46 protein-coding genes and 1 pseudogene (1 of these 47 cut by a window edge) are annotated in these 55,053 nt (G+C 45.6%); 20 read left to right on the top strand and 27 right to left on the bottom strand.

Going from position 1 to position 55,053, the window contains the following annotated elements:
- Window positions 1–325: pseudogene (locus KIT90_RS03610) on the top strand (hypothetical protein); the annotation flags it as partial.
- Between the two features lie 4 nt (window positions 326–329).
- Complete coding sequence (locus KIT90_RS03605) at window positions 330–1,976, top strand: BatD family protein (protein WP_285375324.1); 1,647 nt, start codon at window positions 330–332, stop codon at window positions 1,974–1,976.
- 81 nt (window positions 1,977–2,057) lie between these two features.
- On the opposite strand, the gene KIT90_RS03600 is transcribed toward KIT90_RS03605, so the two are convergent.
- The 5 genes from KIT90_RS03600 to KIT90_RS03580 all read right to left on the bottom strand — a co-directional run bounded on the left by KIT90_RS03600 (window position 2,058) and on the right by KIT90_RS03580 (window position 8,045).
- On the bottom strand, window positions 2,058–4,124 hold the full coding sequence (locus KIT90_RS03600) for a GGDEF domain-containing protein (RefSeq protein WP_285375321.1): 2,067 nt from the start codon (window positions 4,122–4,124) through the stop codon (window positions 2,058–2,060).
- A gap of 372 nt (window positions 4,125–4,496) precedes the next feature.
- Window positions 4,497–5,246: a phosphate ABC transporter ATP-binding protein PstB gene (gene pstB, locus KIT90_RS03595; protein ID WP_005441058.1), complete on the bottom strand. Its 750-nt coding sequence runs from the start codon at window positions 5,244–5,246 to the stop codon at window positions 4,497–4,499.
- Window positions 5,247–5,306: 60 nt separating this feature from the next.
- Window positions 5,307–6,170, bottom strand: coding sequence for a phosphate ABC transporter permease PstA (gene pstA / locus KIT90_RS03590; RefSeq protein ID WP_005441059.1), 864 nt, complete (start codon window positions 6,168–6,170; stop codon window positions 5,307–5,309).
- Between the two features lie 22 nt (window positions 6,171–6,192).
- A complete protein-coding gene (gene pstC / locus KIT90_RS03585; RefSeq protein ID WP_020197853.1) occupies window positions 6,193–7,125 on the bottom strand; it encodes a phosphate ABC transporter permease subunit PstC in 933 nt (310 codons plus the stop codon).
- A 98-nt stretch (window positions 7,126–7,223) separates the two neighbouring features.
- Entirely contained in the window at window positions 7,224–8,045 is an 822-nt protein-coding gene (locus tag KIT90_RS03580) for a phosphate ABC transporter substrate-binding protein (protein WP_045479692.1), read from the bottom strand.
- Between the two features lie 333 nt (window positions 8,046–8,378).
- Here KIT90_RS03580 and KIT90_RS03575 point away from each other — a divergent pair, with 333 nt between their 5' ends.
- Window positions 8,379–10,022 carry a methyl-accepting chemotaxis protein gene (locus KIT90_RS03575; RefSeq protein ID WP_285375315.1) on the top strand — a complete coding sequence of 548 codons (1,644 nt, stop codon included), beginning with the start codon at window positions 8,379–8,381 and terminating at the stop codon, window positions 10,020–10,022.
- 102 nt (window positions 10,023–10,124) lie between these two features.
- On the opposite strand, the gene KIT90_RS03570 is transcribed toward KIT90_RS03575, so the two are convergent.
- The 7 genes from KIT90_RS03570 to KIT90_RS03540 form a co-directional block, all read right to left on the bottom strand.
- The gene (locus tag KIT90_RS03570; RefSeq protein WP_152813138.1) at window positions 10,125–10,697 is read right to left on the bottom strand and encodes a DUF1566 domain-containing protein; all 573 of its coding nucleotides are present in this window, start codon (window positions 10,695–10,697) and stop codon (window positions 10,125–10,127) included.
- Between the two features lies 1 nt (window position 10,698).
- Window positions 10,699–12,132, bottom strand: a complete 1,434-nt coding sequence (locus KIT90_RS03565) for a DUF1566 domain-containing protein (protein ID WP_285375310.1) — start codon at window positions 12,130–12,132, stop codon at window positions 10,699–10,701.
- A gap of 25 nt (window positions 12,133–12,157) precedes the next feature.
- Window positions 12,158–14,410 carry a proprotein convertase P-domain-containing protein gene (locus KIT90_RS03560; protein WP_285375307.1) on the bottom strand — a complete coding sequence of 751 codons (2,253 nt, stop codon included), beginning with the start codon at window positions 14,408–14,410 and terminating at the stop codon, window positions 12,158–12,160.
- Window positions 14,411–14,419: 9 nt separating this feature from the next.
- Window positions 14,420–16,561 carry a TonB-dependent hemoglobin/transferrin/lactoferrin family receptor gene (locus tag KIT90_RS03555; protein WP_285375305.1) on the bottom strand — a complete coding sequence of 714 codons (2,142 nt, stop codon included), beginning with the start codon at window positions 16,559–16,561 and terminating at the stop codon, window positions 14,420–14,422.
- The gene (locus KIT90_RS03550) at window positions 16,562–18,574 is read right to left on the bottom strand and encodes a prolyl oligopeptidase family serine peptidase (protein ID WP_285375303.1); all 2,013 of its coding nucleotides are present in this window, start codon (window positions 18,572–18,574) and stop codon (window positions 16,562–16,564) included.
- A 383-nt stretch (window positions 18,575–18,957) separates the two neighbouring features.
- Complete coding sequence (locus KIT90_RS03545) at window positions 18,958–19,131, bottom strand: hypothetical protein (protein WP_009704941.1); 174 nt, start codon at window positions 19,129–19,131, stop codon at window positions 18,958–18,960.
- A gap of 184 nt (window positions 19,132–19,315) precedes the next feature.
- Window positions 19,316–20,659: a DEAD/DEAH box helicase gene (locus KIT90_RS03540; RefSeq protein WP_285375300.1), complete on the bottom strand. Its 1,344-nt coding sequence runs from the start codon at window positions 20,657–20,659 to the stop codon at window positions 19,316–19,318.
- Between the two features lie 422 nt (window positions 20,660–21,081).
- Between KIT90_RS03540 and KIT90_RS03535 the strand changes: the two genes are divergently transcribed.
- The gene (locus KIT90_RS03535; RefSeq protein WP_005441096.1) at window positions 21,082–21,330 is read left to right on the top strand and encodes an Lpp/OprI family alanine-zipper lipoprotein; all 249 of its coding nucleotides are present in this window, start codon (window positions 21,082–21,084) and stop codon (window positions 21,328–21,330) included.
- 26 nt (window positions 21,331–21,356) lie between these two features.
- Here KIT90_RS03535 and KIT90_RS03530 read toward each other — a convergent pair whose 3' ends face one another.
- The 4 genes from KIT90_RS03530 to KIT90_RS03515 are packed head-to-tail and all read right to left on the bottom strand — an operon-like array spanning window position 21,357 to window position 25,472.
- Window positions 21,357–22,283 (bottom strand): L,D-transpeptidase family protein, encoded by a 927-nt coding sequence (locus KIT90_RS03530; RefSeq protein ID WP_005441098.1) that lies wholly within the window; start codon window positions 22,281–22,283, stop codon window positions 21,357–21,359.
- A 6-nt stretch (window positions 22,284–22,289) separates the two neighbouring features.
- The gene (phrB, locus tag KIT90_RS03525; protein WP_285375297.1) at window positions 22,290–23,705 is read right to left on the bottom strand and encodes a deoxyribodipyrimidine photo-lyase; all 1,416 of its coding nucleotides are present in this window, start codon (window positions 23,703–23,705) and stop codon (window positions 22,290–22,292) included.
- A gap of 23 nt (window positions 23,706–23,728) precedes the next feature.
- Window positions 23,729–24,532: a MerR family transcriptional regulator gene (locus KIT90_RS03520; protein WP_285375295.1), complete on the bottom strand. Its 804-nt coding sequence runs from the start codon at window positions 24,530–24,532 to the stop codon at window positions 23,729–23,731.
- Window positions 24,522–25,472, bottom strand: a complete 951-nt coding sequence (locus KIT90_RS03515) for a DUF523 and DUF1722 domain-containing protein (protein WP_020197886.1) — start codon at window positions 25,470–25,472, stop codon at window positions 24,522–24,524. The genes KIT90_RS03520 and KIT90_RS03515 overlap by 11 nt, the downstream gene beginning before the upstream one ends.
- 398 nt (window positions 25,473–25,870) lie before the next feature.
- Here KIT90_RS03515 and deoD point away from each other — a divergent pair, with 398 nt between their 5' ends.
- The 4 genes from deoD (at window position 25,871) to KIT90_RS03495 (ending at window position 31,340) form a co-directional block, all read left to right on the top strand.
- The gene (gene deoD, locus KIT90_RS03510) at window positions 25,871–26,581 is read left to right on the top strand and encodes a purine-nucleoside phosphorylase (protein ID WP_005441106.1); all 711 of its coding nucleotides are present in this window, start codon (window positions 25,871–25,873) and stop codon (window positions 26,579–26,581) included.
- Between the two features lie 68 nt (window positions 26,582–26,649).
- Window positions 26,650–28,119 (top strand): hypothetical protein, encoded by a 1,470-nt coding sequence (locus KIT90_RS03505; protein WP_005441107.1) that lies wholly within the window; start codon window positions 26,650–26,652, stop codon window positions 28,117–28,119.
- 169 nt (window positions 28,120–28,288) lie between these two features.
- A complete protein-coding gene (locus KIT90_RS03500) occupies window positions 28,289–29,773 on the top strand; it encodes a hypothetical protein (protein WP_009704947.1) in 1,485 nt (494 codons plus the stop codon).
- On the top strand, window positions 29,757–31,340 hold the full coding sequence (locus tag KIT90_RS03495) for a GGDEF domain-containing protein (RefSeq protein ID WP_009704948.1): 1,584 nt from the start codon (window positions 29,757–29,759) through the stop codon (window positions 31,338–31,340). The genes KIT90_RS03500 and KIT90_RS03495 overlap by 17 nt, the downstream gene beginning before the upstream one ends.
- A gap of 119 nt (window positions 31,341–31,459) precedes the next feature.
- Here KIT90_RS03495 and KIT90_RS03490 read toward each other — a convergent pair whose 3' ends face one another.
- Window positions 31,460–32,350 carry a DMT family transporter gene (locus tag KIT90_RS03490; protein ID WP_285375284.1) on the bottom strand — a complete coding sequence of 297 codons (891 nt, stop codon included), beginning with the start codon at window positions 32,348–32,350 and terminating at the stop codon, window positions 31,460–31,462.
- Between the two features lie 146 nt (window positions 32,351–32,496).
- On the opposite strand from KIT90_RS03490, the gene KIT90_RS03485 reads away from it, so the two are divergent.
- From KIT90_RS03485 to KIT90_RS03465, 5 genes are all read left to right on the top strand, one after another.
- On the top strand, window positions 32,497–32,883 hold the full coding sequence (locus KIT90_RS03485) for a DUF3302 domain-containing protein (protein WP_005438987.1): 387 nt from the start codon (window positions 32,497–32,499) through the stop codon (window positions 32,881–32,883).
- The gene (locus KIT90_RS03480; RefSeq protein WP_285375280.1) at window positions 32,883–34,013 is read left to right on the top strand and encodes an HlyD family secretion protein; all 1,131 of its coding nucleotides are present in this window, start codon (window positions 32,883–32,885) and stop codon (window positions 34,011–34,013) included. Before KIT90_RS03485 ends, KIT90_RS03480 begins: the two co-directional genes overlap by 1 nt.
- A 310-nt stretch (window positions 34,014–34,323) precedes the next feature.
- Window positions 34,324–34,872 (top strand): ECF-type riboflavin transporter substrate-binding protein, encoded by a 549-nt coding sequence (locus KIT90_RS03475; RefSeq protein WP_005432209.1) that lies wholly within the window; start codon window positions 34,324–34,326, stop codon window positions 34,870–34,872.
- Between the two features lie 6 nt (window positions 34,873–34,878).
- Window positions 34,879–36,660, top strand: coding sequence for an ABC transporter ATP-binding protein (locus KIT90_RS03470; RefSeq protein WP_285375277.1), 1,782 nt, complete (start codon window positions 34,879–34,881; stop codon window positions 36,658–36,660).
- Window positions 36,657–37,496, top strand: a complete 840-nt coding sequence (locus KIT90_RS03465) for an energy-coupling factor transporter transmembrane protein EcfT (protein ID WP_020197879.1) — start codon at window positions 36,657–36,659, stop codon at window positions 37,494–37,496. The genes KIT90_RS03470 and KIT90_RS03465 overlap by 4 nt, the downstream gene beginning before the upstream one ends.
- Window positions 37,497–37,600: 104 nt before the next feature.
- Here the strand turns inward: KIT90_RS03465 and KIT90_RS03460 are convergent, their stop codons facing one another.
- Together KIT90_RS03460 and KIT90_RS03455 are read right to left on the bottom strand one after the other, a co-directional pair.
- Entirely contained in the window at window positions 37,601–38,782 is a 1,182-nt protein-coding gene (locus tag KIT90_RS03460) for an MFS transporter (protein WP_005438997.1), read from the bottom strand.
- 175 nt (window positions 38,783–38,957) lie between these two features.
- Window positions 38,958–39,425, bottom strand: coding sequence for a YhcH/YjgK/YiaL family protein (locus KIT90_RS03455; protein WP_285375273.1), 468 nt, complete (start codon window positions 39,423–39,425; stop codon window positions 38,958–38,960).
- Between the two features lie 306 nt (window positions 39,426–39,731).
- Between KIT90_RS03455 and KIT90_RS03450 the strand changes: the two genes are divergently transcribed.
- The 3 genes from KIT90_RS03450 (at window position 39,732) to KIT90_RS03440 (ending at window position 42,664) form a co-directional block, all read left to right on the top strand.
- A complete protein-coding gene (locus KIT90_RS03450) occupies window positions 39,732–40,610 on the top strand; it encodes an NAD(P)-dependent oxidoreductase (RefSeq protein WP_005438999.1) in 879 nt (292 codons plus the stop codon).
- Between the two features lie 228 nt (window positions 40,611–40,838).
- Entirely contained in the window at window positions 40,839–41,585 is a 747-nt protein-coding gene (locus KIT90_RS03445; RefSeq protein ID WP_045413219.1) for a metalloregulator ArsR/SmtB family transcription factor, read from the top strand.
- An 833-nt stretch (window positions 41,586–42,418) separates the two neighbouring features.
- Window positions 42,419–42,664: a hypothetical protein gene (locus KIT90_RS03440; protein WP_005439002.1), complete on the top strand. Its 246-nt coding sequence runs from the start codon at window positions 42,419–42,421 to the stop codon at window positions 42,662–42,664.
- A gap of 37 nt (window positions 42,665–42,701) precedes the next feature.
- On the opposite strand, the gene KIT90_RS03435 is transcribed toward KIT90_RS03440, so the two are convergent.
- From KIT90_RS03435 to napG, 3 genes are all read right to left on the bottom strand, one after another.
- Window positions 42,702–42,953 carry a hypothetical protein gene (locus KIT90_RS03435; protein WP_009704957.1) on the bottom strand — a complete coding sequence of 84 codons (252 nt, stop codon included), beginning with the start codon at window positions 42,951–42,953 and terminating at the stop codon, window positions 42,702–42,704.
- Between the two features lie 204 nt (window positions 42,954–43,157).
- The gene (gene napH / locus KIT90_RS03430) at window positions 43,158–44,012 is read right to left on the bottom strand and encodes a quinol dehydrogenase ferredoxin subunit NapH (RefSeq protein ID WP_045413222.1); all 855 of its coding nucleotides are present in this window, start codon (window positions 44,010–44,012) and stop codon (window positions 43,158–43,160) included.
- Window positions 44,012–44,782: a ferredoxin-type protein NapG gene (gene napG, locus KIT90_RS03425; protein WP_005439014.1), complete on the bottom strand. Its 771-nt coding sequence runs from the start codon at window positions 44,780–44,782 to the stop codon at window positions 44,012–44,014. The genes napH and napG overlap by 1 nt, the downstream gene beginning before the upstream one ends.
- A gap of 404 nt (window positions 44,783–45,186) precedes the next feature.
- Here napG and KIT90_RS03420 point away from each other — a divergent pair, with 404 nt between their 5' ends.
- Window positions 45,187–45,687, top strand: coding sequence for a GNAT family N-acetyltransferase (locus KIT90_RS03420; RefSeq protein ID WP_285375270.1), 501 nt, complete (start codon window positions 45,187–45,189; stop codon window positions 45,685–45,687).
- 61 nt (window positions 45,688–45,748) lie between these two features.
- Here the strand turns inward: KIT90_RS03420 and KIT90_RS03415 are convergent, their stop codons facing one another.
- Both KIT90_RS03415 and KIT90_RS03410 read right to left on the bottom strand, forming a co-directional pair.
- Window positions 45,749–46,732 carry a phosphotransferase gene (locus tag KIT90_RS03415; protein WP_285375343.1) on the bottom strand — a complete coding sequence of 328 codons (984 nt, stop codon included), beginning with the start codon at window positions 46,730–46,732 and terminating at the stop codon, window positions 45,749–45,751.
- Window positions 46,732–47,007, bottom strand: coding sequence for a GNAT family N-acetyltransferase (locus tag KIT90_RS03410; RefSeq protein ID WP_285375268.1), 276 nt, complete (start codon window positions 47,005–47,007; stop codon window positions 46,732–46,734). The genes KIT90_RS03415 and KIT90_RS03410 overlap by 1 nt, the downstream gene beginning before the upstream one ends.
- A gap of 152 nt (window positions 47,008–47,159) precedes the next feature.
- Here KIT90_RS03410 and KIT90_RS03405 point away from each other — a divergent pair, with 152 nt between their 5' ends.
- Window positions 47,160–47,897 carry a flagellar brake protein gene (locus KIT90_RS03405; protein ID WP_370736490.1) on the top strand — a complete coding sequence of 246 codons (738 nt, stop codon included), beginning with the start codon at window positions 47,160–47,162 and terminating at the stop codon, window positions 47,895–47,897.
- A gap of 163 nt (window positions 47,898–48,060) precedes the next feature.
- Here the strand turns inward: KIT90_RS03405 and KIT90_RS03400 are convergent, their stop codons facing one another.
- The 3 genes from KIT90_RS03400 to KIT90_RS03390 form a co-directional block, all read right to left on the bottom strand.
- The gene (locus KIT90_RS03400) at window positions 48,061–49,059 is read right to left on the bottom strand and encodes a porin (protein ID WP_199453962.1); all 999 of its coding nucleotides are present in this window, start codon (window positions 49,057–49,059) and stop codon (window positions 48,061–48,063) included.
- 408 nt (window positions 49,060–49,467) lie between these two features.
- Window positions 49,468–51,096, bottom strand: a complete 1,629-nt coding sequence (locus KIT90_RS03395; protein ID WP_005439025.1) for a methyl-accepting chemotaxis protein — start codon at window positions 51,094–51,096, stop codon at window positions 49,468–49,470.
- Between the two features lie 227 nt (window positions 51,097–51,323).
- On the bottom strand, window positions 51,324–53,684 hold the full coding sequence (locus KIT90_RS03390; protein WP_005439027.1) for a Lon protease family protein: 2,361 nt from the start codon (window positions 53,682–53,684) through the stop codon (window positions 51,324–51,326).
- Window positions 53,685–53,881: 197 nt separating this feature from the next.
- Here KIT90_RS03390 and KIT90_RS03385 point away from each other — a divergent pair, with 197 nt between their 5' ends.
- Window positions 53,882–54,379: a hypothetical protein gene (locus tag KIT90_RS03385; RefSeq protein ID WP_005439030.1), complete on the top strand. Its 498-nt coding sequence runs from the start codon at window positions 53,882–53,884 to the stop codon at window positions 54,377–54,379.
- 73 nt (window positions 54,380–54,452) lie between these two features.
- Window positions 54,453–55,053 carry the start of an ABC transporter ATP-binding protein gene (locus KIT90_RS03380; protein ID WP_041053917.1) on the top strand. Its footprint extends 1,031 nt past the window's final position, so the window shows 601 of its 1,632 coding nt (coding positions 1–601); it begins with the start codon at window positions 54,453–54,455; its stop codon lies off the right edge, out of view.

The following is a 55,053-nucleotide window of genomic DNA, read 5'->3' as shown; positions in this document are numbered from 1 at the left end:
GCAACAGCAGCAACAGCAGTCTCAGAGTGATGCTAAACAAGAGCAAGGGCAACAGTCACAAAACCAGCAAGAACCTGAAAATAAAAAAGAAAATCAGAAAGCTGAGCGACAAAAAGCCAAGCAAGAAGAAGAGAAACAAGGCGAGCGAAAAGATGAACCTATTCAGGCTCAAGCTCAGCCAGAGAAAACGCCTCAGGATGATCCTGAGTTCCGTCGCTTAGAAGCGGTAGAAAGCGCGCGTGACCCTAGTTTCTTGATTCGAGCTCAAATGCAGCTTCAAGCTCAACAAAAACAACGTCCACAACAATCTAATAAGGAGTGGTAAGTCCATGATGAAAAAAGGCGCAAAACTGGTCTTTGTTCTGATGGCCAGCCTACTGACTAGCTTTTCGGTTTTTGCACAAACCCTACAAGCTAGTGTAAACAAAACTCAGGTGGCGAAGAACGAAGTGATCAACCTAAGGATCATGGCAGATACCGAGCTTGGCTCAGATGCGATCGACTTTGACGCATTGAAACAGGACTTCTTTTTAGGTCAACCTCGCTACGGCCGTTCTAGTAATAACATTAACGGCCACAAAACCGTTCGCACAGAATGGAGCATCTCGATTGCCCCGATGAAAGAAGGCGTCATCACCATACCGAGCTTTTCTGCAGATGGGATGAAAACTGAGCCAATTAAGCTGCGCGTGACAAAAGACAAAGGTGAGCCGAATCTAGACGATTTGTTTAGCTTCAACATGAGCGTGGATAGCCACACTTTGTACCCACAGCAGTCAGCAACACTACGTATGCAGTTGGCGATCAAAGTAGACCCTCGCCGTTTGGATAATCCACAAGTCGTGCCGCCAAGCATTGATGGGATGAAAATCGAGCCAGCCAGCGATATGAAGCAGGCACAACGCATCATTGATGGCTTAGAAGTGACGGTCGTAGAACAAGCTTTCCGCATTACAGCCGAACAACCTGGTACCTACACGCTAAATGGCCCTAAATTGACGGGGTCTTACATCTATGGTGACAGCCTAACCGGCTCAACCAAGATCATGCCAATCAATACTAAAACTGAGCAAATGCCAATTACTGTAAAGCCTATCCCTAAAGACTTTAAAGGTAACTGGCTGCCAGCTTCTGCTTTAGAATTAACGCAAAGCTGGCAAGATGAGCAAGGCAATCCGCTATCAGCAAATACCGTCAGCACAGTGAAACAAGGCTCTTCAATTACTCGTACGATTCGTATTCGAGCTCGTGGTACACAAGCGGAATATCTACCTCGTATTGGTATTGTCTACCCAAGTACACTGCGTGTATATCCTGAACAACCTCAGTTCGAGACATCGCGTGATGGCACTGTCACCATGACAGTGAAGCAGGTTTTGATTCCCACAGAAGCCGGTGATCTCACCCTGCCGGGCTACAGCCTAAATTGGTGGGACAGCAATCGTGACCAAGCGAGAAAAGCCGACATTTCAGCGTTAAAGCTTAATGTGGAGAAAAGTGACAGTGGCTTAATCACGCTGCCAGAAAGTGCGTTGCCAGCACAACCGGCGACAACCTCAGCACCTGTGGTTCAAAGTGGTGTGGATACAGTCTGGAAAACACTGACGTTCGTGTTTGGTGCACTTTGGCTTGTCTCATCAGCAATTGCATTTGGACTTTGGAAAAAGCGCAGAACCGTAAAGCCTGAGAAAGTTGAGACTTCAACGCACGGCTCATCTCTGCAAGATTTGGAGAACATCATCAAACAAGGTGATAACGCCAAGATTGAAAGAGCGGTTAACGACTACTTAAACACCCATCACTTCAACAGTGAATCCGAAGCGACAAAAGCGGTGAAAGAAGAATTGAATGTGATGAATCAAGCTCGCTTCAGCGCTACTCAGCAAGAATGGAAACCAGACTCTCTGCTAGCTAAGATCAAACAACTCGCTAAAGAGAAGAAGAGTAAGCCTAACCACCAGCTAGAAAAGCTCTAGTCGAAGGCGAGGCGTGATTAATGAAAATGGCAGCTCTTATTGAGCTGCCATTTTTGTATCTATCCGTTCAGTCTCGATGTTTTAAGCGACAATTTGACTTGTCAGCTCACAGGTTCGAACACAGTTTCGACCACTGTTTTTTGCTAGATAGAGTGCTTTATCAGCCAGTTGGTATAAGTGATCAAAATTAAAGTCTTTGCCTTGCGCTTGATAACGCGAGTAACCCACTGAGACAGTAAGAAATTCTCCTTCTGGGTTATGGCAATGTCTTATGCCTTCTTCTTCAATGCATTGGCGAATACATTCAGCTCTCAGTCGCACCTCTTCTTGGTTTGACCCAATCATCAACAAAACGAACTCTTCCCCTCCAATTCGACAAAAGACTTCGTCTTCATCTTTTGTATGATGGTCGAGAATATTACCAATACGCATCAGCGCAATGTCACCTTCTAAATGCCCATAATGATTGTTAAACAAGCCAAAGTGGTCAATATCGATAAGAATCAACCCAAAAGACATCACTTCGTTATGCTCAAGAGAGCAGTACTTTTGCATAACGTGTTCTAGCATGCGTCGGTTACCCAGTCTCGTTAAGGGATCGAGCTTAGACAAGACTTCCAATTGCCGATTCGCTTCTTCCAACTCTTTAGTTCGGTTCTGCACTTCGAGTTCTAGATTCTCATTGAGCTCTCTAATTGCTTCTTGCGCTTGTGTACGCTGCAAAACTTCAACCAAGCTAGAAGCAAACATCCGAATCACTTCACGCAGTTGCGAGGTCAAAGGCGCACGGGTTAACAAGTTATCGACCGCGATGAACGCAATTGGCCCACTGCTGTTTGACGTCAGCACTGTCATGGCCGCCCAACCAAAACCGACGATATTGCAATCATGATAAATAGGAACGGATTCTTCGAACGCCACTTCATTGGGCATGGATTTAGCTAAGTTAATTAAAGAGAAGTCTTGGGTTTCCCCAAAAAAATACGACTCATCAACCACATTGCCTTGAATATCGGTTCCCCAAGTCCCTTGCATGTAAGAGCAATTTTCATCGGTCAAAAACACCGCCATACGGTCGATACCTAGATTCTTGATGGCAAACGTCACAGCAGATTTGCAAACATCACTCACCGTCGTACAGCGTGATAACTCAACCATGCTCGAATGCAGCATACGTACGTTTTGCTCTTGGCGTTTGCGAATAAAGATTTGAGAGAAAAGCGAACCAAATGATTCCAGCATCTGTTTTTGATAGGCAGTGACGGGTTTTCGGTGAATAAAGTTATCAAGCGCAAACCAACCAAATGGCTCATTTCCATCTCTTAAAATCAGCATTGCATTCCAGCCCTGCCCCACAACTTTACCTGCGGTATAGATAGGCGCATCCTCTACAATAACGAGGTTACGATCCAAACTGGACAGTGATGCAATGTACTCTTCACTTAGTTGATGAAGATCATATTGGGTGTGGAATTCATCAATGGTGATGCCATCCTCATTCGTTCCATAAGTGCCACTGAAACTGCGCTTTTTCATGTCCAGTAACATTAACGTGGAGCGGTCAAAACCTAGGTGCTCTCGCAGTGCTTCCACCGCTTTCAAATAAAGATCTTTCAGTGAATCAGGGTTAGAGATATCTAACGCAACCTGCTGGACAAGCTTCATGTTTTCAATAAAACGTTCACGCTGCCCAAGCTCATCAACATACTGCGCTTCTCGTACATCGCGATGCTTCATTTCTAACGAGGCATGTTTTTCTGCGCGGACACACTGCCAACGCGCCGCCGAGAGTTGCATTGCGTCATAGCTTTCTTCGTAAATATTGTGTGCGCTGCGAGCTTGAACGTTTTGAATCAGTAGGTAGGTACGTTTAATCGGCGTGTTGTCGAGCATCATGATATAACTTTCGCCACCGAGGTCTTGGACGTGATTCCAATTGCAGGTATTGATGGCCAGAGGAATGATGCTTTCTGAAGTATCGAATTGGTTAGCCCAATCCCAGAATGCTTCTGGATAATTTTGGAGAGGAAAGAGGTCACCCCGCGAGAATCGAACCGTCCAAGAAGGGTTGGTCAGCGGATCATCAAAGATCGCTATCGCACTGGGGGAAAAATGCTGCTCTAGATGTTCGAATATGGCTTCAGCCAATAACCTATGGTCCCTTGTGGAAGAGACCGTTCTTGTAAAACTCTTTAAACTCACCTGACCAACCTAATCTACTTTTTTATCCTCGATAAAAAACTACTTAGGGGTGGATATGCAATCAATGGAATCCAAGTTGAGCTGTTAAGTCATTCGCAAAAAATATGGACTTAATTTCACATTCGAGAACCCTTCAACATTTTTAGACAGGTGTTTCATCCGGATTACATACTGCAAAAATATGCGCAAAAATGAATCAACATGAACATTCTTAATATTGGTGTTTTTCAAGTCCAAAAATAAAAAAGGCCCCTCATCAAGAGGGGCAAGAGTACCATCGCTTATAGTTATTTGTGTGTATGCCAGTAAATGTGTGGATTAACCGAAGTCACCGTTTACGTAACCTTGAGTACGGTCGTCTTGCGGGTTGCTGAAGATAACTTGTGTATCATCGTGCTCAACCAGTTCACCCATTAGGAAGAACGCAGTGCGGTCAGAAATACGACGCGCCTGTTGCATTGAGTGAGTCACGATAACGATGGTGTAGTTTTTCTTCAGCTCTTCCATCAATTCTTCGATTTTGTGTGTTGCAATAGGGTCAAGTGCCGATGTTGGTTCATCCATTAGAATCACATCAGGTTCCATCGCGATTGTACGTGCGATACATAGACGTTGCTGCTGACCACCAGATAGACCAAATGCATGTGACTTAAGACGGTCTTTCACTTCGTCCCAAAGCGCTGCGCCACGAAGTGAGCTCTCAACCACTTCATCAATGTGCTTCTTATCTTTGATGCCTTGAGCGCGCAGACCGTAAGCCACGTTCTCGTAGATGCTCATCGGGAATGGGTTTGGCTTTTGGAATACCATGCCCACTTTGATGCGAAGGTCAGCAACGTCAATGTTGCCGTAAATGTCTTCGCCATCCATTGACAGCTTACCTGTGATCTTTACGCCTTCAATAAGATCATTCATGCGGTTCAAACAACGTAGTAGTGTTGATTTACCACAACCAGAAGGACCGATAAGTGCCGTCACTTGGCGTACTGGAATAGGCAGGTTGATTGATTTCAGTGCTTGGTTGTCACCGTAAAACAGGTCTAGGTTTTCAATATCAAACTTGTTCATTTTCTTAATCTCTTAAATCTTGAATTCGTGTCTTTTAACGTGCGTTCTTAATTCGTTTTGTTAGTAAGTTGCGGTGTTAAAACGTCGTGCAATCAGTTTTGTAAACATGTTGATCAGTAGAACAACAACAATCAGAACTGTCGCCGTACCGTAAGCCTGATTCCATTCTTCAATGGTAAACAGTTCGGTAGTCAGTTTGTATAGGTGAACGGTTAGCGTACGACCTGAATCCAATAAAGAATCCGGAATACGTGCAACCATACCTGCTGTCAGGAATACTGGAGCAGACTCACCAATGACACGACCAATACTTAGAATGACCGAGGTTAAGATACCTGGCATTGCGCTCGGAAGAATCAAACGCCAGATAGTGTAAATCTTAGATGCACCCAGGCCGTAAGAGCCTTCACGGTACGTCTGTGGTACTGCCATCAACGCTTCTTCCGTAGTACGGATGATAACTGGCAGGATTAGGATACTTAGCGTCAATGCACCCGATAGAATCGAGAAGCCAAGGCCAAGAATCGCCACGAAGAAAGTCATACCGAACAGACCGAAGATGATCGACGGGATACCCGCCAACGACTCAGTACAGAATCGGATGATTTTCACCAAACGACTGCCCACTTTCGCGTACTCGGTCAAGTAGATTGCCGTCATGATACCGAGTGGCGCTGCCACTGCGATAGATGCGATAACCATGTAAATTGTCGCCACAATCATTGGGAAGATGCCGTGCTCTTCACCTGTGCGCGTGTAGTTATCAGTAATGAAGTTCCAATCTACGTGTTGTAGACCGTTTGATAGGATGTACCAGATAATCCAGAACAAGAAACCTACCGTTAGTGCTGCCGAGATCCAGACAAATGCGTTAAAGACATTATCTTTGAACTGGCGTGCTTTTTTCAGTTTTGCGCGATCCATAATAGTCACCTTTAACGAGCGATTACTTCGCTTTTTCTCGGTTTAGGTACAGTAGTACAGCGTTCAACGACATGATGAAGACCAGAAGTACCACACCTGTAGCGTAAAGTGCGTTCGCGTGAACACCACTTGCGTAAGACATTTCAATAGCGATGTTTGCGGTTAGCGTACGAGCCGAATCAAGGATGCCTTCTGGCATTGCCGGCGCGTTACCCATTACCATGATGATCGCCATGGTCTCACCCAACGCACGACCGATACCCAGAATCACACCTGTCATGATGCCTGAGCGAGCCGCTGGAACGAGCAATTTAAAGATGGTGTAGATTTTCGATGCACCTAGAGCCAAAGAACCTTCTTTGTAAGTACGAGGAACAGCGCGGATAGAGGTTTCAGATACCGTAATTACCGTTGGTAGAATCATCACACCAAGAACAATGATACCGGCCAAGATAGTGTTACCTGCTGGTACATCGAATACGTTCTGAATCAATGGAACGATAATAACCAGACCGAAGAAACCGTAAACCACCGAAGGAATACCGGCTAGCAGCTCAACCGCTGGGCGGATGATGTCAGCTAAACGCTTTGGTGCGATTTCAGCGATGAAGATAGCGGTTAAGACACCAACTGGAACACCGACTAAAACAGCGCCTGCTGTCGAAACGATAGAAGCAACAATCATGGTTGCAACACCGTACAGTGCCGGTGGTAGCCAGTTTTGGCCTAGAACGATGCCCGAGACGCCCGCTTCTTGGAATGCTGGGATACTCTCTCGAACGATGAAGTATGCGATAACTGCTAATGATACGATGCCGATTACAGCACTCGTTAGGAACAAGCCGTGGAAGATGCGCTCTCTCCAGTCTACGCGGCGTTTTTCGCGTAGGCCTGGCTTGCTGATCGCTTTTGCGTCAGTAGTCATAAGCTTTTCACTATTTGTTGCGATGGTCATAAAAATCTCACGGTTCTTGGCAATGGCGTCGAACACAATGGATAGAAAAGGCTCAGCCCGAAACGTTGGGCTGAGCAAACTTTAGAGTCCCGATAGGATTAGTTAACTGAGATGTAACCTTTTTGGTCAACTAGCGCTTGCGCTTCGTCAGTTAGCATCCAGTCTAGGAATTTTTGAGTTTCAGCTGATGGCTTGCCTTCTTTGTAAAGAACAAGGAATGGACGAGCAACTTTGTAAGAACCGTTCTTCACGTTGTCTACAGAAGCTTGGATGCCATCAATTGGAAGTGCGTTTACAGATGAATCAACCGTACCTAGAGAGATGTAGCCGATTGCGTATGGGTTAGAAGCAACCATTGTCTTCAGTGCGCCGTTACCGTTAGCAACTTGAGCGCGTTGAGAGATTGCAGAAACTTTTTTACCAGAAATCTTCATTTTTAGAGACATGATGTCTTCGAATGCGCCACGAGTACCAGAAGCCGTGTCACGAGTGATAGCAACGATTGGCTTGTCTGCACCGCCAACGTCTTTCCAGTTTGTTACTTCACCTTTGTAGATTGCAGTAACTTGCTCAGCTGTAAGGCCAGTAAGTTTGTTTTGTGGGTTTACAACAACTGCGATACCGTCTAGAGCAACCGCTTCTTCTTTTAGCGCTGGCTCTTTTTCAGAATCTTTTAGGTTACGAGAAGACATACCTAGGTCAGCAGAACCGTTCTTCGCTGCTTTAACACCTGCAGATGAACCAGGGCCTTGAACTTCGATAAATACGTTCGGGTTTGTCTTCATGTATGTTTCAGAGAAAACTTCCATCAGTGGAGTTACGCTGCTAGAACCCACTGCAGAGATAGTTTCTTTAGCAGAAACAGGAGTCACTGCCATTGCGCCTAGAAGTGCGATTGCACCGATTACTGTCTTTTTCATCACAATTTCCTTTAAGTGGCCTTATTGCCGTTGTGTTTCACTTGAACGGTGCTCACTTTAGAATCCAAATATGACAGTTGTGTTTCACTTAGTTGAAAGCTCTATGACACGTTGTCATTTCTGCTTAATAAATCGGCAATCAAACTTTATTTACTTTCGAGCTCAAAATACTTTGCAATGATTTGGTTATAACAAAATGCCAAGTACATCGCTTTTAATATATTTCATAACAAATAAACATCGTTAAATGATTGATATATCAAGCCTAATAATTAGAATCGGGTTGCTTTATTTACAAAAATGATAATAGTTCCAATCTTTAGAGGGTCAATCATGCGTCAATTACTTAGTACGCTGTCTATTAAGTCACAGGTTTTCGTGCCCGTACTTTTTACTGTCATACTTCTCATCGTCGGTTTGAGCATAGGCATAGGAAAGTTAGAACAAGCATTCGACAAGGTGACGGTTTCCACCAATAACCTTATCGTGCATAAAGAAGAGTTAAGCTCCATCGTAGACAACACTTACGCGATGCGCATTAAAGCAATCTACAGTCTCTTCAGGGCTGAAGATGTCAAAACACTTAACCAACAATTACAACAACGTCAGGCAACCAACCGAGAATTTCTCAACTCCATCGACCAAATTGAAGGCATTCACACTGAAGTTAACGCCATGCGCGATGCCATGAATCATTACGTCGATTTTACTCGTGTCACCATGACGCCACTTCTTAATACGAAGCATTCTTCTGATTACACCACGTCCGATTTTGACCGAGAGTATGAAACCGCAATGGGTCAATACCGCCTTGCCGGTGAAGCGATGATCAACGCCATCGACAACTTGTCTAAGAAGCTCAATCAAATCGTTACTGACGAAGTCGAAGAAAACGGTGTTCTTCACTCCACCACATTGACCTACAGTACGGTCTCTCTGGTGATTATTCTTTCTGTTGCTTCTTTGATCAGTTGGCTATTGGCGAGCTACATTGTGGCCCCAATCCGTAACCTGCAAGAAACCATGCGAGAAGTCGCAAAAGGTAACTTATTGGTAGAAGCAGACGAAGTAGGCAAAAACGAAGTCTCACAACTGGCGCATGACGTAAACCAAACTATCCACCAGCTTCGCGGTACGGTCGATTCTCTGGTTCGAATCAGTGAAGATGTTGCATCAGCGTCGACCGAACTGGCAACCGTGATGACGCAAAGCAGTGCAAACTCCGATCAAGAGAAGCAAGAAGTGGAACAGGTAGCATCCGCAATTAACCAGCTTGAGTCCACAGCGGCTGAGGTTTCAAGTAACGCACAACAAGCAGATAGCGCGTCGAATGAAGCAAGTAAGCTGACTTCTCAAAGCTTAAGCATGTTTGAAGAAAGCACGCGTGCGAGTACCAAGATGGCTGATCAACTGAATGAAGCCGCACACGTTGTCACGTCGCTTAAAGATCAATCCGAACAAATTGGTAAAGTGATTGAAGTTATTGAGAGCATCTCTGAGCAAACCAACCTACTTGCTTTGAATGCTGCGATTGAAGCAGCACGAGCGGGAGAAAGTGGTCGAGGCTTTGCCGTAGTTGCTGACGAAGTACGTATGCTAGCAGCGAGAACTCAAGAATCGACCAAAGAGATCCAAACCATCATTGAGGAGCTACAACAGCAGTCTGGCCATGCAAATGAAAGCATGCATTCAAGCTTAGCCATGTTAGAAGACAACCAAGCGCTTGCTGCAGAAGTCAGTCGTTCACTGAGCGACATCAACAGTGCGATTTCAGATTTGAATGCGATCAACACCCAAGTTGCAACCGCTTCTGAAGAACAAAAGCAAGTAACGTCAGACATCAACAACAATCTGAGCACCATCTATGAATTAGTGAGTCAGAACGTCACTGGTATCACTCAATCAGCCGCGGCGGCGCAAGAGCTGTCTGGCTTAGCAGAAAACCAAAAGCACCAACTTAAGCAGTTCCAAGTTTAAACACTCTGCTCAACACGATAAGTTTCAAAGGTTAGAAAAGAAAAAAGCTCCGCACTGGCGGAGCTTTTTAATATCTGGATTAGAGAAAATCCAACGGTGTGATTATTCTTCGTCGGTGACCAATAGAACAGAGAAAGTGTTCGTTGGCTCTAGTGGGCTCCAGTTGTAAACCTCACCATTAAATGAATCAAACACCATGACGTTTGAGCCATCACCGTTCGGAGTGTTACTCCAGATGTAACCTGCGTAGTCACCCACCTCTAGCGTGTAGCCACTTGCGAATGCAGTACCGTTCATCGCAGGGCTGTGGCAAGCACGTTCTGTCAACGCGACCAACTCCTTAATGTTTGGTAAGCGCCAATTCTTTTTGCCAGCGAAGTCATGTAAAGCATGGTTACCTGATTCATTGCGGATTTGCTCAGCGGTTGATAGCGCTAACTGCCATGACATCTTAGTCGCAGCGCCGTCACATGCTTCATTTGCCGCATTCCACGTTGAGCCAACAGGACAACGCATCCAAGTTAGGCCCGTTTTTAAGTCAGTTACCGTCCCAGCATCAGAGTAGGTGTAACGAGAGTTAGGCGCTGTTTTTCCAAAATCAGTTGAACATTCTTGTGCCGCCATGGCTACTTGAGAAGCCAACACAAGAGATAGCGCGGTGATTAGTTTCTTCATCTTATTGGCCCTTAACTGCTACTAAACGGATTGGGAATTGATATGACGTGCCTGTGTCACGCTCCACTTTGTCAGAATAAATTTCTACAAAGCTGACGTAACCACGGTCAGCGCCTTTCGCAGCAACTACTGCAAACTGAAGCGCACCTTCGTAGTTAAAACTAGAGTAATTGTTAAATGTGAAATCACTTAGCCAAATAGCACCTGATTCAACATCTGGGCTGCCCTTACCCTGTTGAGGGAAGTAAGCCATCGTCATACCATAGACATTTCCGTCGGCATCTTTCTCTGTCTCGCCTAAGTCGAGAACATCGTAGAACTCTTGGTATGTTGGTAGGCGCCAATCAGTAATGCCACATAGTGATTGCTTGTTTATATGTTCAACATATTGGCTTGTTGAACAGATGCCATCAGCAGCATCCACACAACCAACGACTTCAAGATCTTCGTAATACGGTTTGAATGTTGCTGACTCATACACGAATGTACGATCTTTAAATTGAACCGAGCTCGCATCCGCACTCTTGTTTTCCCAAACAAGACCAGTACGCTCGTCCATAGTACAAGCCCACTCAGTCGCATCTGCAGCTAAAGCAGCACCTTGTGAATCTAGCTTAACGAACTTAAAGCCTGCGCCTGTCGACGTTTGCTTGTCCTCTTTGTCGAAGCCGTATTCCGCATCTTGACCAGGGTAAGCAGCTTGAACCTCAGCAACGTCTGCTGCGCCATCAGCAAAATGGAGAACGGCGCCCGTATCGTTGCTGCCAACCGTTTGTTCAGCAACCGCTGCAATTTCTTCAGCAAATGCAACCACTTCCGCTTCAGACAGAAGATCAGATGCCAACGATTTACCTTGGAAGCTAAGGCTTTGAGCAAGCAGCGCTACACCTTTGGTCATTTGTTGTGGCTGCATCGCAGCTAATAGTGCAACCGTGTTTTGCTCTAGCTTATTTAGCTCGCTAGCTTCTGCGTTAGACATTACCGTACCAGACAGAGAAACGCCGGCATCGGTGAGTTGCGCTTTCACAATATCTTCAGCTTGAGCAACGGTTTTACCGTCAACCACAAGACCCGCGAGCAACGTTGTTACACCATTGACCGTGTTACCCGTTGCTAAATTTTGGCCCGGAGCCGCAAGACGCAACGTTTGGTTCGAACCTTGATCAACTTGAGCAAGAATGGTGCTGGTTAGTACGTTTTTATCGCTTGAAGTCAGGCTAAATTTACCGGCATTATCCGTTTTAGCACTCGGTTCAGTAGTATCACAAACGTAGTTTTGGTTTAAATCGATGCACACTGGCGTATCAAGAAGTGTACCTGCAGAAACGATGGTGCCAGCTACATCATAGGTCGGTGCCGACGTGTCACCACCAGAACCACCGCCACAGCCAGCTAGGGCTAGTGACATAGCAACGAAAGAATATTGAAACTTCATAGATTTTATCTTCTTTTGATTTTAATTAACGAGAGCGAATCACTCTCACCATTGAAAGCAGGAAAAGTCCTAACAAGGTCCAAGGCGAGCCACTGCCACCTGAACCACCACCACTGCTTTCTTTAGTGGTATCAGCACTACACTGATACTGAGCAAAGTGACTCACACCCCACTCTTTCAACACCCCAGAGTTCCCTGACACGCGGTCAGACACTTCGAGACGCCAAGTACCCCAACTCGGTTGACCAACAAGTGCTTGTAACTCCTCGTCATACTGAGCTGTGAAGTAACCTTTAAATCCATTGGTATTGCTTGATTGATGGCTAAGTAGCACTACCGATTTGCCTTGTGGAGACACAAGCGTCACTTGCAGATCCTGCAGTGAGTCATGTTCGATGTTCAGGTAAACCGCAAACGAATCATCAATCGTGCGTGACTTGTCCGATAGCGTCTGAGAGAACAGTCTGTCGCCCTGCTCCGGCAAAGCGGAATTCACTGATTGAGGCTGGATATCGAGATCTGGCGTACCATTAACCAGCATCACCTTTTCACTCCACTGGTGAGTCTTTAGGCCTTCAGCAAATTGGTAATCCAATGAAATAGAGGAATCGAATTGTGTGCCACACGTCAGACCGCTTGGTAACGCCACCTTCATTGAGGTCGAATCAGAAAGCGTTTCATCAAAGTCGAAAACGGATGCGTTGTTTAGCTGCCATTGCCCTTTGATGCTCGCTTCGCGGCCAGTTTGGCTCAGGCTCATACCCACGTCTTCACCTTGTGCGATGTATCGAGCGTCATAGCGAACGCGAAGAGGCGCTTTAAGTAAGTTGTGTTTGTTGAAGCTATCCGTCAGGAATAGGGCGTAATCTTTATTTGGGAACAAGGTGTTTGCGGCAAACACGGTCGATTCCGCCAGATCATGCATTTTCACGCCACGACCAATGCCATACATGCCTTCAAGAACAATGGCGTCAAACTCACGGAATACGTTATCGGTATCATCACCGTATCGCTCAACCGATGCTTTAAGCGCTTGGAACAGTGGCGTTGACCATAGCTCGTCGCCTAGTTCACCGCCAACACTAACGTGCGCTGGATACTCTGAGCCCTCGAAGTAACGCGCTCTTTGGTTCCATAAGCTACGAGTTGTTTTGCGTGTTCCGAACACACCGTCCCAGTTGAACACCGTATCTAACTCGAATTCTTGACCACGACGCGAAGCATCCAAATATTGAGTGCGGTAGCTCGCGCTGCCCGCCCAGTAATCAGCAAAACCTTCTGCGATAGCACCAGTGTGACCGTACGCCCAATCCGGTACGATTTGGTAATGAATGCCATGCCCAAGTTCGTGTATCACGACATCAGCATCGACTGCATCCGGAGAAACACCACCGACACCCAGCATGAGTGCTTTCGGGCCATAATAGTAAGTAGAGTTATCTTTTGATAAACCGCGAGCATCAAAACGAAGCGGTTCGTCAAACAAGTCGTAAGTCAGGCTTGTCAAATATTGGATCGAGCTATCAAGATGATAAAAAGCCATCAACTGTGGGAACGCATTGTCACCAAACTCGGTGCTTTGCATCTCATCAACACTGTCAAATGCTTGAACCCCCTCTGCGCTGAGAAAGTCCAACGTATCGAGTACAGGCGCTTCACCAGGTGCTGGGGCTGCAAATAAACCCGTCGCATCCACTTGCTTTAATCTTGGGTTAGAGAGGTAGAACTTACCGCCGGACTTTAAAACCTCAATCGACTTGGTGACGTACTCGATCGGCTGAGGGTAATCGGACAGTGCTGACCACGTCGATTCTGGTGCCGCTTGCTGTTGCATGGTGCGAAGATCTGGGTTGAATAAAGAAACCTCAACATTAACCAGACTTCCAGAGCTCAAAGCAGGTGGCTCTTGTGCTTGCAGTTGGCGAGGCGATTCCAATTCCATTGCAACCGTTGGTTTACCGTTGCGAATGATCGTATCTTCAAGGCTCTTAAACACTCGCACAACGTGATGATTTTTATCGGTTGTTACTACTAAGGTGCGCTGTGCTTGATATTCACCGTTTACCCAAACATCAAAATTGTAATGCTCACCAAGCTGAGACTGGGTTTTGTAACGGAACTTAAACTCGCCCGCTTCTGAGTAGTGGCTGTCTAGATAAGTTTTCGCTTGCGCTACATTCGTTACCACAGAGTCCGTTGCGGGATAATCCCACTCTGCAGCCTGCGCCGCAGGGGTACAAGCAATAAGCAGCGAAAACGCCAATGGTTTTAGCTTCATGATTTCGTCCTAGAATTCGTATTTTGCATTCAGCGTGAAGTAGCGCCCAGGCTCAGTTGAGTAACGCTTACTTTCCTCAGCGATACCCGCTACGTCTTGGTATCGGATGTACTCTTTGTCGAACAAGTTGACGATGTTTGCGCTAACACGAAGGTCTTTGGAAACGTAGTAAGTTGCGCCAATATCAAACGTATTCCACGCGCTTGTCTGCGCGCACTCTGTCGCTAGGCCAAGCGTGGTCTGGCATTTTGGAACGCGATCCATAGCAGCGGCCCAGTTCCAAGCCACGTAAGCGTTGAAGTCTTGGTTGGCGTATTTCAGTTGAGCGTTACCTTCGAATGGCGTAATGCTTCGAACGTATTCGCCTTCCGCGTCTTTGCCATCTACGTAGCCAAACTTAGTGCTGATGTCCCATTGTTTGGTGAGCGCGTAACCCGCAGAAAGCTCTGCGCCATAAGTCTCTACGCCATCAAGGTTTTGGTACTGTTTGATGTAATTACCAGTGCTTGAGTCAAAGCCTGTGGTCACAACATCGATGAAGTTTTCAAACTTGTTGTAGAACACAGACGCATAGACATGCGCACGACCGTTATCGAACTTGTTACCAATTTCAAATGAGTCCGAAGTCTCAGCTTCTAGGTCTAAGTTAGGTGCGATAACAAAAGGCGTTAGCGGTACGAAATCATGGTTCACGAAGCCATATGCTTTGTCGTATTCCGGAGCACGGTAACCGTGGTTGTACGATACATAAACGATGTTGTTGGCAAACATTTCACGAGAAACCGACAGGCTTGGAGACACCTCCGAGCTATCCATGTCCTTTAATGGGAAGCCGCCCACTTCTCCCTCACCGTCCGGCGTTAAACGGTGCGCATCAAAGCGTAGGCCGCCTGTGATGGTCCATTTATCCAGTTCCACCATGTCTCGAACATACAAACCAATGTTATAAGCACGAGCAGGAGCGAAAGGTTGTTTGGTCGAAGGTGTTACGCCGTTCCAATCAATCTTGGAATCGCTATCTGTGCGTTCGTAATAGTCAGTAGAAAGCTCAACACCGTAAGCCAATTGGTGCTCTGCATTTGCTGCATAAATCGTATTGGTGAAGTCGCCACGGAAACCAATTGTCTCGTCGATGAAGGTTTTGTGTTCCAGTTCGCGACGTTTGGTGATCAAACCATTGTGATCCACTTGTCGCATTAAACGGTTGGTATCTTCCACGACTTCGGTGTGACGCCAATAAACTTTGGTATCCAACTCTTCGAACCAAGTTGGATTAATCGGTGTCACCTCTGCACCAATGTAAGCGCTGTACTCTTCGGAGGTTTCATCTTCAGCAAAGTCTTCAATATGCCAGATGCCATCAGGTTGAATGGACGGTGAACCCTCCAAACGCTCTTGATTCTGGGTGTAGAGTTCCGCTTTGGCTTTCAACATCACCTCTTCATTGAAAAAGTGGTTGATCGTATAAGCACCGCTGTAACCATCTAGGTCGCGGTTATACAAATCTTCATCAAAGTTACGTGTCTCTTGCCCCTGCCAGTATGAAACGTTAAACAAACTCTCAGTATCACCGGAGCGGAAAGCTAGGTTACTCGTGCCTTTGTACTTGTTACTGATGTCGGTGTAAGTACCGGAAACATCGGTGTAGAAGTCTTTGTCTTTTAAGAAATCACCCGGCTTACTGGATTCTAAAATCACCACACCGCCGATTGCGCCAGAGCCATGCACCGAAGAGCTTGCACCCTTAATGATTTGAAGCGATTCAAAATTGGATAAATCAAAAGTATCTCGCCCAACCGCATCATTAATGTCATTCGCACCGAAGCCATCTGCAGAACGAATGCCATCACGAACGATCATAATGCGGTTACCTGTCATACCACGGATGGTAATGTTTTGCGGACGTCCTGCACCGCCCGTCACGCTTACACCAGGTTCGTTACGCAGCACGTCATAAAGCTCGGTTTCGCCTCGTTCTTCGATTTGCTCGTTTGTGATAACCGCGACACTACCTGCCACTTTTGACAATGGCTGATCGATCTTATTGGCGGTTACAACCACCTCTTCCATTGAGAAAACCTTAGATTCGGCGTGCACTTGACTGGCAGCAAGTACCGAAAGTACTGCCGCTGACACTGGGGTAAGCTTCATTTACTGCTCCGCTTTAGATGTTTTAATTAGTGATAGTAGAAATGCGTATTCCTTCGCTTGTTGCTCTCTCGCCTGCCTTGGATCCATGCGGTGGCCAGAGTGAAAATCCGTTTGCAACAAATAAGGGCCTGTCGATTCACTGGTCGACGAAATTTGAGCGAGATACTTCGCGCCTTCCCAATAAGGCACACGTTGATCGTTTAATCCGACTTGAACCAACATGGGTGGGTAAGCGTCTTTGTGGATATTGAGAATAGGATCATAAGCTTGCATCGCTTTGAGCTGTTCTGGGAGTGTCGGATTCCCCCATTCTCCATATTGTTGTGCGGTAAGTGGTAACGTCGTATCGGACATGCTGGCAACAACATCGACAAAAGGGACCTTCATCACTGCGCCAGCAAACAAGTCAGGAGCTTGGTTGATCGAACCGGCAACTAAAGTACCACCAGCACTCGATCCAATCGCGTAGACATCACGTTCACCACCATCAAAGTGTTTAAGTGCTTGCGCAACTGCCGTGAAATCATTGATAGAGTTGGCTTTAAGAGCGCCTCGACCTTGCTCGTGCCAGTCGGTACCAAAGTAACCGCCACCACGAACATGCGCTATCGCGTAGATAACGCCTTGATCCAGTAAGCTCACGGTTTGAGGCATGAAGTAAGGTTTCATGGTAAACCCGTACGCGCCATAGCCGTACAGCACAACAGGAGCGTTATCGCTGAGCTTATCTTTGCGGTAAGCAACAGAAACCGGCACTTCCACACCATGACTTTTGACCATAATGCGTTGAGAAACATAATCTTGGCTAGAGAAGCCGTGATAAATATCTTGAGAGAGATTTGTCTTCGTCAGTGCTTTAACATCAAACTCTTCCCACAGTGGCGGTGTCGTCATCGACATACTACGAATGCGGATTTTGTTAGAGCGGTAATCACCAAGAGTGCTCAACCAAGCAACACGCCCTTCCGACTCTAACGGAAGCGTTTTTTTCGCGGTGCCATCATAAGAGTAAACCGAGATTGTCGTTTTATTGTCTTGCTTGGTTAATGCCACAAGTCCCGCATCGTACAAGTAAAATTGTTCTACGCCATTTTTTGAGCGTAAGAAAGACTTCCAATTAGACTCAACAGTGTCCGCATGTTTCTCGGGCATCGCAGTTTCAAACAAACCAAACTGACCATTAAGATTGCTGTTGATAAAGACTCTGTCTTGAGCAACATCTGCATAATACTCCACACCGGATTCCGGTTTACGTAGCGAGGCCGTTAGCTCTCCAGAATCAAGGTTTAGGATCTTTTGTTCAGTGGTCGATTCATTGTTACTTTGTACCAGTGCGAAACGCGCGTCGGCTGAGGGATAGAAGGACATGAGCCAATCGGTCTTGTCCTCTTGCCAAAGTACTTTCTGCTCGTTGGTTTGAGTGTTAATTCGCACGATTTGGTAAGGACGTTGAGTTTTCGCTTCTTTTGAGACAGCGAAAGCAAACTTGCCATTTGGTGAGAGCAGAACCCCATTATCAATGTTGCTGATAAGCTCGCGTGCTGCACCACTCTTTAGATCAACCAACACAGCACGGTACTGCTCGCTGCCATCAATATCTTCTGTAAACAACAAAGAGTCGTCTTGAATACGCCATTGACCAATTTGGAAGTATTGACGTTCATCTTGGCGAGAAGAGAAATCGTAAACCACTTTCTCTTGCGCGCTGTTATCAGCCCGCGAAAGCAAAACAAAGTTGCCTTGTCGACGAGTGAGATTCCATTCTTGACCGTTTTTAATCACCCAAGGCTTCTCGCCTTTTTCTGCTGTCATGGCTTCCCATTGACTCAACAGATTTTGGGTAATCTCGTCATAGCGTGTCTGAAATTGTTCTGTTTTTTGGTTCTGTTGCTTGAGGTAAGAAAGGACTCGCTCATCTTGTCTGGAATCGTCTCTCAGCCACTCAAAGTTATCCGAGGCAACACTGGGCATAGAGGTGACTAAAAGCCCCAAAAAAACATGACTAAATTTCATATAAATGGCACAACTATTTATAGGATTAATATTATGTCGCGTATTCTGCCTTTAAATAAAAATGAGATCAATTATCATTTACATATTTTCGTGACATTTTTATCGGTTTTTATTATGCCAAACGTTTAAATCATGGATGAATGCACTGTTATGCAAAGCTATTGTTAGATAAGTCATCTATTGCTATGCAATTAAGAATCTAGAAATGAAAACGTCACCTGAAGAAGGTGACGAGGGTAACTTTTTTACTTTAGTCAGTAGCTCAAAAGAGGTAGAAAAACTAGAAAAGATGACTAGTTACAACCCAAAGTAAAGCAAGAAATCCAACAAAGTAGAGGGAGGAAAAAACAACCGATTTAATCAATTCACCCATTTGAGACTTTTCAGTAATCATGTGAGCCTCCGCGATTGTGTACTAAAGTACAACTCACCAACGCTACGCAGAGAAACGCCAACATCTCCACCCAGACGCCTTTCTTTCCCCAACCTAACGATTTGCACTGTTGTTCTGTAAGGCTCAGATCGATGTCTTCTAACCACTGTTCTTCTTGATACATATTTTGTCTCCTCTTCTGGAAACCTATGCTAAGCAAAATTGTCGTTCAGAAAAATCAAAGACTATTTAACCCTTGTTTAGAACTGCTAAACAATAGCCAGTGAGAAGGCAAATTTCAGATATAAAAAATCCGAGCTCGTAAGCTCGGATTTGAATTCAGTTAACCTCTAGCGCTGAGTTGAAGATTAATCTTCAGCTTTTGGTTCCGCTGGCTTTTTCTTAGGAATAAACACGTTTTCACCCACTGCCACGTTTTGGTAGAAACCTTTATCGCGCTTAGCAGGTTTCTTCGCGACTTTTTTCGCTTGTGGGTGTGCTTTTTTGGTTTCTGTTTTCTTACCACGGAAATCAGGTTTACGTGGTTTCAAGCCTTTGAATTTACCCTTTAAATCTTCAAATACAGAGAAGTTCAAATCTTGCTGTAGGTAAGTTTCAACACGCTTAAAGCTATCCCAGTCTTTAGGGCCAACAAGAGACACTGCGTCACCTTTGTTACCCGCACGACCAGTACGGCCTACACGGTGCACGTATTCTTCTGTGTGCTTCGGCATATCGAAGTTGATAACGTGCGTTACTGTTGCGATATCAAGGCCACGAGATGCAACGTCTGTCGTTACTAGAATCTTAAATACAGCACGCTCAAACTGACTCATGATGGTGTTACGTTGAGTCTGGTTCAAGTTACCGCTCAGCGCGACCGCTTTAAGCTTCTTCTCATTCAACTTGTTCGTTAGACGCTCAGTGTCATCACGAGTTGCAGTAAAGATGATCACCTGACGGTATTCGGCTTCTTCAAGAACACGCTCAAGGATCGCTTCTTTGTGATCTAGGTGATCACACAAGTAGAATTTTTGAGTGATGTCTTTGTGCTCTTCGTTTGATACGCCGATAGCAATACGTTTTGGCGCATTCAGCATCTCTGATGCAATGTCATTCACTTCTGCGTGATCAAGCGTTGCTGAGAACATCAGAGTTTGACGACGACGGTGTTTCGCCGCTTTGTGGATACGACGAAGCTCTGGTGCAAAACCTAGGTCGAGCATACGGTCAGCTTCATCTAGAATCAGCGTTTCCAAACCATCAAGAAACAGAGAGCGATGCTCTAGGTGGTCAGCCAAACGTCCTGGTGTTGCCACGATGAACTTCGGGTAGCGGCGTAGCGCTTTTACCTGATCGTTAAAGTTCTCACCACCAAGAATCAATGCTGCGTCATAACTCAGACCACCAAGCATTGAACGAAGCTCGCCATATACCTGCTTTGCTAGCTCACGCGTAGGAGCAAGGATGACTGCACGAGGGTCTTTTGCAGAAAACGACTTCGTCTTTAGTGACTTGTGAAGCATTGGTAATACAAACGCCAAAGTCTTACCCGAACCCGTTTTCGAAGATGCCAATAGATCCTTGCCTGCAATCGCAACAGGAATCGCCTGCTTCTGAATGTCAGTCGCTTTTTTGAAATCGTAGTGTTTTAGGTTCTTCAACAATCGGTTGTCTAGGCCTAGATCTTTAAATTGCAAAGTATTCTCCAATAAATAGTCATCGTTTGAGCGCTTTTTCAGTGTCGTTTCCGCTCTAACGCAGCAAAAAATAAAAGCTCGGTATAATACCGCAAATCATAGGAGTATAGATAGAGATCACACAAACTAATTCCATTAGAAAAAATAAAGATTCATCTAAGAAACTTTCATTTGTGTAAATTTCGTCTAAATTATTGATATCAGGGACGTGGTAAAAGAGCTGCTGTACTACCCGATACTGGCGTTAAAGGTGAGTAAACGCTCACTTATGTAAACTAAAGGTTAGCGTCCGTATCAGGTACTCTATGAAATCCTTGGATTTTTTTGACTTTTGCTACATCATGTACTGATAGAATGTATTCACATTTACCACTATGACTATATGATACAAAACGTATAGCGTAGGAATTTAACTATAGGCAAGGAGTTCTAAAATGAACAAAACGTTGATCGCAGCTGCAGCAACTTCAGTACTTCTACTAGCAGGTTGTGCTTCTTCTGACGAAGCAGCAACAGCTACTAAACTAGACGAACTAAGCAACCAAGTTAGCCAACTAAGCCAAGACGTTCAGTCTCTACAATCTGACGTTCAAAAGTCTAACGACGCGGCTATGGCAGCTCAAGAAGAAGCTGCACGTGCTAACGAGCGTATCGACAACATCGCTCAGTCTTACACTAAGTAAGATGTGATTCCGCGCTTTAACGCTTGTTAAGGCGCGGTTATTTCTACTGGAACACCATTCTGAGCAGCAATCGTTGCTTTAGCTTTCGCATTCGTCATCCCATATTCATCCAACCACCAATTCAACTCTTGTGGAATTTGTAAGTGATCTTTCTCGCCGTTACTGCGAGTCAATGGTTCATGCGCCTCAACAAATACACTGCGGTCTGGTTCTAGCGTGACTTTAACCGGCTGATTGATGATCTTCACTTTTTCGCCACGACGTACTTTGTCGAATAGCCACTCTATGTCGTTAGGATCCATACGAATACAACCCGCACTTACACGCATGCCAATACCAAAGTCTTTGTTAGTACCGTGGATCAAGTACTCACCATGACCATACGCCAAGCGCAGCGCAAACATACCGAGTGGGTTATCAGGCCCAGCAGGTACGACTGCAGGTAAGTCAATGCCCTTCGCCTTGTATTCCGCACGAATCGATGAAGGTGGTGTCCAGGTTGGGTTTGGACGCTTCTGGCTGATGCTCGTTGTCATCTCTGGCGTGTCTCGACCAATACGGCCAATACCTACCGGGAATACATGAACCACATTTTCTTTAGCCGGAAAGTAGTAAAGACGCAGCTCCGCCAAGTTGATAACGATGCCTTTGTGGGGAACGTCTGGGAGAATAAGCTGAGTAGGAATAGTCAGAACGTGGCCTTCTTTTGGTAGAAAAGGATCCACGCCTTTGTTGGCCGCCATTAGCGCCAGCATGCCAACATCGTACTGCTTAGCAATGTTTGCCATGGTTTCGCCTTGTTCAACCACATGGTTTTCCATGCGGCCTATGACGCGCGCCCCGTCCTCCGGCAATTCGTACATCTTTGCGAATGACAAACCACTCACTAAAGATAGCGATACAGACAACAGGGTTCGTTTAGCGATACTCATCGGACGCTTCTTGCTAGGCATCTCTCTCTATTCCTTGGCGTTTTTGAAGAGCCGTAAGGTTATCTCTCTTTCCACCTTGTGATCAACCATCGGCTTGTGATAATCCAGTAAATTAAAACCACTCCATAGCCAAGGGTTATGAATAAACTTATTCGGTACCTCTTTAATTTCCGGTACCCAATGGCGAACAAAGGTGCCATCAGAGTCAAACTTTTCACCCTGACTGATAGGGTTGAAGATTCGGAAGTAAGGTTGCCCATCACAGCCCGTGGACGCCGACCATTGCCATCCACCATTGTTGGCAGCGAAATCGCCATCCACCAGCTTACTCATGAAGTATGCCTCTCCCCAACGCCAGTCAATATGCAGGTCTTTAGTTAAAAAGCTCGCCACAACCATGCGTAGACGGTTGTGCATCCAACCCGTCGTGTTCAGTTGGCGCATGGCAGCATCAACAATAGGGTACCCTGTTGTGCCTGTTTTCCAGCGTTCGAAAGCTTGCTCATCATAAGACCATTGAATCTTCTCTTCCCATGGAATAAAGCCCTTTCCTCTAACAAGCTTTGGTTCAAACACCAATAAGTGTTGGTAAAACTCTCGCCAGATAATTTCACTCAACCAAGTGGCTTTCCCTTCGGTGAGATCAGGAAGTGGGTTTTCTGCATAAAGCCTTGCGATACATTGTCTTGGCGACAGCGCGCCAATTGCGAGATAAGGAGATAACTGACTGGTTCCATCGACAGCAGGTAGATCTCTTTCTGCTTGATACGCATCGCTGCGCTCACGGGCGAACTCTCTTAGTTGTTGGACAATATCTGTAGTTGAGGCGTGCCAACGTTCGCTGGATTCGCGTGGGTAAGAAAAAGGCACATCGGAATGATAAATATCTGCTTCAACTGTCTGAAGCACGTCTTTGGACAGCTCGGCTTGCGGTTGTGGTTTGGACACCATTGGCATTTGGAATTTCAACAACCAAGCACGCTTGAATGGCGTGAATACCTTGAAGTATTCACCTTGCTTGTTTAATACCGTGGTTGGCGCATGAACACATTTGTCATGGAAAGCTTCGAACGTGACGTCGCTTTTAGCAAGAACCTCTGAAACCTCTCGGTCTAGCGCTTGTTCATTGACCTCGTAATGGATGTTCGCCATGACGCTTTCTACGTTCAGTGATAAAGCCCACCCTTTAATGACCTCGGTCACGTCGGAAAATTTGGGTACTTCTTTGTACAAAAGCGGGACATTAAGCTCTACAAGCTCTTCTTCAAGATGTGTCAAACGTCGTGCAATGAGATCCGCCTGCATGGGTGCCATGTGGTGTTCTTGCCATTGCTCTGGCGTTGCAACAAAACCGGCAACAACAGGCTGCCCAGAATCGAGAGCAGCCTTAAGCGCTGTGTGGTCTAACGTTCTTAGGTCACGTCGAAACCAAACCAGAATCATGTCGTCTCCTTACGAGGGTATTTTTAGGCAGCAAAGTGCAGCTTTTCTATCACTTCAGAAAACTGAATCTTTTCTGGAAGCTGCGTTTGCAGTGTGGTTAGCACTTCCACTTGCTTAATAGGCAGTGCTTTGTTTGAGAAGAAGTGGACGAATTGATAACGAGAGAGCACGTCATGGTCAATCAGACCAGAAACATCTTCTACTTTATCGATCAAAGTAATGTGATAGCCCTGTTCACACAGTTTTGCTGCTTGAACCCAACTTTCTGAATCACGTGCTTGGTCAAAGCTAAGCAGTAAGCATTTGCCTTTTGAAGACGCTTTGTTTTCAGAATCGACAACCAAGGCCAATCGAGTGATCAAACACGTTTGGAACAGCCCCAGTTGTAGGGAACGCTGCGAAACTTTAACTAAGTCTAACGCTTCGAAAACTGGGTTTATCAGCTGTTCTATAACAATGTTAAGTGGGTATTCCTTTAATACATCAGATAACAAGGTTTCCGTTTTGCCACGGTTGAGTTCGGACAGGGCTTTCAGCACAGCTTCGGCTTCTTCCAAGCGCTGAACGTCAGAGGCGACGTCAACATCAGACTCTTGACCCAATAATCCCTTAACTTTGCCAATCGCCACTCCCTTAGCAAGCCACCCTTGGATCTCACGGATCGTATCTAGGTCTTGTTGGCGGTATAGGCGATGGCCTTTTTCTGTTCTCTGAGGTTGAATCAAGTTATAGCGTCTTTGCCAAGCTCTCAGGGTGACGGGTTTTACGCCCGTCAACTCTGATACATCTCTAATTGCGTATAGTTTTTCTTCTTGGCTACAATCCATAACGTAGTCTCATCTCCTGCGGGTATGGTTCTAAATATTTTTGTTTTTGTAGGTACTCATCTGGGTACGCATTGAGATAGTGCTTAATTAAGGTTAACGGGGCAAGCAATGGTAACAGGCCAGTTCGGTAGTCACTGATAACCGTCGCTAACTCTGCTTTCTCATCACTGTTCAGCGAACGCTTAAAGTAGCCTTGTAAGTGCATCAACACGTTGGTGTTATTTTTACGGCTCGCTCGGTTTTGCAGTGCCTTCATTAGGCCAAGGCGATATTCGTTGTAAAAGTCTTCGATTTCATAGTTCGCAACATCAGCAACTAATCGGCCTAGAGATCGGTAAGATTCTGGGTGGTGCGCCATCAGTGTTAGCTTGTAACGAGAGTGGAACTCGATGATCTTGCCACGAGTTGGCTCGCCGCCCATCGACTCATAAAAGTCGTTCAAGCAGTAAACGCGAGTAATGAAGTTCTCTTTCAACACAGGGTCATTTAAGCGACCATCTTCTTCTACTGGTAACCACGGCATTTTTTCCATCAAAGTTTTGGTGTACAAGCCAATGCCTTCTTTCGCAGCACTGTTCTTGCTGTAAACCTTCACGCGTTCCATGCCGCAAGTTGGAGACTTAGCACACACGATGTAGCCGCACAGGTGTTCCCCTTGGAGCTCGTTCACTTTGTTTTCCGAGTACGTCAGCATTTTATCGGTATGATCGTTTTCGGGATTCTTTGTTTCGACCAATGCAATACGCTCTTCGTTGCTCACTAGACGAATGGTTGGGCGAGGCACTGTCATGCCAACACCGACTTCCGGGCATACAGGCACGAAGCTGAAGTACCCATCTAATTCTTTAGTAACGAAGTTGCTGATTTTGTGCCCAGAGTCGAAACGTACACGTTCACCTAACACACAAGAGCTGATACCTACTTTGATTGACGATTCCATGATGACGCATCCCTATACAAAATGTTTTGTTGTATAACTTATAGCAAGCCTTTCCAGATTGTACAAGAAAATAAATTGTACAATTTAACCGTTTTACTCACTTGTATAGGAATTCGATCAACTCGATTTCAGAAAAAATTTTGGCGAAGAAAGGAAGAATTTGTGCGCGCAATCGACAAACTGCTCAAAAGCAAATCGATTGCCTTTTTGCTTTCAACAGATTTAGTTATCAACAGAATATTTAAACACTAAAACCGACCGTTTTGTGACTTAACTCTCAAGTCCCCTTGCCCTGTCCCGATATTATGGCCTCAACGAAAACGAACAAGTTCAACAGAATTGGTAATAGCATTCTATAATTGATGCGTTTTACCTGAACAAACCTTTGGAGAGCACTTATGGCAACCCCACACATTAACGCACAACCAGGTGATTTCGCTGAAACAGTTCTAATGCCAGGCGACCCGTTGCGCGCTAAATACATCGCAGAAACGTTCCTAGAAGATGTGAAACAAGTTTGTGACGTTCGCAACATGTTCGGCTTTACTGGCACTTACAAAGGCAAGAAAGTTTCTGTAATGGGCCACGGTATGGGTATCCCATCTTGCTGTATCTACGTACACGAACTCATCGCTGAGTACGGCGTGAAAAACGTTATCCGTGTAGGTAGCTGTGGTGCAGTACGTGACGACGTGAAACTAATGGACGTTGTTATCGGTATGGGTGCATCTACAGACTCAAAAGTTAACCGTATCCGTTTCAACAACCACGACTTCGCTGCAATCGCTGACTACGGTCTTCTAGAAGAAGCGGTTAACCAAGCACGTGCTCAAGAAGTACCAGTTAAAGTTGGTAACGTATTCTCTGCAGACCTGTTCTACACACCAGAAGCAGACCTGTTCGAGAAGATGGAAAAACTAGGCATCCTAGGTGTAGACATGGAAGCGGCTGGTATCTACGGCGTTGCTGCAGACCTAGGCGCGAAAGCTCTAACTATCCTAACAGTTTCTGACCACATCATCCGTGGCGAAAAACTAAGCTCTGAAGAGCGTCAAAAGTCGTTCAACGACATGATGAAAGTTGCTCTAGAAACAGCAATCAACATCTAAGAAACACCTAAGTAGTAAATAGCAGCCGGGGCCTGACCGGCTGCAAGAATTATCCCGAGGGGGCGATTGTGTCTAACGGCGAACTGCCAAGGGACGCAGATGGGTTACAACTCAACTTTTGTAAAACATTGGCGTGTGACAACTTTGGATTGAGTGATGCAAAGCGATACGTTTTGCAACATGCTAACCCTAAACGTCCGGCGATGGTATGCCGTGAGTGTGGAGCTTTCCCCCCCTTACTTAATAACCGCGATGTAGTGAACGAACTTCATCGTCTGCGTCACGTCCACAGTGACGGGTTACCTGCTTGTCGCAACGATGACTGCGATAACTTTGGGCTTTCTGTCCATACTCATAAACACCTCTATCACGCTTTCGGTTACAGTGGCGATCGCCAACGTTACCGCTGCAAAGTGTGCCAAAGTACTTTTGTCGATAAATGGTCTGGTGCCAACAAAAAGCTTCAATTCCAAGAGAATTTGATGGGCTTGTTGTTTACTGGTTATTCCGTTCGTGAAATCTGCCGTAAACTCAGCATCAACCCAAAAACCTTTTACGATCATGTTGACCACATCGCTAGCCGCTGCCGACGCAAACTGGCGACGATTGATGCACGCTGGGTAAACCACGCTGAGCATTATGAGCTCGCATCAAACTATGTCGCGCTGCAGCCAAACAGCAATAATGGCGTTTACTGGATTGCTTCAGGTGAAGCACATTCGGGTTATATCCTTTGTCAGCATGTGAATTACTCTTCTGATGATGAGCCAGTCGCTACACTGGATCACAACCCATACGATGAAGTGTCTCGCTTTGTCTCACAAGAATACACAGCAGAAGCGAGTGAACCGCCACCAGCACCATCTAAGAAACTGCGTGAGCGCATCGATCAGAAATATCAAACCATCTTGGCTCGTGGCAACGTTGAAGATCCTTTGGGTAACCTTTCGGTGTTCCATTACCCATCCAAGGGCGCTTTGATTCGTCCGCCATACACTTCTTACGCACACTATCTTCATGTGCTAGATATGTGCTGCCCTGAGAAGCGCGTTTCTATCTACATGCCTCAAGATCCCCTGCTCCGCTCTGCTGCGTTGAGCGTTTGTTTGTCTCGTATCCAAGAGAAAAATGTGGATCTAATGTATGTAGAAGAAGACGCGATTTGGGACATGAGTGCGCCATTTGGCAAAGTAGACATTGCCTACATGAGTTGGTGGCGAGATCGCTGGGCGATTTCTAGCCAGTATGAGTGTAACAAGGGTATTTGCTATTTGGCTGGCGATAAAAACGAGCCAGAAGCCTGGTTTAATGTGGCAACAACACGTCACATTCAGTTCTATCAAAACCGCTTCCAACTGTTGTTTGAGAGCTTCATCAACGAGCCACGTCGCAAATTACGACCTGCCGGGATATTGCCTCTTTTAGATATATTCAGAGCTTGGCATAATTTGTGCTATCAGGATAAGCAAGGACTTACTGCTGCTCAAAGACTGAAGGTCACAGACGCACCGCTAACGATCAAACAATTGTTGTCATGACTATTTAACAGTTTACTCATTTATGAGTGGTAAGTAAGTGTTGAACACGGTATACATTACAGTATCCGATTCCTTATTGGTGTGGCCATTTTCCACACCAATACGATAAACGCATCTAACCACTTGTTTTTAGGTGTAAATTCCAGTTCGATAGTCATGGATGTGAACGTTGGATAAAAGCCAAATTCAGCTCGAGGCCGAGCTCAACGCCCTTGAAGGCCAGATAAAATCTGATCCCGAGCGAGCATTCCGAATCGCAGAACAGTGCCGTATTCGTGCAGAGCAAATTCTATTTGTCGATGGCGAGATCCGCGCACTTATCATCATGTCGCACGCATGCTGGTGTAGCATGGACTATCGTCATGGCCTAAAGCTGATTAAAGACGCTTACAATATTCAAATTCAACTCGATACTGACGATCACCTTCCAGAAATTCTCCACCTGTTCGCGCTTCAATATTGGGGACAAGCAAAGTATTACTCCGCTCAGCAATATTGGATTAATGCCCTTGAGCAATCGGCCTTGGTCGACGACATCGAGATTCAAATCGAAGCCTTAATTGGCCTAGGCAATGTTTGGCGAATCACTAACGAACATAAGCTTGCCGCTTCCACGCACGAGCTTGCGGTTAAAGTGGCAAATAACGTCCGTATTGCTTGGTTAGAAGGGAAAGCAAGAATCCTGCTGGCTTGGGATTACTATCTACTCAACAACTTTGTTGAAATGCTCACCGTTTTAGACGGCGCAACCGAAGTCCTAAGAGATCATGAAGACAGCACTTGGCAAGCCGAGATATGGGATTTTAAAGGTCTTGCTCTTCTTGGTTTAGAACGCCTCGATGCCGCAGAAGAAGCAACCCAAAAAGCCCACCAGCTCGCGATAGAGCAAGACCTGACTTGGATGAAAGCCCACTCTTTCATCAGCCGAGCAAGACTGGAATTACTGCGTAAAAACACCGAGAGCGCAGCAAAACTTTTGCAATCCGCCGAACAATCCGCGCTAGCGTTTGATAACGGTGAGCTGCTCAGTCAAATCTGCTTCCAACAATCAAGAGTTGCCGAAGAGCAAGGCAATTATGAGCTCGCTTTCCAAGCGTTTCAAAAATATCGCAAACATGCCCTCAAGATGCTTAAAGAGCAGACACACCGAGTCAGCATGGACAAAGCTCGTGGCTCAAAACGCCAGTTAGAGCAGCGAGCAAGAAAACTCATCAACCGTATTCGTGCTCAACATGAATACGACCCAGAAAAGCAGTTCTCAAATGTGGTGTCAGAAACCTATTGGTGGGAACAACTGGTTCTGTTTAAGACCGAATTAAAACGCTCGAATCATGCGATCATCATGATCCGTCACTCCGATCCAGCGTTTCTCGACATCTGTACCGAATTAGTCCATTCGCTCACTACGTCTAGTGATCTTATATCTCGCTTGAGCAGCGACCGTCTGGCGATGTTGATTGCTGAAAAGGATCAAGCCGCTGAAGATCTCTACCGCACCGTTTGCGCTATGTTAGACATCTACCCTTGGAAGCGTCGCGGTTTAACTGGCCCTAAACCGACCCTTTATCTACAGGACATCCTAACCTTCCCGTTCACATTAGAACAGTTGGAAGAGAGCCACATTGAGGTAATGAAGAATGGAACAACTGCTTAGTAAGGTCACCGATGCAGGCATGGATCCCTCTTCAGTCACTGGTGAAGAGGCGTTGATCTTGTGGGAACACATTCGCCTACACATTGCTTCAACCAATCGAGAGAAAGCGCATTGCTATATCATCAGTGCCGAGTATCGCAGCAAGATTAAACAGTTAACTGAAAGCATCGAAGAGTTACGCCACGCGCTCGATTTACTCAAACTGCCAGAGGACGTCGAAGACATTCTTTCGGTGAAATCGAGCTTGAGTGATCGCTTGGTCGAGAAAGGCGACTACAACGCGGCATTAACCGAGTACATCTCTTCCTCCAATATATCGGTGGAATACGGTTACATTGACGAGTACGTATTGGCCATCATTGGGATGGGCAATCTGTGTGATGCGTATGGCGATCATAATCGTGCTCTACGCTACTACCAAAAGATCGATGCGATTGATCATGCGATTGGTAGCCGTTCGCTGAGATTGCGTTACAAACTCTATATGTTGGCGTGTTATATCAGCCTTCAGCGCATCGGCGCGGCGACAGACTTGCTTAGCGAGTGTGAAGAACTGAGCATCTTGGTTAGTGATAAAAACCTAACTGGTCAGATTCATTTATACCGAGCCAAACTGCACCGTTTACAAAAAGAGTACAACGAAGCGCTGCTTGCCATCTCTCAAATCCAGTACGCAACCGGTAAGCAGCACACATTCTGGCTCTCAACCATGGTAAAAATCGAGACGGCTTACTGCTTGAATGAAGTCGGCCACCAATCGCTGTCAAACCTACTGTTGGCCTCGACTGGCAAACGTATCAACGAACATTCTTCACCACTGATTGCGAACCGCTTTTACAATGCAATGAGCCAAGTGTGTTCATCGCAAGGCTTGTTCAAAGAGGCACTCAATTACGAGAAGAAAGCGTTTCGCGTCGAATCTGACTTGGTGAAACACATTCCAATCAGCGAACTAGGGCCTGCACAGTTGCGCCGCCTGACTCGATTTGAATTACAACTCAAACTAATCCTTTCAGAGATTGAAAACAAAGAACTGAAAGAGACGACCCAACAACACAAAAATACGGTAGCCCAGTTGCAACAAGACGTGTTCACAGACCCTCTGACGTCTCTGCACAACCGACGTTGGTTGGAAGTGAAGCTCAAAGATTTACTGCTGCACGACACGCCTTTTGCCTTACTGGTTATCGACATTGATCACTTCAAATCGATTAACGATGAGCTCAGCCACTTAGTGGGTGATAAAGCCATTGTGAACGTTTCGAAAGAACTCTCCGGTTACTTTAAATTCCGTGGGTCTTCGTGTGTACGCTTTGGTGGAGAAGAGTTCTTGGTGATTCTTGAAAACACCGAAGTCGCTAAGGCTGAAATGCACGCTGAAAACTACCGTGAGCGCATTTACCAGTTTGGTTGGCATGAAATCTTGGGCGAGCGCGGCTTGACCGTCTCCATCGGCATCACCTTACATCGCGAAGGTGAAAACACTCAACGTACCTTCTATCGTGCCGACAAAGCTCTGTATCGCGCGAAAGCCAACGGCCGAAATCAAGTGTGTACTGAGTTATAAGCCAGCTCTCAACGATATACAAAGCTCTGCCCCACAAACCAAACTCTGAACAATAAAAAACGCCCCAGCTCAAACTGGGGCGTTTTTTATATCTTGCTTCCACTTGCTAAGAGAAAGGCTTAAAGAAAGAACAATGAAATACCGCCCAGCGCGACTAATGTTCCTATTACACTCTTCACGCCAACCTTTTCACCTTTGATCGCATAAATCACTAAGATAAACAGCGGGCTTGTAGCGATTAAAGTTTGCGCTATCGCTGGGTTGGCGTACTTCAACGCAATCTGTTGTAGCCAAAGGGCGAGAAAGGTCCCGACAAAAATCGCCAATAACAACCATCCCATTGCTTTGTTACCCATCTCTTGAATGTGCTGCTTGATGCCTTTAAACGGTGCAGGCTCAACGACTTTAATCACCAAGCAAACCGCTAACACACCAATGCTGAGCCTGATTAAGGCACCAAGCAACGGTGGAAGATCACCTGCCACCAACGCATAGTGAGAAATCACAACACCTGAGGCTTGGCATACACTCGCCAACAGGCCAAATCCAATGCCGCTCCAATTTGTTTCTTCGCCTGAAGAAGAAGGTTGAAAGACAACAAAAGTCACCGCTGCGGTTGTCACCACCACGCCAAGCCAACTTTGTAATGTCAGTTCTGAACCAAGAAACACCAAAGCAAGCACGCCCGATAACGGAGGAGCAAGAGACTCCAGCAATAAGGTTTTGTTCGGACCAATGCGCTTCAACGCAGCGAAGTAAGCACTGTCGCCAATGGCAATACCAATCACACCAGAAACCGCTAATACAGCGAGATGTAATGGTTCAATTTGTGTTGGTATACCCTGCGGCAAAAATGGCATGACCACCAACATCATCGCCGACGCAATAACGCCTTTGACAATGTTCAACTGCATCGCCGAAAAGCGATGACTGAACTGACTGTATATCCATGTGGCAACCGCCCAAACGACCGCCGCGCAAATTGCAGCAATCTCACCTGAATATTGCACTGCTTACTCCTTCGTATTGCATGCCGTATCTCTCAATAACAGCGCATCGAGTTATAAATAACTTGATTCACTTATTGTTTCATCAAATACTTAAACAGTTAATTTACGTAAGTTTTTCTATTTAGCAACAAGCACAGGGAAGTAAGATGTTTCTAGACTATTTTGCACTTGGGTTACTCATTTTCGTTGCTTTGGTTATCTTCTACGGAATCATTGTGATTCACGATATTCCTTATGAAATAGCAAAAGAGCGCGAGCATCCTCACCAAGACGCTATTCATTACGCTGGCTGGGTAAGCCTTTTCACACTTCACGCCCTTTGGCCTTTCCTTTGGATTTGGGCGACATTATGGCGCAAAGAACGAGGCTGGGGCTTCAAACAACTCGAACAAGAAACGCATGATATCCATCATCGCCTCGAAGAGCTAATAGATGAAGTCAACGAATTGAAAAAAGAAGTCTCTACGCTGAAAGGCGAAAAGCCAGCGTCAAGCACTCCAGCACAAAAAGAACAAGGTAAGGAGGAACAATAATGGATTTACTACTGGTTCTGACTTACGCCGCGTTATGTATCGCGATTTTCAAAATCTTCAATATCCCATTGAACAAATGGACAGTTCCAACTGCTGTTCTTGGTGGTGTGGTGTTGGTCGGTACACTTATCTTGCTGATGAACTACAACCATCCGTTCACGCAAATTGGTAACCAAGTCTTCTCAACCACACCCGTCGTTTCTGGCGTTCGTGGCCGAGTGATTGAAGTACCTGTTCAACCAAACCAACCATTGCAGAAAGGTGATGTACTTTTCCGTATCGATCCGATTCCATTCCAAGCGGAAGTAGATAAGCTACGTGCGAAAGTGAAAGAAGCCAGCCAAGGTGCATTGGGGCTAGAGTCTGGCGTTCAAGAAGCGGAAGCAGCGGTCATCAAAGCACTTGCTGAGCGTGATAAAGCGGAACGCGAATTCGACCGTTACCAACGTGGTTTCGATCGTGGTGCCTTCACCGAGCAACAATTGGATACTCGCCGTCAGGCATTTAAAGCGGCTCAAGCGACGCTTGAAGTTGCTCAGTCCAAACGTGAACAAGCACAAATTGCGTTGGACTCTGAAGTCGGCGGAGAAAACACTCAGGTTGCTTCACTATTGGCCGAATTACGCCAAGCGGAGTTCAACCTCGATCAAACCGTCGTGAAAGCACCAACCGACGGCTACGTGACTCAGTTAGCATTGCGCCCGGGCGTAATGGCGGTACCGCTGCCACTTGCTCCTGTGATGACTTTCGTTCACACCGAACAAAAACTGTACACCGCCGCGTTCCGTCAAAACTCTCTGCAACGCCTAGAACCTGGCTTTGAAGCCGAGTTCATGTTCCGTGCATTACCGGGACAAGTGTTCAAGGGTAAGGTCATCGAAGTGCTTCCTGCCATCGCAGAAAGCCAATTCCAAGCACGTGGTGCGCTACTGGGTACCGATGCGCTCCGCACCAGTGGTCGTGTGTTTGTTACTCTGCAAATCACTGATGATCTGACTGAGTATCACCTACCACTCGGTACTGCGGTTGAGGTCGCGGTTTATTCAGATAGCTTTACCCACGTTTCTATCATGCGAAAAGTCCTTATCCGCATGAAGAGCTGGCAAAACTACCTATACCTAGACCATTAATTTAATGGCGAAAAACGCATCAAAAAGTGTAATCAGGGGCTGACAGTCAGCCCCTGTTTTCATTCTAGCCATCCAGACAGATAGCATTCCCACTTTTATCAATATTCTGTATAATGCGCGCCTTATTTTTGATGCTTGCTGAAAAACTAAGCCAGTCAATGGGATGCGTGAATCCAATCACACATTTCTTGAAGAAAAACAGAGCAAACAATAAGCAGCTTGGTTGTTTCCTAACTTTGTTACACAATCAGCGCTATAAAACAAAGCAAGTGAACGTTCTTTAAAATCGACAATTGAACTGAGGTTATCTATGAATCTTTCTGCTAAAACCGTAGTGGTTATTGCAATCGGTGCTGCGCTATACGGCATCGGCGGTTTGCCAATGTTTGGCATTCCTGTGTTTGCAAACACGACGCTGAAACCAGCAATGGCGGTATTGGCATTGTTCTCAGTGTTATTCGGCCCTCTTGTAGGCTTCTTGGTTGGCTTCATTGGCCACTGGGTTACTGACCTATTTGCAGGCTGGGGCGTATGGCTAACTTGGGTACTTGGTTCAGGTATTGTCGGTTTAATTATCGGTCTTTTCCCTTCTCTAACACGCAACCGCTTAGAGAAAGGTGACTTCAATATGAAAGATTTCGCGTTGTTCGTGGTGCTTGCTCTATTGGGTAACGTATTTGGTTACGGCTGCTCAGCCTTCCTAGACACCATCTTGTATGCAGAACCGTTCACTAAGGTATTTACACAGCTGTCGATCATCGCACTGGGTAACACCATTCTTATTGCTATTGTTGGCTTCTTCATTCTTAAGTCTGTCGCAAAACGTAACAAGCAAAGCCGCAACTTAACAGAGGCTTAATGTCGAATGACAATCGAATTTTCTAACTTCTCTTTTAGATATGAGTCGCTGGACAAACCGACGCTAAAAAATATCAATCTAAGGATAGAGAAAGGAGAGAAAATCGTCATTATCGGTCCAAGTGGTAGTGGTAAATCTACCCTTGGCCAATGTCTTAACGGACTGATCCCACACGCTATCAAAGGGGAAACCAGTGGTAAGTTGACCATCAATGGTCAAGATACCGCACCTTTTGACATGCACCAATTCACCGAACAAGTTGGTACCGTACTGCAAGATACAGACAGCCAATTTGTTGGGTTGAGCATTGGTGAAGACATCGCATTCGCGTTGGAAAACCAATTGATGTCTAACATCGACATGTACCCATTGGTCAAAGCAACGGCCAAAATGGTCGATTTGGAACAGATGTTAGATCGCTCCCCTCACGATTTATCAGGCGGTCAGAAACAACGCGTTTCTTTGGCGGGTATTTTAGTCGATGACGTCGACATCTTGTTGTTTGACGAACCACTTGCTGCCCTTGACCCGAAGACGGGCAAAAAGACCATCGAGATTATCGATGATCTGCACCGTGAAACGGGCAAAACCATCATCATTATCGAGCACCGTCTTGAGGATGTACTGCACCGCTCTGTTGACCGTATCATTCTGATGGAAAGTGGTGAAATCATCGCAGATACCACACCAGATGAAATCTTAGCGTCCCCGCTTCTTGAAGAATACGGTATCCGTGAGCCTCTTTACCTTTCTGCTTTGAAAGAAGCAGGCTGCGCGATTGAAGGCGATGCAAAGCCATCGAGCTTAAGCACATTGCCATTGGCACAATACCAAACCGCCGTTAGCGCATGGTTTGAAGCCTCAAAAGCAACCAATGTTGAAAAGCAAGCCGAGACTCTTCTGGCTGTTCGTAACCTTATCTATTCATACGATGGTGAGAAAAACGCACTTGAAGACGTTAGCTTCGATGTAAAACGCGGCGAATTCGTTTCGGTGTTGGGTAAAAACGGCTCTGGTAAATCCACCATCACTAAGCTTGTGATGGGCGTGATTGAACCAGACCAAGGTTCGATGATCTTGAACGGCCAAGACTTAAACGAGCTAACCATTTTCGAACGCAGCCAAAAGGTTGGCGTGGTAATGCAAAACCCAAATCATATGATTTCGCATCACATGATTTTCGACGAAGTGGCTTTCGGCCTGCGTAACCGTGGTGTTGAAGAGAAACAAGTCGAAGCGAAGGTATTGGAAGTCCTTGAGCTGTGTGGTTTGAGCAAGTACCGTCATTGGCCAATTGAGGCATTAAGCTACGGTCAGAAGAAGCGCGTAACGATCGCATCGATTCTTGCCTTAGAGCCTGAGCTTTTGATTCTGGACGAGCCTACTGCTGGACAAGATTACCGTAACTACACATCAATGCTGAGCTTTATCGAGAAACTTAATCGTGAACTTGGCATTACGGTGATGATCATCTCTCATGACATGCACTTGGTCTTGGAATACACCACTCGTTCCATCGTGATTGCCGACAGCAAGTTGATTGCTGACGCACCAATGACCGAAGTGTTTAGTTCCCCAGCACTGTTAGACCAAGCGAACTTGGCGACGACTAGCTTGTATGAACTGGCTACTGAGTTAGGCATTAAGAACACGAACGACTTTATGCAGCACTTTATTGACGTTGAAAAAGCGCGTCGAGAGCATGAAAACAACGCCGATGTACAAACTTCAGAAGCTCAAGATTCACAAAATAATGATGCTAAGAACATTGAGAAAGTAGTGGCATGAAAGACAACAAGATGAAGTTTGGTATCAACTACATCGATACCCAATCGCCACTGCACAAACTCAATGGCATTACCAAATTTTTGATGTTCATTGCGTGGGTAACGGTGGTACTTACAACCTTTGATTTGCGCATCATTGCTCTACTGATCGTTGTAGGTCTTGGTTTGTTAAAAATGACCAAGGTACCTTTCCATGTGTACAAACCTTTACTGATCGGTACAGGCAGTGTTTTGTTGATTAATGCGCTGTTTATGTTCGCATTAGCGCCGCAGCAAGGCAGTGAATACATGGGCTCAACAACGGTATTGTTATCGTTACCGGGTAATTACTCACTCACCCAAGAGACCTTGTTCTATTTGGTTACCGTGACACTGAAATACTTCAGCATGTTCCCAATTGCTTTGGTGTTTGTGTTTACTACCCATCCTACTGAGTTTGCGGCAAGTTTGAACCGTATGGGTGTGCCTTACAAAATTGCTTATGCCGTCAGTTTGACCTTGCGTTACTTGCCCGAAGTGAAGAAAGACTTCGTCAACATCATGCACGCTCAACAAGCCCGTGGTGTTGAACTGAGTAAGAAAGCGCCGTTGTTTACCCGTATGAAGAACGTTTCTAAGATCTTAGGCCCTTTGATTTTCTCTAGCCTAGATCGCGCTGACCAAATCTCTAACGCGATGACATTGCGTGGTTTTGGTCGTCATTCTTCTCGTACTTGGTACAGCCTAAAACCGCTGACCAAAGCCGATATGGTGTGTATGGCAGGCATCGTCGTGATTGTTGCCGCAGCGATTAGCAAACGCGTCATAGACACTCAACTGTTTTGGTATCCGTTCTAAACGAACCAGTCTCACGTTGAAAACCGAATACAAAAATGGGATGCCTCTGCATCCCATTTTTATAACCAGTTTTCGCGTTAAGTTATTGAGTAGTAAGCACTAACTTAGTTCCATCTCAACACACGTGTTTCATTACCCTCTCCCGGCTTAGCTGGGATATTCAAAGACAGTAACAAGCTCACTGCAGCCATAGCGGCACCGATGTAAAACACGCTTGAAGGTGAAACCAACCAAATCACACCAAAGGTTACCGGAATCACGACAGCAGCAATGTGGTTGATGGTAAACGCCACACCAGCGGTTGATGCCATATCTGCCGGATCGGCAATCTTCTGGAAGTAAGTTTTGATTGCGAGTGCCAGCGCAAAGAACAAATGGTCAATCACGTACAATGCTGCCGCCCACTCCGCGGTTTGCACTAAACCGTAGCCGACGAAGACAAAAATCAATCCCACATATTCAAACATCAATGCTTTGCGCTCACCAACGGCTCCGATAAAGCGACCAATACGTTTAGCAAACAGGAAGTTGAACAAATAGTTGATTAAGAAAAGCAGTGTGATGTCCGCTGCCGAATAGCCAAACTTCTCCACCATCAAGAAACCAGCGAAGACCGTGAAGATTTGACGGCGAGCACCACTCATAAAGGTCAATGCATAGTAAAGCCAGTAGCGCTTACGCAGCACCAACTTTTTGTTTTGTGGAACTTCCGTTTTGAATTCAGGGAACGCAAACGCCATCACCATGATCAGGATAAAACCTGTGCCGCCTGCTAATAAATAGACCGTCTTAAAATCCAACTTCAGCTGTTCTAGCAGTACCCAAATCGCACCATAGGTAATTAAAGATGCCAACGCCCCAACCGAGATAAACTTACCCAACATCTCTGGCGCTTCTTCTTTAGAAAGCCATTGTAAGGACAAAGATTGCTTCAGTGTTTCGAAATAGTGGAAGCCAGTCGACATCAACAAGGTAGTAAAAAGAAGTCCAAACAAAGATGGGAAGTAACCTGTGATTGCCGTGCCCAGTGTCAGCATGGCGAGCGAGACCAACATAAAACGTTGCTCGCGGATAAACAGCAAAACAAAGACAACAGTGAAAGCAAGAAAACCGGGAATCTCACGCACACTTTGCAGTAAACCGATGTCGGCACCATCAAAGTTGGCTTTTTCGATAACGAAGTTGTTCAGTAGCGCCATCCAAGTGGAGAAGGCAATAGGAACAATAATGGAAATCAGCAGAAGAAAGTTTTGTGGCGTTCTCCAACTTTTCTGTGGCGTATTCATGATGAGTCCTTAGGATATGAAGCCGCCATCATACCGCCAAATGTAACAAATTCGCAATATCATTATTATTTATTTACTTTCTGTTTTTCACTTAAATTTCCGAAAGTTAGAATAAAAAACCGCCTCTAAACTTGCGTTTTAAAAGCGGCTATGTCGTTATTTTTTAAAGTTTATTTTACAAAAAATCTTTATGTACTTTGATGATTGCCTTACGAACGGATGCAGGTCCTGACTCTGTAGCAACCAATGGGCGATGTGGTTGCCCCGGATAGAAAATAATGAACTCTCCGGCTACCACTTTTATGAACTTCTCATCAACCAACTGTTCACTAAAGGCCACGTCTTTGTCTGCTAGTAGGTCTTCTTCTATTTCCGCAAAAGGGTTCAAACTGTAGCCAAATACTTCTTCACCTTCGAGTAGGATTTGTACATCGAGATAGTTACGGTGGATCTCAGAACGTCTGTTTTCAAGTGGCTGAGTTTGATCTTCAACCACCATCATAAAAGCCGATTCTCCAAATAACTCATACTTACCATTTTCAATCGGTGTGCTGAGCTTATCTTTTGCTATCTCAATGACGCTTTGCAACTTAGGAGATAAATAAGAAAGGAACGTTAAGTGTGCTAAATGTCCGGTGTACATAAATGCCTCAAGTAAATAAAACAAGATATATTTGTAATACAAATGAACTTATTCTACTTACGAAGACTTGTATGCTTGCCAGATCACAAAACCGTGAATTCATGCCTCTAGCTTTTTAACCTTTTTAGGCGTCAAAACTCAACATAAGCCATTGATATAAATTAAAAACAAAAACATAAAATTTAATTCACTAGAAGAAACTGAGATCCGACAACACATTTGGGGAATTTTTTCATTGCAAATTCCAGACGGGCGAATATTATAATGACCATATAATCATACAATAGTATATTTTAGGAGTTAGATATGACAAAACCTGTGATTGGTTTCATTGGACTAGGTCTAATGGGCGGCAACATGGTTGAGAACCTACAAAACCGTGGTTACGAACTAAACGTAATGGACCTGAACAAAGAAGCGGTTGCAGCGTGTGTTGCTCGTGGTGCGAAAGAAGCAAGCTCTGCAAAAGAACTGGCTGCAGCAAGTGACATCGTGATGCTTTGTCTAACCACTTCAGAAGTTGTAGAAAAACTGGTTTACGCAGAAGACGGTATCCTAGCAGGCATCAAAGAAGGTGCAGTGCTGATCGACTTCGGTACTTCTATCCCAGCTTCTACTCGTAAGATTGGCGCAGATCTAGCGGCAAAAGGCGCAGGCATGATTGACGCACCTCTTGGCCGTACTCCTGCTCACGCAAAAGAAGGCCTACTAAACATCATGGCTGCTGGTGACATGGATACCTTCAACAAAGTGAAGCCAGTACTTGATGAACAAGGCGAAAACGTATTCCACCTAGGCGCACTAGGTTCTGGTCACGTGACGAAGCTGGTAAACAACTTCATGGGTATGACAACAGTAGCAACCATGTCTCAAGCGTTTGCAGTTGCAAAACTTGCTGGTGTTGATGGCCAACAACTGTTCGACATCATGTCTGCAGGCCCATCAAACTCACCATTTATGCAGTTCTGTAAGAACTACGCAGTTGATGGCAATCCAAACCTAGGTTTCTCTATTGCTAACGCAAACAAAGACCTTGGTTACTTCCTAGAGATGGTAAAAGACCTAGGTACTGAGTCTCTTATCGCTGAAGGTACTTCTGCAAACCTACAATCAGCGCTAAACGCTGGTCTAGGTCAATCTGACGTACCAGTAATCTTCGACTACTTCACTAAGCTAGAGAAGTAATTCGGATTGAGCCTTACTGCGCAAACGTCGCAGTAAGGCTACTTTACTCTTCCCACTCCAACTTTCTATTCCCCACTTTTTCATCACGATTCTTCATATCTAGCACGTCTAAACGGTTAATATAGAACCTGATGCACGTTCGGGTGCTTCTTGTTCACCCCATGCAGCGTTATACTGTCTTCTATCAATGGTCACAGTGGCATACGCCTCCGCATTTTTTAGTTTGATATGATGAAAAAACAAGTCCTATTTCTTTGCACTGGTAACTCCGCTCGCTCGCAACTTGCCGAAGCGATCTTTAACCACATGGCAGGAGACCGTTTTCATGCTGACAGCGCAGGCGTTCACCCAAGTGAAGTCGACCCAAGAGTGTTTGAAGTTTTAGATGGGCAAAACATCACGAGTGAAGGGCTTCGCTCTAAAGATTATGCGGAAGTTGAAAGCAAGCACTACGACTTTGTCATCACCTTATGTGACAACGCAAAAGATGAATGTGTTATTTTCGAGCAAGATGTCGATCAGCTGCATTGGAATCTTGTTGATCCCAAACCACTGGAAGGCGTTAAGCCATTTAACAATACCGCCAAAGAACTGATTGAACGCATCAGCCTATTTTTGCTCCTCAACAGCGAAGAGAATAACACGCATGTAGACCCAAGCAGCTTCTTTAAACTGATGAGCGATCCGCTACGCTTGAAAATATTAATGCTTTTGGAAGACGAACAAGACTTGACGGTCACGGATCTTAAAAACGCGTTAAATGAAAGCCAGCCGAAAGTCTCTCGCCACTTAGCATTATTGCGCGATACCACGTTCTTAAAAGACACACGCCAAGGGCTTTGGATTCATTACCGTTTATCGCCATCTTTGCCAATGTGGATCAAGCATTTACTGCAAACGGTTCGCGTTGGTAACCCTGGTATCATTAACGTTGAGAAATCGCGCTTAAAAGCCGCGCAACAGAACGAGCAATAAGAGCTTCACTCCCACCACACCGCTACATTTAATCCAGAGACACTGCTGAGTATTTTTATTTGAAGCAGTGTCACCTTGTCATCGTTTCGTCAATTCCATTGCTTGGTAATTACCCAAGCCCAACAAAAATATAAACCATTGATATATTTAAATAATAAAGCGCAATCCTTCCGCTTTTGGGTATAACCCATACCTCTTGGTTTTAGATGAGCAAAATAACCATTTCTCTGTTGGGCATTGACCAAAATCGCTTTATTTAAGATGCCTTTTTGAACACACAGGCAAACGATATTGTAAGTATCTTGCTACTACGGTCCCGACTCCAGCTGGTAGCAGTTTGTGACTCCACATAAGCCTTGCCCACCTACCACTCCATAGGTGGGCTTTTTTTTCAAAAATGCAGTGTGTAGGCATTCCAGACCGATATGTTTTAAAGGTGATAACTTCGGCCAGTATTCATTGAGATATCATCTGAACATCAGCCAAACAACTGGCTCAATCAATATTTCATCTTTGATAATCGGGAATACCCATGCGAAACGCTAAAATCGCGAAGACCGTTTTGTGGGTTGTGGTCAGCAGTTCGATACTTTGGCGGCAGCTAGTCAGCATGGACTACTTGCTCCATTAGACAAGCAGACCGCACACCTAGTGATAATGAGGTGAAGCCTCATCGAAAGCCCTTTTCTCACGGAAGAGAGAGGGCTTTCAACTTTCTATAGCAACCTGAACATCTATAGTCATCTGGATGATGAACAATCTTGGGAATGCCTAAATCCTTTTTAGTACCGATGCTAAATTAAGCACCGAATTGAGAGATTAGGATTCATGAGATGAAATACGCATTTTCAGTGATGTTATTGTCACTGCTTCCTGTGGTCGCAAACGCTGGCCCTATCGACCCGAAATGTAGCCCTAAGAAGCTGGCTAACGGTGTAACGAAGGTTGTAGGTAACCGTTGTACGCTTGATGAGACGATCGCGGATACTACGAAAGAAGCGCTAGGCGTCGACCATCGCGTTAACCCTAAGAAGCGACTAGAAAGAAAAGGCCTTATCAAAGACGAAAAGTCGGACTAAGCGCCCACCTTCCATTCCTTCCTAAAATGGCCAGTGTTTATCGACACTGGCCATTTGGTTTTAGCTCAACCGAAGCCCCCTCGCCTTTAATGGTCGTAGGCCCAATATCAAAGCGGCATGCTTCGCCACTAAGGTAAACGGTATTCAATAGATTGTGCTCTTGATAAGTGACTCTGACTTGAGACTCCATAGGAGCAACAACGATGATGTCAACTTCACGTCCAGTGGGTTGAGCTTGGTTAACACAACCAGCGCTAAGTAAAACAAGAGGAACTAAGAGGCTTTTCATAACAATAGAGTCTTTCATTCACGTTATAACAGTCAAAAAAAACCACCCAGGTACGAGGGTGGTTAATAAAAAGGAATACGCTATTTCTATAACAGTGATGAATCTTAATTAAGCTCAATAATATTTTGATGGCATCGAAAAATTAAGCAAAACTAGACTGCCTACCAGCTAAACGCGCTCTTTGTTCTATTACTCTTTGTTTTATTACTCAATGTTCTTCACATTCAGTCGATTATGGAACTCAAACACCTTTTCAGGACAAACATCTAAACAACGCCCGCAACTCATGCAGGTTTGATCCATCACGCGACGGTCGCCTTCTTTTAACGGTTGACGCAAAATCTCCGGCTCGGGGCAAACATAAAAACAATCCATGCACTTAGTACAGTCTTCTCGGCGCACGGCAGTGACTCGCATTAAACTCTTGCTACCAATCACACTGTATGTTGCTCCCAGTGGACACAAGTGACCACACCAGCCGTGCTCAACTAGCAATAAATCCAACACAAACACCAATAAGATCAAAACCCAGCCAGCGCCCATGCCAAATACCAAACCACGATGCAGCGCCGCAACAGGATCCAGCCAAGTCCAGAGCACTGAACCCGAAATAGCGCTGCCAAGCATCAATGCGGGAATTAACCAGTAGCGAATATTTGGCGACCAACGATAACTCGCTTTGAGATTGAGTTTTCTGCGCAGCCACGCAGCAAAATCCGTCACGATATTGAGTGGGCATACCCAAGCACAAAAAGCGCGCGGAGCAAGAATCGCGTAAAACACCAACACAATCGCTACGCCTAGGAAAGCGTTAAACTCTGGAATATGACCTGTGGCGAGAGACTGTAATACAATCAAAGGATCGCTCAGTGGCACCGTATTAAGCAGCATACTGGAAGATAAATTGCCTTGCAGAATGCCCCATGTTGGCCCTGCCATAAATAGAACAATGATGGTCAGTTGGCATAATCGACGTAGAATGAGAAAACGATGCGCACGCCACCAGCCCAGTTTTTCGATGGCTTCTTTGCCAGCATCTTGCGCTAAGTTCTTGGCCATTATTGACCTCCTTTGAGCGACTCAAGCGCACCACTTGGTACTGGATTATCTGCTGGTAAGACATTTTCAAGCGGCTTGTCGATTTCTTGCCAGCCAAAGTTGTAGTGACTACCAACCTTACCTTTGGCGAGATCGGTCGGCACCACTTTGATCGCTGCCACATCAAGCACGCAAGCTTGTTCGCATTTGCCGCAGCCCGTACACACATCAGAATTGACGGTTGGGATCAGTTTCGCGTGATAGCCCGTTCTGTCATTACGAATATTCTCCAATGTGATCGCTTCATCGATCAGCGGGCACACACGGTAACAAACATCACAACGTAAACCTTGCCAGTTGAGGCAGGTTTCGTGGTCGATCAGCACAGCCGTCCCCATTCTCGCATCGTCTATATCGGTGAGGTCATGATCCAGCGCACCGCTAGGACAAGCCACGACACAAGGAATGTCTTCACACATTTCGCAAGGAATATCGCGCGCAGTAAAGTACGGTGAACCAGTGGCAACTGGGGATAGCAGACTCGCAAGCTTCAAAGTGTCATAAGGGCATGCCTGAACACACAGCCCACAACGAATACAGGCAGACTCAAAATCACCTTCTGGCAAAGCGCCAGGCGGGCGAATAGGCACACCTTTAGTTTCGCGTGCTTGGCTCTGCAAAGACTGCAATCCAAGAACACACGCTGCCGCACCCACACCAGCGGCGGTACGGGCAGTGTCACGCAAGAATCGACGTCGACTTTGCGAGACTTTTGACTGAGAGGATTTCATTATTATTTTCCTCAAACACGCTCTAATTGCTCTTAAATAAGTTAAGCATAAATAGCGCTAAAAAGGCGTGCTCCCCATACCCCATAAGAGGTAACTCCAACCTGTCTTGATTAAAATCAACTCGTTGCAGATACCAACTTCACACTTTGATAAAAATGGCTTTATTTTAGTCAATACAACTTCACCATTATTCTCCATAAAGGTGAACTTTCTTAGTACAAAAATTCAACGGAAAATCACTCTCATTGGTATTTTCAATGATAATTCACTATGAAAAGTGAAAGTTAGAGGTTCGTAACATACTAATTTAAAAGCTATTTGAAGGGTAAAAGTAAAAAATGCTATTCAAAGTGACGTTCTCTGGTTAGATTGAAGTTAATTCCAACAAACCACAGGAGAGAAGCATGGAAATTATCGTTCGTCCAACCACTGTTGAAGACGCCGCTGCGCTAGTCGAAATTTATTCGCAACCAAAAGCACAACGTGAAACCCTGCAACTCCCTAAGCCATCTCTCAAGATGTGGGTTGAGCGACTATCGAGCATGCCAGCTGGTGTGTATAGCTATGTTGCAGAAATCGATGGCAAGGTAGTGGGAAACATTGGATTTCATCATTCACTGCGCCCGAGAACTTCGCACACCGCCTCGTTTGGCATTGGTGTTCATGACAAGTTTCACGGCTTAGGCGTTGGAAGTGCGTTGATTAGTACGGTGACAGAACTGGCCGATAACTGGTTAAATGTAAGACGTATCCATATCGAAGTGAATGCCGATAACGACGCTGCAATAGGCTTGTACAAGAAGCACGGCTTTGAGATTGAAGGTGAGTTTGTTGATGCCTCTTTCCGAGACGGTGAGTTTATCAACACCTATAGCATGGCTCGCATTCGAAAACCGAAAAACTAACAGTTATCCACCTTGATAAAACTCCCGCTTTTTCACTATGAAATCCAGCGGGAGTTTTTATTTACTGCTTCAAGTCCAAATAGTCTAACGCTCGTTTCGTCAACGATTCGGTATAGGAGTTAATCTTCCAGTGACTAGGACTCCAGCCTTTCACAAAGCGCTGAAAATCCGCCCAAGCAACAGCGAACAATGGTCGCCATTCTTGCTCAACCACAGAAACATCAAGCTCAGGTTGATAATGTTTAAGTGCACTATCTAGGGCGTCAAAGTAGGTATTCAGCACCCAAGGTTCCACCTCTGCACACTGATCCGGTTCGACAGCACTGCTCATGAACAGCGCCACGTCTTTCATCGCGCAGCCATGACCTACATACTGAAAATCTACTGCAGCAACAGCTGAGCCTTCATCATCAAAGCAAAAATTGGCCAGCTTGGCATCCCCATGAACCAGTGTTTGAAAGCGTGCCTGATGCAAAGTGCAGTCAATCATCTCCGAGTGTTGCTTGAGCCTGTCATCTTGCAGTGCGGCCAATTCATCAGGTCTTGTGTCCAAATGCCAATAGGTGCCTGTTGGCCATAAAGTGTCGTCACTAACACCAATGTAACGGGCATGGAAGTTTGCCAACCAAACCAAGCAGGCTTTCAAGTGTGCTTTACTCGCCTCTTTAATCACGTTTGGATAACCGGCTTGAGCGAGGTCTTCCATCACAATCAGCCATTCATTTTCGTTCTGAAAACACTTGAGCCCTTGCGGGATTCGGCAACGTTCGTCGGCCTGTTTGCTAAAGTGCTGATACCAACTGACTTCAACCTGATAAGAATGCAGCTTACGTTGATGGGAGCGATCGGTGTTCCAACCACGCGGATGTTCCGATGGTTTAGGAAGTTGAACGTGTTTAACGATGATCGAGCGGCACGGAAAAGTCAGCCGAACTAACTCACCATAACCACCCCATAGAGATTGAATCACATCGATGCGTTCAAGCGAACCTAGCTTGAGCTCGTCACCGATGTTTTGATAAAGCGGATTGTTCATTGGCTCCATTATGCGAGTAAATGCGCCCATTCAGGGTGTGTTGCCATGTATTTAATCACGTAAGGGCAAACGGGTACAACGCGATAGCCTTGTGCTTCAATCTCTGGCAAGACGGCTTCCATCATCACTTTGCCATAGCCTTTACCGCGCACTTCCTCAGGTATCAGCGTGGATGTTATGTGCATCTCTTGTCCATCAAGCTTATAAACCACTTTTGCTTTGTGGTCTTGCTCTAAATCGACCCCAAAAATTTGGCTTGTTGTGTCTTGTGTCACTTTCTGCATTATCCGTGCCCCACTTTTCACTCGTGCTTTATTGAAACCAGCTATGTGACTGCATAGAATGATATCCACGCAATAGTCTAGTCATTTAGTACTACCATAACATAGCGCAAAACCGTCTTCTCACATTAGGTACGACAATAATAATGAGAAATATGATGACGAGTGCAAGGGACAATCGTTCGTCTCTTACAAATAAAAAAGCACCAGAACGTCAGGCAAGCACATTAAACAGCACCGATGCAATGGCAATGGTGGAACATGGAAGTGAAGTGACACTTAACGTCACCACGCCAGTAGGCACCAAGTTCATCACCACCAGCACATTTATGGGCTGTCATTCCAACAATACCGCGCTGATTGAGCTCCCAAATATCTCCGACGAGGATTTGAAGTTTTACTTTCAAGAAGGCTTCTGGATTAACGTAAAAGCCTATTCCCATCGTGGTGAAGGAGCCGTGATCCCTTTTCGAGCCCAGCTTCAACACCGTTTGGGCGACCCATACCCATTATTGGTGCTGAGTCTGCCTAACACCATGCAGGTTTATCAGCTGCGAAAAGAAGTGCGATACGAAGTGAATCTGCGCAGCCGCCTTCAGTTCGAGCAATACCGAGCAGAATGTGAAATACGAGACCTTTCCAAGAGTGGCTGTAGATTTGTTACCTCACCGATGAGTAGAACGCTCCAAGTCGGTGATCTTGTCACGCTTGACATAACGATGCCGGGTAACGGACGCATGTTAGCGCCACTAAAAGGGCGAATCTGTAACTTACAGAAATCGACACACTACGCACGATACGGAGTCGAGTTTGATGATTTCGGGAAAGCAAACGCCAAAAACCTTTTAAGTCACCTCAAATTTGATGGCACCAAGCTAACTTTGAAAGGATAAACCAGTCCATATCCAGCGTATGAAGCACTGCGTTCAAGTAGCCTAATTAGTTCAAATAACCCTAAGGCGTTCAAATGCCCCTAAAATGAAGAAAACCCCTTACCACACGGTAAGGGGTTTTGTTTTACTAAGAAAAAGGCGGGATCTTAGAAAACAATTTGACTTAGAAGTCGTAACGTAGACCTAGTGCTAGTTCGTCTTGCTCGTCAGAACCTTCGTTGTCCATTAGGTCGAAGTTGTATGACGCGTAGCCACGGAAGTTAGGCTTGAAGTAGTAAGTTACGTCAACTGCTAGGTTATCGACGCTGTCGTCGTTATCTTTCTCTGCTTTGTTGTACGTAGAAGTGAACACTGTTTGGCCCATTGTGTATGCTACAGCTAGCTCATAGCCTTTGTAGTCAACGTCACCAGACGCAGGAACCACATTAGTATCTTGATCTAGGTTGTCACCACCAGTGTAAAGACCAGAAACGTAGAAGTTACCAACAGTATAAGCTGCTGCTAGCATGAACTCGTCATCTTCGTTCTGATCTGCGTAACCAGCACCAATCTCGAAACCAGTGTCAGCAAATGCGTAGATTGCTGATAGAGAGAAACCATTCTCATCGTTATCACCAAAGCCATTTGCTTCTTTAGTGCGGTCAGCAAAACGGTAGCTTGCACGCAATGCTAGTTGCTCGAACTGGCCAGCGTAAGAAACCATGTTGTCTGTACGGTCAGCCACTGCTAGTTTGTAAGCCGCTGTATTACCGTGGTAAGCCATGATATCAGTGAAGTCAGTGATAACACCTAGTGCACCGTCGTTTTTACCGTAAGTGATTTCACCGTACTTGCCACCAAGACCTGCGTAAGCATAACGAGTGTCTAGTTCACTGTTGCTCTCACCTTTTGCGTTTTCGTCCACAGCGCCCTTTTCATTTGTGCGGAATTCACCTTCCCAAAAACCAACACCGTATAGGCTATCGCTGATTTCTTGTTTGCCTAGGAAGTTAAGACGAATACGAGAAGCATCTTCTGCTTTGCCATCCATCATAGAGAGACGCGCTTCAGCACGGCCGCCCATTTCTAGTGATGTACCGTCTTGGTTGTACAATTCTGAAGCGACAACTTGAGATCCAGATGCCATTAGCGCCACTGCTACAGCTAAAGTTTTCAATTTCATTTATAGTTTTCCATATCTTTGTTTTGTCATCATTTTCTCACCAGAAAACAGGACTTTTCTGTACCAACGAGAAAACGGGCGGCATCGTAGCAGCTGCTATTTTTAACGCAACAAGTTGAATACACAGCCTTAATTGAACAAAACACCACTGGAGATGACGATGTGAATACCTCCAAACCCTCAAGTTATCGGTTCGGTGAATAAAAGCGTGCGCGTCAAAAAACTTTTGACGCTAAAAAGTGAGACTCAGCATTTATAAATGTGACATAAATCACCTTTCATCTTAAGTAACTGACTGTTTTAATTACTGTTAATTAAATCATTACTCGATTTTTGATAAAAAAATCCCCAAGCCGAAGCTCAGGGATTCTTTTCAATCAGTCGATGTTTGTCGCTTGCTGCTTTTGATTAAAGCTTGAAGAAACTCAACTGCTCTTTTTGTTTTTCAGCAAGATGAGAAAGCTCTGTACTTGCGCTCGCGCTTTGGCTGATGCCCGCTACGTTTTGGTTTACAAGTTCAGACATGTTTACAACGTTACGGTTGATGTCTTGTGTCACTTGAGACTGCTCTTCCGCTGCCGTTGCCACTTGCGTGTTTGAATCGTTGATGTTCGCTACCGACTCGGTAATACCAATCAACGCATCGTTCGCTTGCTGAGTTAGCTCGTTGTTGCGGTTAAGCATCTCTAGGCTCACCTGCATGCTGTCATTTGCAAGACCAGACTGCGCTTGAAGCTCTTCAATGATAGAAGAGATTTCTTGCGTTGAGTCTTGAGTGCGCGCTGCCAGCATACGAACTTCATCGGCTACAACAGCAAAACCACGGCCAGATTCACCGGCACGTGCAGCTTCAATCGCTGCGTTCAGTGCTAGAAGGTTAGTTTGCTCTGATACGCCACGAATCACTTCAATAACGTCGTTGATTTGAACCGATTGTTCTTTCAGACGAAGAACCACTTGCGCCGCATCGTTAAGCGCTTGAGACATTTGCTCGCTTGCTTGTGCACTCTCTTGGAAGATAGCTAGGCCAGATTGCGCTAGACCATCCGCTTCACGTGCTGTTGCGTCTGCTGATGTCGCGTTGTCGCTTACGTTGTTTGCTGTGCTTGCTAGCTCGTTAACCGCCGATGCCACTTGCTCGATTTCAGCCAATTCTTGTTGAGCATTCGCTTCAGCTTGTGTCATTACCGCAGCAAGTTCTGTTGAAGCAGAAGCCACTTCTTCACTAATACGCATCAGTTGGTCAACCGTATCGTGAAGCTGTTTCGCTGTTTGGTTTACGTCTTTGCTTAGCTGCGAAATTTCGTTGTCGCCATCAATGTCTGCACGTACCGACAGGTCACCACCTGCTAGCTTGCGCATCACTTCTTGAAGTTTTTGGATTGGCGTAACAATCATGCCAGATAGGAACCAAGCACCTAGCAAAGAGAATGCAAATACCGCAATCACTGACATCATGGCATTGTTTTGTACGCGAGTATGTTCACGTGCGCTTGCTGCGGTTGCTTCCGTCGCAATCTCATTCACACGTTGTGATAGTGAGTTGATGGTTGCCACCATTTCGTTACCAACACGGCGGTAACCAGAGATAAAGTTTGTGTATTCGCTATCAGAAACTAAGCCACGGTCGTGACGATTAAAAAATTCTACCGCACGTGTTGAGTAATCAATGTAAGCATCAATACTTTGACGTACTTTCTGCGCTTCTTTGCTGAACGTACCGCGAGCATCGACAAGATCGAGATCGGCATCAATCGCTTTTGCACCCGCTTTTAAATCAGCAAGGAAAGCATCACGACGAGAAGCATCGTAGATCGCGTAAACCGCGCTAATGCGCAATGGGTAAACTTGGTCGTCGATTTTAGCCAATGTGTCTTTGTAGAACACAAGAGAGTCGGAGTTAGAAGCAACCAATTCTTGCTCTGCTTCTAGATTGTTTTGAGTGATCCACAATGTGATGAACAGAGTGATCGCGGTGAATAGAACTGGAACCAAAACTTGCGTTCGTACTGACAAGTTTTTCAGGGATAGCTGCATGAGTAACCTCAGGTATTTGAGTGTTGGCTTCCTTGCGATGGGATTATTCCCGGACGAATAGACAAGGGGGCAAATACTAGAGATAGATCACACTTTTGTCCAGAGCAAAAAGCCATCAATTTCATGGCTTTAGCGACAATATCCCGACAACTGCGTCGGGATATTGTCATTATGACAAGTTATGAAAACTTATACGCTTTTCTATCAACTTTTATGTTAATAAGTGCTTATTTTCTCAGCGCATTTAGCTTAGCTTGTGCCAAGCCAAAAATGGTGTCGATAGGGTAAGTTCCCTCGTCGGTCGCTTCACCTGCATCTTTGCCAGTAAACAGCTCGACCGCTTCGGTTACGTGGTCGATAGCCCAGATGTGGAAATCCCCCTTCTCTACCGCTTTGACAATGTCAGGGCGAAGCATCAGGTTATGTACGTTTGAGCGCGGGATAATTACCCCTTGTCCAGCATGACGACCTTTGATTTCACACACATCGTAGAAGCCTTCGATCTTCTCGTTTACACCGCCAATAGGCTGCGCTTCACCGAATTGGTTCATCGAACCGGTAATCGCAATGTCCTGACGGTTCGGCTGTTTCGAGAACGCAGACACAACTGCACAGAACTCGGCCATACTTGCACTGTCACCATCTACACCACCGTACGATTGCTCAAAGGTAATCGTGGTTGTGAGTGGCACGCGTGCTGTCTTACCAAACACAGACGACAAGTAAGCAGACAGAATCATCACACCTTTCGAGTGAATGCTACCGCCAAGATCAACACTTCTTTCGATATCAATCACTTCACCATCACCGTAACACGTGGTTGCCGTAATGCGGTTCGGCGCGCCAAACATGTGGTCACTGGTGCTCAATACCGACAGTGCGTTAACCTGACCAACTGCAGAGCCTTCTGTACGAATCAAGGTCGTGCCGTTAACGAAGGTTTCCATCACGCTATCTTGCAAACGGCTGACTCGCATTTCTTGATTGCTCAGTGCCTCTTCCACGTGTCCGATACGGATCATGTTGGAATTCGCCTGACGAGCCACGTAGTTAGACTCACGCAATAGGTTAGCGATGTTGGCAGAATGCAACGAAAGCTTGGTTTGGTCTCCAGACAAACGCGAACTGTACTCGATGATGCGCGCGATGGCTTTCTTATCGCAGTGCAGCATGTTGTTGTCGTTCACCACACTAGAGATAAAACGTGCGTATTGCAGCTCTGAATCCGGTGTACGCTTCATTTCGTCTTCGAAATCCGCCGTCACACGGAACAGTTCACCAAACTCCGGATCGTAGTGTTGCAGCAGTTGGTAAGTGCGGTAATCACCAAACAAGATGATTTTGATATCCAATGGAATCGGTTCAGGATCAAGAGAAACCGCGCCAGTCAATGTCACTTCTTTTTCTAAAGAGGTAAAACTCAGCTGACGAGAACGTAATGCACGCTTCAATCCATCCCACACATAAGGTTGCTCAAGCACCTTTTGTGCATCCATCAATAGCACACCGCCGTTCGCTTTATGCAAGCTACCTGCTCGAATCAAAGAGAAATCAGTAAAAACTGTGCCTTTGAACGTCGCCGTTTCAATCGAACCAAATAGCGAGTGGTAGTTCGGATTCTCTTCCACCACGATCGGGAACTCGCAATCTTTACGACTAACCAGTACGTTGACTTTGTAACGACGTGGAAGCTTCTTATCTAAGGAAGCGGTAGCAATCTCACCTTGTTCACCACTCTGCTCTAGGAAGATGTCGGCGTTTTCGACAATATCTTTTTGCAGATCAGTTAGGTAGGTTTTGATTTCCGAATACTCAGCGTAATCCACTTTCAATTGCTTGATGAAGTGGGTAATCACGTCCAGCGTTACGTCATCATTAAGCTTTTTGATCTTCTCGCTAAATGAGTCTTCCCACTCAGTGAGCTCGCGAACCATGTTACGTAAACTGACTTCTAGCTCGTCGATACTGCTGCCAAAGTATTCTTGCTCTTTTTTGCTGAGCGCTTCGAAAGACTCTTCGGTATGCAGCTCTTCACCGTCCATCGCAACAAACTGATAATCACCTTGCGCCGTGATCGTTAGGCTGATGCCTTTCTCTTTTGCTTCCTTGCTGATGCTGTCCAACTCGTGTTGCTGTTTATTCGCAAGTTGGTTTTTTAAGCGATCAGCTCGGCTATAGTACATCTCATTGTCGAACGCGAGAGGTAAAGCATTGAGCAATTTACCCATCAGCTTTTCGATGTCTACTTTTAGCTTGCTGCCAATTCCGCAAGGGAGCTTTAGGACTTTTGGTATACGCGTGTCTTCAAAGTTCGCGACATAACACCAATCAAACAGTGCCGCGGCATCGTGTTGATGGCGGTTTAAATAGCGCAAAATCATGGTGCGCTTGCCTAGGCCGTTCTGACCAATGGCGTAGATGTTGTACCCTTTCTCCTTGATTGACATAGCGAACTCGACCGCTTTCTGTGCGCGCTCTTGCCCTACAATTTCGTCAATCGGAGGTAATTCCTTGGTCGACTTACATGGCATATTCTCTAGATCAGCTACAGAATACAGCTGTTTAGGTTCCAATCTTTGTACTGCCATACTCGCCTCCTTTTCTTATTGTCGTTACCTCAGTGTAGAGATTATTTGTTTAAATTTAAGTGATTTATCTTCCACCCCGGTTCGTTTGGACATTTTACGAACAGCTGTACGCCTTTTAAAATGATAAAAAGTCGCACTTGCAATTGATAATTAATTTCATTTAATATCTGTTCAAATCGAATTTTGTGGAGATGAAGATGAATATTGAGCAATGCTGGATGCGCTATTTGAAAGCAGAGCAGCTGATGGAACAAGGCCATTGGCCAGAAGCTCATCGCTTGTACGAAGACGTGCTCAGCCACCTGCCAAACCACATTCACTCCGCACTTGAAAACGAACAAACCAAGCCGTGTCAGTTTGTGTGTTTAATTAGTGGGTTGCGTGATGCGAGCGTTGCGCAGTCAGAAATTCTCAACAAACTCGGTATGCAGCAAGAAGCGTTCGCAGCGCTTAATCAGTCTTACGCTCTGTTCCAGTTCTTACAGCTCGAGAGCCACGATTTAATTGGCCGCGTTAGCCAAATGCTGAGCAAACAGAGTGAAGATTTATTGGCTCATATGGCAGCATTTTGCTCTGCCCAGCGTAACGCTCAGTGGATGATAGAACTCGATCACGTCACCCGTGCTCATGAACAGTTCTTGTATCTACAAGCCATGAGCTCTGCAGAAGCGGGCGCGTCTCAACTCTACAATTAGCCCTTTTCATCAGAGTTGCCACGGTAAGGCACAAAAATAACAGTAATAACAACTCGATACACAAGGAAACGTGATGTCCACACAAACCATTCTTTCGGTGAACAACCTGTCTGTCAGCTTTACGACAAACGATGGTATCGTCGATGCAGTAAAGAAGGTTAGCTTTGATCTTAAAGCTGGTGAAACGCTGTCTATCGTAGGCGAATCTGGCTCTGGTAAATCTGTCTCAACCAATGCGTTGATGAGGTTGCTGCCAGATAATGCCATTTTGCACGCCGATTCCTCTATCGTCTTTGAAGGCGAATCAATCCTAGAAAAAACTGAACGCCAAATGCAGAGTATCCGCGGCGATCGCATTGGTATGATTTTCCAAGAGCCAATGACTTCTCTTAACCCATACATGCGCGTTGGTATTCAAGTGGCGGAAGCCATTATGTGTCATCGCCCAGTGAGTAAGAAACAAGCCAAAGACAAGGTGCTTGAGCTGTTTGACTTAGTACACCTACCAAATCCTCAACAAGCTTACACAAAGTATCCGCACGAATTCTCCGGTGGTCAGTTGCAACGTATAATGATTGCCATGGCTTTGATAAACGAGCCAGACATTCTGATTGCCGATGAGCCAACCACTGCGCTTGACGTTACCGTTCAGGCAGAAGTCCTTTATCTGATCA

This window comes from Vibrio sp. B172a (assembly GCF_030248355.1).
Taxonomy (GTDB): Bacteria; Pseudomonadota; Gammaproteobacteria; order Enterobacterales; family Vibrionaceae; genus Vibrio; species Vibrio owensii.
The sequence above is the reverse complement of the archived record's forward strand: the minus strand, read 5'-3'. Positions and strand labels throughout refer to the sequence as shown.

What these genes read in the sequence shown, in the direction of transcription:
- KIT90_RS03435 (WP_009704957.1), bottom strand. Translation starts at nt 42,953, where the DNA reads ATGAAAAGCCTCTTAGTTCCTCTTGTTTTACTTAGCGCTGGTTGTGTT.
- KIT90_RS03445 (WP_045413219.1), top strand. Translation starts at nt 40,839, where the DNA reads ATGATGAAAAAACAAGTCCTATTTCTTTGCACTGGTAACTCCGCTCGC.
- KIT90_RS03570 (WP_152813138.1), bottom strand. Translation starts at nt 10,697, where the DNA reads ATGAAGAAACTAATCACCGCGCTATCTCTTGTGTTGGCTTCTCAAGTA.
- KIT90_RS03560 (WP_285375307.1), bottom strand. Translation starts at nt 14,410, where the DNA reads ATGAAGCTAAAACCATTGGCGTTTTCGCTGCTTATTGCTTGTACCCCT.
- KIT90_RS03465 (WP_020197879.1), top strand. Translation starts at nt 36,657, where the DNA reads ATGAAAGACAACAAGATGAAGTTTGGTATCAACTACATCGATACCCAA.
- pstA (WP_005441059.1), bottom strand. Translation starts at nt 6,170, where the DNA reads ATGGATCGCGCAAAACTGAAAAAAGCACGCCAGTTCAAAGATAATGTC.
- KIT90_RS03530 (WP_005441098.1), bottom strand. Translation starts at nt 22,283, where the DNA reads ATGCCTAGCAAGAAGCGTCCGATGAGTATCGCTAAACGAACCCTGTTG.
- KIT90_RS03515 (WP_020197886.1), bottom strand. Translation starts at nt 25,472, where the DNA reads ATGGAATCGTCAATCAAAGTAGGTATCAGCTCTTGTGTGTTAGGTGAA.
- KIT90_RS03470 (WP_285375277.1), top strand. Translation starts at nt 34,879, where the DNA reads ATGACAATCGAATTTTCTAACTTCTCTTTTAGATATGAGTCGCTGGAC.
- KIT90_RS03485 (WP_005438987.1), top strand. Translation starts at nt 32,497, where the DNA reads ATGTTTCTAGACTATTTTGCACTTGGGTTACTCATTTTCGTTGCTTTG.
- KIT90_RS03390 (WP_005439027.1), bottom strand. Translation starts at nt 53,684, where the DNA reads ATGGCAGTACAAAGATTGGAACCTAAACAGCTGTATTCTGTAGCTGAT.
- KIT90_RS03415 (WP_285375343.1), bottom strand. Translation starts at nt 46,732, where the DNA reads ATGGAGCCAATGAACAATCCGCTTTATCAAAACATCGGTGACGAGCTC.
- KIT90_RS03580 (WP_045479692.1), bottom strand. Translation starts at nt 8,045, where the DNA reads ATGAAAAAGACAGTAATCGGTGCAATCGCACTTCTAGGCGCAATGGCA.
- KIT90_RS03460 (WP_005438997.1), bottom strand. Translation starts at nt 38,782, where the DNA reads ATGAATACGCCACAGAAAAGTTGGAGAACGCCACAAAACTTTCTTCTG.
- KIT90_RS03455 (WP_285375273.1), bottom strand. Translation starts at nt 39,425, where the DNA reads ATGTACACCGGACATTTAGCACACTTAACGTTCCTTTCTTATTTATCT.
- KIT90_RS03440 (WP_005439002.1), top strand. Translation starts at nt 42,419, where the DNA reads ATGAAATACGCATTTTCAGTGATGTTATTGTCACTGCTTCCTGTGGTC.
- KIT90_RS03565 (WP_285375310.1), bottom strand. Translation starts at nt 12,132, where the DNA reads ATGAAGTTTCAATATTCTTTCGTTGCTATGTCACTAGCCCTAGCTGGC.
- KIT90_RS03410 (WP_285375268.1), bottom strand. Translation starts at nt 47,007, where the DNA reads ATGCAGAAAGTGACACAAGACACAACAAGCCAAATTTTTGGGGTCGAT.
- phrB (WP_285375297.1), bottom strand. Translation starts at nt 23,705, where the DNA reads ATGATTCTGGTTTGGTTTCGACGTGACCTAAGAACGTTAGACCACACA.
- KIT90_RS03475 (WP_005432209.1), top strand. Translation starts at nt 34,324, where the DNA reads ATGAATCTTTCTGCTAAAACCGTAGTGGTTATTGCAATCGGTGCTGCG.
- KIT90_RS03385 (WP_005439030.1), top strand. Translation starts at nt 53,882, where the DNA reads ATGAATATTGAGCAATGCTGGATGCGCTATTTGAAAGCAGAGCAGCTG.
- KIT90_RS03405 (WP_370736490.1), top strand. Translation starts at nt 47,160, where the DNA reads ATGATGACGAGTGCAAGGGACAATCGTTCGTCTCTTACAAATAAAAAA.
- KIT90_RS03575 (WP_285375315.1), top strand. Translation starts at nt 8,379, where the DNA reads ATGCGTCAATTACTTAGTACGCTGTCTATTAAGTCACAGGTTTTCGTG.
- KIT90_RS03495 (WP_009704948.1), top strand. Translation starts at nt 29,757, where the DNA reads ATGGAACAACTGCTTAGTAAGGTCACCGATGCAGGCATGGATCCCTCT.
- KIT90_RS03400 (WP_199453962.1), bottom strand. Translation starts at nt 49,059, where the DNA reads ATGAAATTGAAAACTTTAGCTGTAGCAGTGGCGCTAATGGCATCTGGA.
- KIT90_RS03605 (WP_285375324.1), top strand. Translation starts at nt 330, where the DNA reads ATGATGAAAAAAGGCGCAAAACTGGTCTTTGTTCTGATGGCCAGCCTA.
- KIT90_RS03555 (WP_285375305.1), bottom strand. Translation starts at nt 16,561, where the DNA reads ATGAAGCTTACCCCAGTGTCAGCGGCAGTACTTTCGGTACTTGCTGCC.
- pstB (WP_005441058.1), bottom strand. Translation starts at nt 5,246, where the DNA reads ATGAACAAGTTTGATATTGAAAACCTAGACCTGTTTTACGGTGACAAC.
- KIT90_RS03395 (WP_005439025.1), bottom strand. Translation starts at nt 51,096, where the DNA reads ATGCAGCTATCCCTGAAAAACTTGTCAGTACGAACGCAAGTTTTGGTT.
- KIT90_RS03545 (WP_009704941.1), bottom strand. Translation starts at nt 19,131, where the DNA reads ATGTATCAAGAAGAACAGTGGTTAGAAGACATCGATCTGAGCCTTACA.
- deoD (WP_005441106.1), top strand. Translation starts at nt 25,871, where the DNA reads ATGGCAACCCCACACATTAACGCACAACCAGGTGATTTCGCTGAAACA.
- pstC (WP_020197853.1), bottom strand. Translation starts at nt 7,125, where the DNA reads ATGACCATCGCAACAAATAGTGAAAAGCTTATGACTACTGACGCAAAA.
- napH (WP_045413222.1), bottom strand. Translation starts at nt 44,012, where the DNA reads ATGGCCAAGAACTTAGCGCAAGATGCTGGCAAAGAAGCCATCGAAAAA.
- KIT90_RS03520 (WP_285375295.1), bottom strand. Translation starts at nt 24,532, where the DNA reads ATGGATTGTAGCCAAGAAGAAAAACTATACGCAATTAGAGATGTATCA.
- KIT90_RS03480 (WP_285375280.1), top strand. Translation starts at nt 32,883, where the DNA reads ATGGATTTACTACTGGTTCTGACTTACGCCGCGTTATGTATCGCGATT.
- KIT90_RS03535 (WP_005441096.1), top strand. Translation starts at nt 21,082, where the DNA reads ATGAACAAAACGTTGATCGCAGCTGCAGCAACTTCAGTACTTCTACTA.
- napG (WP_005439014.1), bottom strand. Translation starts at nt 44,782, where the DNA reads ATGAAATCCTCTCAGTCAAAAGTCTCGCAAAGTCGACGTCGATTCTTG.
- KIT90_RS03420 (WP_285375270.1), top strand. Translation starts at nt 45,187, where the DNA reads ATGGAAATTATCGTTCGTCCAACCACTGTTGAAGACGCCGCTGCGCTA.
- KIT90_RS03450 (WP_005438999.1), top strand. Translation starts at nt 39,732, where the DNA reads ATGACAAAACCTGTGATTGGTTTCATTGGACTAGGTCTAATGGGCGGC.
- KIT90_RS03550 (WP_285375303.1), bottom strand. Translation starts at nt 18,574, where the DNA reads ATGAAATTTAGTCATGTTTTTTTGGGGCTTTTAGTCACCTCTATGCCC.